The sequence below is a fragment of the Limosilactobacillus caviae genome, assembly GCF_014635905.1.
In the GTDB taxonomy this organism is placed as follows: domain Bacteria; phylum Bacillota; class Bacilli; order Lactobacillales; family Lactobacillaceae; genus Limosilactobacillus; species Limosilactobacillus caviae.
The window spans coordinates 1-57207 of record NZ_BMDS01000005.1; the positions used below are offsets into that span (position 1 = coordinate 1).

The window sequence follows — 57207 nt, forward strand, 5'->3', positions numbered from 1 at the left end:
GGGAAAATAGATATATCTAATCTAAAACTGGAGTATGGTTCCGTTGCTACACCTTACTCGCCTAATCCCGCCGATTTAGCAACTCAATCAGCTTTTTCGGAATTATCACAATCATTAGAGGGATTGCGTTCAACAGTTGGGAGCAATTATGGAGACTTGCAATCACGGATTAGTCAAAGTTCATCCACTGTTCGTACTGATTTGACTAATAAAATTAATGGCGTCCAGAACCAGGTAACTACGACTGCTGATGGTCTGAATGCTAAGATCGGTGCTATTCAGATTGGTGGACGCAATTACTTAAGAAATTCTGATAAATCCATTACTGGTTGGGCACAAGATTTAGGAGCAATTCCTAATGAAGTATTAAACGAACTAGCGGGTAAGACGATAACTGTCTCATGTGATGTTGAATGGTCAGGATATGCACATGATAATAGCAAACAAAACCGATTAGGATTTGAGGCGTCTGTTACTGGAAGCGATGGACATAGCTATTGGCTCGGAGCTTGGAAGAATCCGACAATTCTTAGTGGCAAGGAACGAATTTCAACACAATATACATTACCAGCTGGAGTTACATTTACCGTTAATAACAACGGTCAAAATGGGTATGTCAGCATTAATGGTTCTGGAAAAGTAAGTCACGCAAAAATAGAAATTGGTAACAGAATGACTGATTGGTCACCTGCGCCCGAAGATGCTGAGCAGGCTTTTGCCGAAGTCAATGCAACCATTAACGGCTTGAAGTCTACTGTTTCTGGTAACTACGGAACGCTTACTAATCAGATTACGCAAACTACTCAAACTACTCGCAATGAAATTACTAATAAAATTTCTGGGTTGCAAACACAGCTCACTCAGCAAGCTAACAGTTTTAATGTGTCACTTAATTCTCTACGCAAAGAAACAGTCTGGCAAAAAGTTACATCTGCAATTGATGCTAATAATTACAGAACAACTGGTAATTATTGGGTTCAATCTACGCCCAGTACTAACACTCCCGATAGTTCAGCATGGGCATATCTTCAAGTAGTTGCATATCCAGATGTAAAAAGGGTTAAACAAACTTGGCAAAGGGATAATGATGAAAATCAAGCTTATACACGACTGTTGGTTGGTGATAGATGGACTGCTTGGCAGCGGACAGTAACTGGTGGTAATATCATGGCCCAAATCAACATGTCCGCCGGCACAACCTTAATTCAAAACGATAAAATCTACATGGACGCTTCTTCAACGGTATTTTCGGGTAATGCATTTATTCCTAGTGCAGCGATTACTTCACTAAATGCGGATAAGATTACCACAGGAACGTTGAATGCGGCGAATGTAAATATTATTAATCTGAATGCGAATAATATTACTACTGGGACAATTAATGGTCAGAATTTGAAGATTAATTTAAATACCGGTGAAATTCTATTTCAACATGGAAAAATCACATCAACTTTAGGAACGTTAAATATTAATGTTGATACTGGAATTATGAGTGTAACTGACATGAATGGAGCTGGTGTTTATTATAGCAATGGCGAAATGTTCTTGAATGATGGGCCAATTAATGGTTGGTTTAATAATCCAGCTTTTGGAGGAATACGCCGATCTCCATTTGGATGGAAAAACGGTTCAACCGGTATTCAAATGTATTCTAAAAATGGGGTATCGTTAGAAACGTCAAATTACAATGGTGGCTTTGCTAATGGTTCAATCATCGATAGTACTTCAACTGGAGCTGCTGTGGAAGTTGATAGTAGTGGTAGTACGACTATCAATGGTGCTAATGTAACATCTGTTGTTGGTGGATCTCAATTTGAAACTGGATCAATGGGCTTTAAGAACCGTGCACATATTTGGGTAGGCTCAAATATAACCGGAGAAAGTGGTAATCGGATTGTAATGGACGGAGATTTTGTTCATATAATATCTGCATATCGTCATACTACTGGTGATGCTCCTAATCTATTTGTTGCTAACGATGGAGCCTTAGTCCGTTCAACATCAGCTTCTAAATATAAGACAAATATTAAGCGAAGCCATTCTACCGATTATGGGGAACGGCTTTTAAATTTGCCTGTAGCAACTTGGATTGATAAGGGACAAAAAGAGCGGTATGAAGCTGGCAAACGGCATATTAAACCAAATAAATATTTTGGTATGATTGCCGAAGACTTGGCTGATGCAGGATTAGACTTACTGGTTTCTCGTAATGTTGATGGTGAAATTGAAGGTATCCAATATGAACGAATTGCACCGGCATTAATTCCAGTAATTAAGAAATTAAAAGATAAAGTAGAAAAATTGGAGGAAAAATTAAATGAACAATCAAAATAATATTGATATGAACTTAGTTGCAAATAGTCTTAATCAGAAACTTATGGTAGCTAACTATACAGCTGCATCATGGGAAGCTAAGGCTACACAATTAGAAAATGAGAATAACCAGCTTCAAGCCCAATTAGATCAATTGAAACAACAAAACAACAAGAAAGGCGGTAAATAATTATGGCTTTAACCAAAGAAAAACAAATTACATTAGTAGGGCATTCAACAATCAACGGAACGGAAGTGGCACGATTCAATGCTCAAATTGCTACTGATTTAACTGCACAGACCACTATTAATACTTACATCTATAATCAGGAACTATATCGAAAGAATTTAAAGCAAGTTCGTGATGATTCTGATGAATTCCGGACATACATCCGTAAACAAGAAGATGAAGCATTTAGCGAAGTGGCAACTGAAACGGAAGAATAGATTGATATAGAAACGGGGGATAATCGTGCCATACCATTTATTTATGCTTCATCAAATGCAAACGCTGATTGATGATAAACTGATGTGGGCATTCACAATTGTTATGATTGTGGATTTAGTTACCGGTATGGTAAAACCATATTATGCGAAGAAAACAGCACGAAAGACTAATAGTTCTGTAGGAATACCAGGACTGATTAAGCACACAGTAATTTATTTAGTAGTAGTAATTGCTTATCCATATCTGTTTACGATTGGTGCAAGCACAATGGCTACTACTTTTTTAATTGCATGGATTTATCAATATTTAATTTCAATTATTGAGAATTGGACGGAGATGGGTTGGTGGTTGCCTAAACCAATCATGGATTTCTTTGAAGCCAAATTGGCTAAGGATCAAGAAGATTATGATCCGTCTAAGTACAATTTCCTTGGAAAATATAAAGGAGGTAAGAAGTAATGCTAAAAATGGTTGATGTGTTTTCTGGAAGTCCACGTTCTTTTGCAACGCTACCAGAGACAGATATTACAATGGTTAAGGCAACGCAAGGTACAGGCTATGTCAATCCAGCTTGTAACACAGACTATGCTAATGCAAAGGCTGCTGGGAAATTATTAGGTCTGTATCACTATTGTGCTGGTGGTAATCCCATTGCAGAAGCAGATTATTTCATTAATAATATTAAGAATTACGTAGGTGAGGCAGTATTAGCTGTTGATTGGGAAGAATATCAGAATTCTAGCTGGGGTAATTATGGTTATGTACGGTAATTTGTTAATCGTGTACACGAGTTAACAGGTGCTTGGTGTATGATCTATGTATCACAATCTGAAATTCGGCAAGTTGCTAACTGTGTAAATGATTGCCCGCTGTGGGTTGCTTATTACAAGTATTCTCAACCTCTTAAATGGAATTATCAGGGTGCTGGTTTTAGCATTGCTCCTTGGGATGTATTTACTGTCCACCAATTCACTGGTTCTGACATGGACCGTAACATGGTCAACACTACCAAAGAAGGCTGGTTAAAGATGGCTAACCCGAATAATAATGTATCTATTCCAGAACCATCACCAGTTCAACCGGTGGAAGAACATAAGGAACTCAAGGAAATTTCTTTTGTTGATGATTTAGGAGATACTTGGTTTAAGGAAGACGGTAAGTTTACTCTTGATGTTGCAGTTAACCTGCGTTATGGTGCTAGAATCACATCAGATATTATTGCAACTTTACCAGCTGGTTCTACTATTAAGTATGATGCCTTTAGTCGTCACGCTGGATATGTTTGGATTCGCCAACCACGAGAGAACGGCTATGGTTACATGGCTGTCCGTGATGCTCAGACTAACCAGCCATTTGGAAAATTTGAATAAATATAAAGAGGTGAAGGACCTCTCGTATTTAACACTAATCCTGATTGTTGCATTGATATGCAATGGTCGGGATTTTTTTCGTATTATATATGAGTGCTATATAATAGTAGAAAAAGGACACAAATGGGACACAAATTCTAGTTAAAAGTTGTTATATCAATAAATTTAGCCCCCACCGGAGGCATATTATTGCTTTCGTACAAAAGTGTCAGCTAAGCTAATGAAATAGGAGAAAGCTTGTTAAATCAGGCTTTCTCCTATTTTTCGTTTAAATTGTTAAGCCTTTGAAATGGTACGAATTTGTGCATCCGGTGCACGAATTCGTACGGTTTATAATAATAGATTTAGCACTTTATCAAACCTATAACCCTTATATGCAAAGTTAATCCACGTTTTTCCTAGTAATTGTTAGTTATGTCGATTCTACTTATAAAAGTATAACATGACCATAACATAAGCCACTGACAGACACCTTTGATAATAATAATTGCCGTTATCTTTTATTTCCGATATTATTACCTATAATTGGAGGGATTTTAGATGGTTGAGATTCAGAAAATATCGACTAAGTCATCAGATTTTAGGAATATTAAACAGGTTTATAATACAGTCTTTCCGCAAAATGAACGGTTACCGTTATCTTTCTTAAAAATGCGGGCAAGGGCTGGTAAAGCTGAATTTTGTAGTATTTATGACCATCAAACATGGGTTGGCTTTTTCTATACTGTATATGATCAACGAATAGCTTATATTTTCTTTTTAGCGATTGATCCTCAGTACCACGGGAAAGGATATGGAAGTGCTGCTTTAGCGGAAGCAAAGAAACGTTATGCTGATAAGATACTTTCATTAAGTACTGAACGTCCTAATACCCATGCTACTAATAATGAACAGCGAATAAGACGGCACCGGTTTTACGCAAAGAATGGTTTCGTTAAGACCGGTTTCTATACCGTTGAAAAAGATAATGAGGAATTTGATTTTATGAGTACCCAAGCTGATGTTAATCCGCAACTTTATCAGCAATTAATGAATCGTTACTTAAGGCATCACCGTCGTTACATGCCATTTAAGATCATTAGAGAATAGCACGAAAAAAGGTCTTTAATATTCGGACTAGAACAAGCCCGATACTAAAGACCTTTTGATTATCTACGTTGGTCGTGTATTTTAAATGATAATAAAATAGCGACAACAATAAGTGCAATAGCAAAATAGATTCCATAGTGGAAACCATTAGTAAAACGGAGAGCAGTTGAACCAGTTGCTGTGACACTTCCCAATGCTAAGAAACTAGTAGCCAAAGCAGTAGCGAGGGCACCAATAACCTGCTGCATGGTATTCATAATCGTGCTGCCGTCACCCGATTCCATTCCTGACAAGGCATTTAAAGCACTGGTTTGTGAAGGCGACATAGCAAGGGGACAACCGATCATTAAAATGATATGAGCTACTATCATGTAAGCAATTGAAGTACTTGGCGTGGTAAATGCTAACATCACCGTCCCAATCAAAGCAATAATAAAACCAATAATGACTGGTTTTTTAGCACCGATATTATCGTAAAGGCGGCCGGCAAATGCTGAGGTTAAAGCATTGATAACGCCACCTGGAAGCATGACGATTCCGGTTAATGCTACTGGCAGCAAGAGACCGTTTTGGTAGAACATTGGTAAGAGGTACATCGTTGAAAGGATAATTCCAAAATCGAGCATTACTAATGATGAACCAATTGCAAATTCTGGAATCTTGAAAATTCGTAAATTTAAGATCGGATTTTCTAAATGTACTTGTCGATGAGCATATAATCCTAAAACAATAATTCCAATGATTAAGGATCCTAAGACAGGAAGTGATAACCAACCATCCCGGCTTGCAAGGCTTGCTCCGATTACGATTCCTGAACATCCAACCGCAGACTCGAGGATTGATAGGACATCAACATGTGGCTTTGTTAATTTGCCAACATTTTCGAGGGAGGTAATTGCAAAGATTAAAGCAACTAATAGGAACGGGATGAATAACCAAAAGATCCACTGCCAGGACAACTTGGCGAGAATTAGTCCAGTTAGTGTTGGACCAATTGCAGGCGCAAACATAATTACGAGGGCACACATTCCCATTACAGCACCGATTTCTTTCGGGGGAAAAATCTGCATAGCAACAGCAAACATTAATGGCAGAATTAATCCTGTTCCAATCCCTTGAATCATTCGTCCAATTAATAAAATTGAGAAGTTATTGGCTAATGCCGAGATACAGGCACCAATAATAAAATCAACCAAAGCAAATATGATAACTTGGCGGGTAGTAAACCACTTAGTAATAATACTTGATAACGGTAAAATGATACCGATAATTAGCATGTAGCCAGTTACTAACCACTGAATCGTTGCGGTACTAACCTGAAAAACCGCTATTAGTTTTGGCAAAGCGATATTTAATGATGTTTCGCTAAACATTCCTACAAAAGCGCCAAGTAGCATACTAACCATCGCAAGTTTTGGATGTGATACCTGTTGGCGGGCTTGTAATGCATTTTCCATAAATGAAAACACTCCTTCTTTCGTCTAAAATTCACACAAGGATTAGTCTAACAAAATGATTAGATGGCTCGTAAGTTCTTTTTTTAATAACTAATAATCTTAATCTATTAACTTAAGATTATTAAGTGAGATTAAAAAAGAAACTTTTTGGAGAGAAATAGTTATTCTTCAATTCTATTCAGTGATAATGAAATTTTTAAAATAGATAATTTAAAACTCAAATCCTAAAACTAAAAAGAGCGTCAGAACTAATAATTTCATTTTATTCGTGCTATGTCAGAATAGAAATTTAATAAATATTATGCCAGTGATTGATCTTTTAATCAGACCACAACATATAGTATTTTTAAAGTCAACACTTTCTATAAGTTGTATTTTGAGCTATTATAGGTAACGTTAAATACGAGAGGGGAATTTAAAATGAAAGTGCAAGTAATTAATGAAAAGGATCTTAATAGTTTGACGAGTGTGCAGGTTGTCAAACGCGATGGCAATGTTACGCCATTTTATTCTTATAAGATCAACCTTATTTTAACTGCACTCGATGCGGACGCAAAAACAAAGCAAAGTGTTTATATGACATTGTTAGAAGCATTAATTAACCAAACAACGGTTAGTACTGAAAAAATTGCTGACCTCTTTGTTGAAGGACTAATTAATGCTGATCATGAAGAACTTGCAAAGATTTACCGCGATTATCGAAAGCACGATGAAGAAGCGTTTGCGGAAGCGACAAATCCCCAAAATAAATTAGAACAGCTATTTGACCGCAATTCTCGTGTGGTTCACGAAAATGCCAACAAGGATAGTCATGTTTTTAATACTCAACGTGACCTTGAAGCCGGTGTTGTAAGTCGGGCACTGGGATTGCGAATGCTTCCTGGTATTGTTGCAAAGGCTCATTTACGGGGAGATATTCACTGGCATGACCTTGATTATTCACCGGTAACTCCGGAGACTAACTGCTGTTTAATCGACTTTGATGAAATGTTTAAGCATGGTTTTAAGATTGGTAATGCCTGGGTATCTTCACCACGATCGATTCAAACTGCGACTGCGCAAATGTCGCAGATTATTGCTAATGTTGCCTCCTTACAATATGGGGGATGTTCAGCTAATCGGATTGACCAGTTGCTAGAACCCTATGCTAAGTTAAACTATGAAAAGCACATGAAAGATGCTGAAAAATGGATTGTCCCAGAAAAACGGGAGGCATTTGCACGTGAAAAAACGAAGAAAGATATTTATGATGCGATGCAGGCTTTAGAATATGAGATTAATACACTTTATTCCAGTCAGGGACAAACACCGTTTACAACGATTAATTTTGGCTTAGGTACTAGCTGGATCTCACGTGAAATTCAAAAGGCTATTTTAAGGATTCGGATTAAGGGATTAGGAAAGGAGCATCGAACGGCAATCTTTCCTAAGTTAATTTTTACAGTTAAACGGGGATTAAATCTTAATCCAGAAGATCCTAATTATGATATTAAGCAGTTAGCCTTAGAATGCTCAACTAAGCGGATGTACCCTGATCTATTGATGTATGATAAGATCAAGGAACTTACAGGCAGCTTTAAAACACCAATGGGCTGCCGGTCATTTTTGCAGGGGTGGACGGATCCTGAAACAGGGAAAGAAGTAAATTCTGGTCGGATGAACCTAGGTGTTGTCACTGTTAACCTTCCTCGAATTGCATTAGAAGCTCATGGAGATAAGCAATTATTCTGGGAAATTTTCCAGGAGAAGATGAACATTTGTAAGATTGCCCTTGATTATCGGATTAAACGGACTAAGGAGGCTAAGCCAGAAAATGCACCGCTTCTTTATATGTATGGCGCGTTTGGCAAACGGTTAAAGAAAACCGATAGCGTCGATGAGGTCTTCAAGAATAGCCGGGCCACCGTTTCTCTTGGCTATATTGGATTATATGAAGTATGCACGACTTTCTACGGGTCGAACTGGGAACATAATAAAGAGGCGCATGATTTTGCGGTTGCAATTACCAAAGCTATGCATGACCTTTGTGCTCAATGGGAAGCAGAAGAAGGATATCACTTTAGCCTCTATTCCACTCCTGCAGAGTCTCTGACTGATACTTTCTGTCAGGACGACTTAAAGAAGTTTGGTCGGATTGAAGACGTAACGGATAAGGAATACTATACGAATAGTTTTCATTATGATGTTCGTAAACATCCAACACCATTTGAGAAGTTGACGTTTGAAGAAGACTTTCCGAAGTATGCTGCTGGCGGTTTTATTCATTATTGCGAATATCCCAACTTACGGCAAAATCCTAAAGCACTAGAGGCAGTATGGGATTGGGCATATGATCATGTTGGTTATTTAGGGACTAACACATCAATCGATCAATGTTTTAAGTGTGGGTTCAAAGGTGAATTTGAAGCTACTGCACGTGGCTTTAAGTGTCCTCAATGCGGTAATCATGATCCGGCAACTTGTGATGTGGTTAAGCGGACATGTGGATATCTGGGAAATCCGCAACAACGGCCAATGGTCCATGGTCGGCATGAAGAAATTATTCACCGGGTTAAGCATATGAACGCGGGGATGATTAAGAATGCCGCTGAATTTGAACAGCACCGTCAAATGGATACTAAAGCTCATGCGCATATTACTGGAGATCAGATTTAATTTAGTAAGTAAAGACCTGTTGCAATGAAAACTCCAGGTCTTTTATTATCGGAGGGAAAATATAATGGTAGAAACACGTTTGCCTCGTAATCCACAGCCTAAAGAATGGTTAGCAAAGGACCATTCTTTGCAATATATTGCTGATTACAAGCCTTTTAATTTTGTTGATGGAGAAGGGGTCCGTTGTAGCCTTTATGTCAGTGGCTGCCTTTTTAACTGTCCTGGCTGTTACAATAAGGCCGCTCAGAATTTCCACTATGGTCAGCCTTATACGCAAGAATTAGAAGATCAAATAATTGCCGATCTGTCGCAAAGTTATGTTCAAGGCTTGACTTTATTAGGCGGAGAACCATTCTTAAATACCCAGGTTTGTCTTAAACTAGTCAAACGAGTGCGCAAAGAATTTGGCCACGAAAAAGACATTTGGTCGTGGTCTGGTTATACTTGGGAAGAATTAATGAAGGAGTCCGATGATAAACTGGAATTACTCCATTATTTAGACATTTTAGTTGATGGTCGTTTTCTTCTCGCCAAAAAAGACCTTACCCTCCAATTCAGAGGAAGTTCCAACCAGCGAATTATTGATGTTCCAAAATCTTTGCAGCAAGGAAAAGTTGTCATCTGGGACAAGCTAGTTCACTAGGAGTAATTAAATTGGAAAAAATATGGCAAATTGAGCCTGCATGGTTAACAAAGAAAAGACAATTAGCTGTTCTGCTACAGTCACGTTTTCCATCTTTCCCACATCAAGACATTTGGAACAAGCAGGCGTCCAGACAAGATCGAGAACCTTTAGACAATAACTATCTCTTCATTAATAAAAAATATCTTACGGCATTATTACAAGAGAATTTGATGGAAAAGGCTGTTTTTTGGCAAGATAATCAATTAAACGCCAACCACCTAGCTAATATTGATAGTGGGCAGTTCATGTACCTGCACTCACAAGGAGAGACAGAAAAGCCAGTGGTGTTTAGTCCACACCTTAAATCCACTGATTCTCATAATGTCATAATCATAAGTGCCGGCGTTAATGCGGTTATTGAAGAGAGAATGATCAATAGTACCTTATTACCATCATATGAAGCAACTGAAATCTTAGTCGGAGCTAATGCACATGTTACGTATCGCCAGGCAAACCAATCGACCAGCAAAAACGTTTACCGTGCAATTCATGCATATCAGGCACATGGCTCAACGCTTAATTTTGAGGTTGCGAGTCAGGCACACGGCGCAGCAACTGTTGACCTTTATAGTTTTCTTGATGGTCAAAAAAGCCAGTGGAATACGACGATTGCCTTAACAGGGGGTCAACGTTTAATTGCGCTGGTTGATGGCTTTGGTCAAGGAACTTCTGCGACTCTTACCCAGTATCGAAACGAAAAAACAATTGTGGGAGCGCCGTTTAAAGTAAAAGCAGGGGAGCCACTTGCAATTAGTGAAGATATATATCAATTGAAAGAATTAGCTAATAAGGATAGCTGGTTAAACCGCGTAATGACAGCTAAATAAAGCTAAGATTAGTTACAGCAATGTTACAAGAATTCATTATTAACAGAAAATAAGCCGCTAAAATTTCTTTTTTTAGAAAATTTCAGTGGCTTATTTTTTATAATGTTACAGTTTTTGGTAAATTTTGGTGAAAAGTTAGCCAATCCTAACTCACTATCAGGACGTGTGTGAGGATAATTTGCTTGACATGGTATTAAATTTTTTATTACAGAGTATTACGAAAATCAATTGAATTGATATTTAGGGGTAACCCGCATGTAATTTTGCGGGAGTATAGTAATAGGTGTTGAGAGATATGAGAACTCAACAAATCATAACTAAATTAAACTAACAAATAATTAATTAATAAAAGAATTTTATGAAAAGGATGGGATTTTTCTTTATGAAGTTAACTAAGAACATCGCGAAGATCACTGCTGCCGTAGCAGGTGCCGTTGCTTTGGGAACATTCGCTACTGCAACTACTGCTAATGCTGATTCTGTTTACACGGTGCAAAGTGGTGATACCTTATCAAGTATTTCCTATAAGTTAGGTCATGACTTAACTTATGTTGATTCATTAGCTTCAACTAATCAAATCGCTAACAAGAACTTAATTTATGTTGGCCAAAAGTTAGTAATTAAAGATGATGGCGAAGTAGCTCAAGCAACTCCGCAACAAGCAGCAACATTACCTGAAGCATCTCAAGCTCCAGCATCTGCTAGTGTTGAAAGTCAACAGCCTAGTCAAGCTCCTGTAGCTGCTAATCAAGTACAATCACCAGCTGCTCCTGTTCAATCACAGACGCCAGTGCAATCTCAAGCACCGGTTCAATCCGTAGCTCCACAACAATCAGCTGTTTCAACTACGGCTCAACAAAGCTACAGTGCACCAGTACAATCACAGGCTGCTAGTGCTAATTACAGCTCAAATGTTAGTGGCAACGACGCCTCAGCTAAGGCTTGGATTGCGGCCCGCGAATCTGGTGGTAATTACGGTGCCCGTAATGGTCAATATGTTGGTAAATACCAATTATCAGCATCATACTTAAATGGTGACTACTCAGAAGCAAACCAGGAACGTGTAGCTGACCAATATGTAACAAGCCGTTATGGTTCATGGAGTGCTGCTCAATCATTCTGGCAATCACATGGTTGGTACTAAAATTTAATAACTAGTTTTCACGGTGGGATATCGTCTCGAAAAGGGATGCGTATCTCACCTTTTTTGTATAAATGAAAAAAAGTTAATATTATTTTCATTCAAATCTTAAAAAGTATACTATAATAGAATTATTCGAATGATGAAAGGATGAGATCCATGTCAAAAGAGAGTCAGATTATTGATACAAAGTCATTATATGTAAATCCTGATCGCGGGGTAGCAACATTAAATTATAGTCAAAACTACTTCACTGATATCCCAACATTAATCAACAGTGATGAATTAAAAGCGATTGTTAAGCTTTACCTTGCATCTCGGAACCCTGATCATGACGACGATGCTTTTGATAATGCTAGTGCTAACAAGTTCATCGATATCTTAAAGAAAGTTCTATTTAATGATGATAGTGCTTTTGATGAATATGATCCTAAAGACATTCTTGAAAGCGTTGAAGAATTATATTCATACTACCGGTCATTTTTACGAGTATCGGTAATTAACTTTAACGATAACAAGATTTTAGGTAATGAGTTTCGGACGATCGATACCCAGTTTAACGACTTAGTTCGGAAAGCATACCGGATTCTTGAAGAAAAGCTCCAAGGTTTTGAAAACCGGACATATCGGCAGGTTAATGCGGCTACTAATGCGACCGTCCTAGTTCAACAACATAACTGGAAGATTCCAGAAGGCTATGATGAATTACAAGATATTGACTTCATTAATACTGTGATGCTTCGTCCGCCAATGATGATGCACACTAAGAGTAATAAGCGGGAAGGGGTATTTTCAGAAGTTGAAGAAAACCCAATCAAACGTTTCCATGGTCAACGTGGCAAGTGGTATTGCTATCCTGCTAAGATTGGGGAAAGCTTGGCATTTATTTACTTTAATGTTGATTATTTAGTAAATGGAATTGCTCTTTCTAACCTCTTTGAATTAGCTTCTCCAGATGAAGTTGAAGGTCAAAAGCCTGACATGATTCTCCTCTTTGGTTTGGAAAAGACTGAAGGCATGGTTTCTCACTACTACCGTGACGAAAAGAATAATATGTGGATTGGTGAAGTACCATATACGGATAAGACGACTTACTTTGGCTATATGAAGAAGATGTGCTTAACATTGCATAACCTTCACCAAATCTACAATGGCCGTCTACCAATCCATGGTTCAATGCTGAAGATTAAGTTTACTAACGGTAAGGAAAAGAACGTGGTCTTCTTCGGTGATTCTGGAGCCGGTAAGTCAGAATCAATTGAAGCATTACAAGAATTAGCTGATGATAAGATCGTTAGCATGGAAACAATCTTTGATGACATGGGAAGCTTTACCTTGACTGATGGTGAACCTGGCGTATATGCTCAAGGAACTGAAACCGGTGCTTTTGTCCGTCTTGATGATTTAAGCAGCGCGGTTGCATTTAACAACATGGACCGTGGTGTCTACCTTAACCCTGAGCAAAAGAACGCACGGGTAATTATCCCTGCAGATACTTACCAAAATGTTATTAAGCATCACCATATCGATATGTGGCTATATGCTAATAACTATAGTGATGAAGTCGGGATTCACCGCTTTGATACTAAGGAAGAAGCTGAAAAGGTATTCATTGCGGGTCAGCGGAAGGCATTGGGAACTACCGATGAAGTTGGCATGAGTAAGACATTCTTTGCTAACCCATTTGGTCCAGTCCAGGAACCAGAATTAACTAAGCCAATTATTGATAAGGTCTTTACTAAGCTCTTTGATAAGGATGTTTACGTTGGTGAAATCTTTACCCACCTTGGTAATGACAAGTCAAAGGATGCTCTTAAGGAATCCGCTCAAGAATTACTTGATGTTTTAATGAACAACTAACATTACGATTAATACAATATTGTCATCGCCCTGTAACAAACACCTTGTTACGGGGTGATTTTTTTGTCGTCAAGCTAAAATCGTAAAAAAATTATGAAATTAAAAAATACTTTTCTCCTAAGCAGGTAGCTGTCAATAGTAAAAGAAGCTTGGTATAACAATGATTTTGAGGTGTTAGTGAAACGGGCGAACATTTGTTACAAAAAATTACATAAGTAACGAAAATTGATAAGCGCTGGTAACCCGCCCGTAACGCTAATCCTGTATAGTAGATATCGTTGAAATGAGTTATTTGATTAATTAAGAGAAAAGGATGGATTGAATTTATAATGAAGTTATCTAAGAAAGTAGCCAAGATTACAGCAGCGATTACTGGTGCAGTTGCATTGGGTACAGTTGCTACTGCAACAACTGCAAATGCCGACAGTATTTACACGGTACAAGCAGGTGACACCCTTTCTGGGATTTCTTACAAATTAGGTCACGATCTAACTTTTGTAGACACTTTAGCAAGTCACAACAATATTGCTGACAAGAACTTGATTTACGTTGGTCAACAATTAGTAATTAAAGACGATGGTGAAGTAGCACCTGCAACTCAAGAAGAAGTTGCTACATTACCAGCTGCAACTGTAGCACCACAAGCTGAAAATCAAGGACAACAAAATCAACAAGTACAGTCAAATCAAGAAGCACCAGTTGCTCAACAACAAGTACAGGCTGCTCAAACACAAACTGTACAACAACCTGTTACTACTAACCAAGCATCAGCATCATCAACTAACTACAGCTCTAATGTAGCTGGAAGCGATGCAGCTGCTAAAGCATGGATTGCCGCACGTGAATCAGGTGGCAGTTACTCTGCACGAAACGGTCAATATATTGGTAAGTACCAATTATCAGCATCATACTTAAATGGTGACTACTCAGAAGCAAACCAAGAACGTGTAGCTGACCAATATGTAACAAGCCGTTATGGTTCATGGAGTGCTGCTCAATCATTCTGGCAATCACATGGTTGGTACTAAAATAAATTTAACAAATAGATAATCAACAAAATTTCAAACATACATGTAAAGATCTCCATTATTCGGTTAACCGCGTAATGGAGATTTTTTGATTAGAAAGTAGGATTATTCATTTAGTATATAACCTTTTTTAACTACTATTTCATGCCAGCTTATCTTTAAATGATATTATTTAGATTGTGCTTTTAAATACAAATGCGGTTCTTTATCGCTAATAAAAATATTCATATTTTATATATAGAAATATGAAGAATGATAATAAAAGGTCGCTTTGAAGTAGGGGATTGCCTAATTATGATGAAACCGTTTAAATTGTATTATTTATATATAGAAAGTTACGTTTATCACAAAAGTGTGAAAAAAGCTTAACTTAGAGGAGGGTGTCTAATGACTTCAAAGTATGAAACAGAGTCTAAAGGTTACACAATGACAACGGTAATGCAAGAAGCAGCCCGTTGTTTGCTATGTCACGATGCGCCATGTTCTCAAGCATGTCCAGCGCATACTAACCCAGCAAAATTTATTCGCAGCGTTCGTTTCCGCAATGTAAAAGGTGCTGCAGAAACTATTCGTGAAAACAATGCATTGGGTTCGATCTGTGCCCGCGTTTGTCCTACTGAACGATATTGTGAAAAAGCTTGTACACGGGCAAAGATTGACGGGCCAATTGATATTTCCGGGATTCAACGGTATGTTACTGACATGGAACGGAAACTTAACATGAAGATCCTTAAGGCAGGAAAGCCAAATGGGATGAGTATTGCGATTATCGGAAGCGGTCCATCTGCCCTTCAAGCAGCAACTACCCTTTTGGAAAAGGGATATGCTGTGGATATTTATGAAAAGAATGCCAAGGCCGGTGGATACCTTACTTATGGGATTCCAGAATACCGTTTGCCTGAAGAAATTGTGGACTATGAAGTTCAACGGATTGTTGATTTAGGAGCACATATTATTTATAACACGACTGTTGGTGAGGATATTTCAATTGATCAGCTAAAGAATAATCATGATGCTGTTATCGTCGCTATTGGAACTAGCAAGGCCAAAATGCTCCCAATGTTTGAGCATAACATTTGTACAGAATCTGCTATTTCATTCCTTGCCCGGGCAAAGGAAAATAAGGGAAAGCTTGATGACTTGCCAAAAAACGTTTTAGTTATTGGTGGTGGGGATGTTGCAATGGATGTTGTAACTACCCTAAAGAAGCTTGATGTACCATACGTTACTGACGTTGTTTACGAACAATTTAGCGAATTTAAGGCTTCCAAGAAAGAATTAGCAGGAGCTCAGGCCGCTGGAGTAACGATTATTGACGGTTATGTTCCAAAGGAAGTTCATCAAAATCGGGCAACCTTTACGCATCGTAAAATTGATAGTGAAATAACCATCACCGCTGATAAGATTATTCTTGCGGTTGGTCAAAAAGCTGATGCCACGGGCTTAAACATTGATTTGCAACATAACGAAATTCCATTTAGGGAAGCACGTTACCGGACAAAAGACCCTAAAGTATTTGCAACTGGTGATATTGTCGAAGGTGACAAGACCGTTGTTGTTGCTGTCCAAAAAGGTAAAGAAGTTGCCGAAGAGATTGATCGGTTGTTAGGAGGACAAGAAAATGATTAAAAAAGATTTATCAGTTGACTTTTTAGGAGTTCATTTTGAAAATCCATTCTGCTTGTCATCTTCACCGGTTGGCAACTGTTATGAGATGTGTAAAAATGCTTACGATGCTGGCTGGGGCGGAATTGTTTACAAGACACTTTCACCAACACACTTTAAGATTGATGAAGTATCTCCACGGTTTGATGAATTAACTAAGGAAGACACCCCGTTTGTTGCCTTCAAGAACATGGAACAATTGTCAGAACACCCGTTGGACCAAGATTTAGCAGATATGCGCCGGTTAAAAGAAGAATATCCTAACAAGGTCTTGATTGCTTCAATCATGGGTGAAACGCCAGAAGACTGGACTAACCTTGCTAAGCTAGTAACTGAAGCAGGTGCAGATATGATTGAGCTTAACTTCTCATGTCCGCAAATGACTTCGCACACAATGGGGTCTGATGTTGGTACTAATCCTGAATTATGTAAGTCAAATTGTGAGGCAGTAAAACGCGGGACTAGTTTACCAGTTCTTGCCAAGATGACGCCGAATATTACAACAATGGTTCCAGTTGTTAAAGCCTGCCTTGAAGGTGGCGCTGATGGATTCTCGTCAATTAACACGGTGAAGTCAATTACTGACGTTGATCTTAAAAAGAAGGTCGGCTTACCAAATATTGATGGTAAATCATCGGTATCAGGCCTTTCTGGTAAAGCAGTTAAGCCAATTGCCTTACGTTTCTTACAACAGTTACGTTCAGCATCCGGACTTGAACAATTGCCAATTTCAGGTATCGGTGGAATTGAAACTTGGGAAGATGCTGCTGAGTTTATCTTGCTTGGGGCAACGACTCTTCAAGTTACTACTGCAATTATGCAATATGGGTATCGGATTATCGATGACTTGACTAACGGTTTAATGCATTACATGGAAGAACAGCATGTTGACCACTTGCAAGATCTTGTTGGTCTAGCAAATAAGAATATCGTTCCAACTAATCAACTCGATCGTAATTACAAAGTTTATCCTAAGATCGACTGGGATAAATGTATTGGTTGTGGTAGATGTTTTGTATCTTGCCAAGATGGTGCTCACCAAGCCTTAACTTGGGATGACGACAAACGGCTACCGGTCTTCGATAAGAGTAAGTGTGTTGGCTGCCAGCTTTGTGCATTAGTATGTCCAGTTGGTGCAATTAAACTCGGTGTTGTTGAAATGAAGCCTGGTCGAGAAGGTAATCCAGATGAGATTGATGTTGGGTCACAACGTCTTCACCGATATCATCCAGTACAGGCAAACCAAGAAAATTAATTAAAAATAAATGTCCTCCAATTGTTAGGTGAGTGTCTAGCAATTGGGGGACAATTTTATATAAGCAACTTTAAGGTATTAGATTACTGCTAATGGTTCTTTTTTTGTTGGTGATGGGAACTCTTTTTGAAGTGCCAGCAACTCATCATCACTCAGCTCAATACTGCCAGCTGCCACATTTTCTTCAGCGTGTTTTGGACTGCTGCTTTTTGGAATTGCTAAGACATTTCCGATTCTTAAGGTCCATGCTAACATAATTTGGCTAATTGTTGCGTGATGCTTTGCGGCGATTTCCTTTAGTAGGGGGTTATTGGTTAGTTTTCCAGATAAGCGGTCGCCTTGCGCAAGGGGAGAATAAGCAATTAACGGAAGCTGGTGTTTTTTCATTAATGGGAGAAGGTCAAACTCGATTCCGCGACTATCAAGATTATAAAGATCTTCATTTGCAGCACAATCTTTACCGTTTTTTAGCCGCCAAAGTTCTTCTAAATCAGCAACATCAAAATTTGAGACGCCCCATGCCTTAATTTTACCTGCTTTTTTAACCCGTTCTAATTCGTTAATTGTTTCGGCTAACGGTACTCCGCCACGCCAATGCAAAAGATAAAGATCAAAATAATCGGTTCCAACAGTAGCTAAGCTTTGGTCGAGGCTATGCTCAAGCTTTGTTTTACTGGCATTTGAAGGGAGAACTTTATCGATTAAGAAAAGCCCATCACGTTTGTAGGGTTTAATTGCTTCACCAACGAGATTTTCTGACCGTCCATCACCATACATTTCTGCAGTATCAATTACTGTTGCACCTGCATTAATAGCGGCTTGAATTGCTTGAATTTCTGTTGAACGATTTATAAGAGAATCTCCCATATGCCAAGTACCAATACCGACTGCTGGTAATGTAACATCATTAATTGTAACCTTTTTCATTTTCTACGACTCCTTTCTTCAATTTTATTATATTCTTTTTGGGAATTAGACCCTAGCATATTATTTGCTTTTTACGGGAAAGTGATTAGTATAAAAGTTGAATCATAAGACAGGAAGGAAGCATTCTTTATGGCTAATGAATTACAAAACCGTAATAACTTTTTTGATAATCTGATGAACATGCGTAATTGGATGAATGATGATTTCTTTTCAAATTTGACGCCAGTTGCTGACCACATGAAGACTGATGTTACAGAGGATGACAAGGGTTATACCGTAAAGATTGATATGCCTGGGTTTGATAAGAAGGATATTCATATTAGTTATGCTAATAATATTCTGACTGTTACCGGTCACCGCGATACTTTCGATGATGATGCCGATAAGGAAGGCAATGTTTTACATAGTGAACGTCGCTATGGACAAATGAGCCGTCAATATCGGTTGCCAGATGTTAACCGCAAAGATGTTAAGGCCCAATACAATGATGGGGTATTAACTATCAGCCTTCCAAAATTAAATGAAAAAGATGACGATGAAAACCGCATTGATATCGATTAATTAAACGTTATAATGAAGAGACCGAATTTTCGATCTCTTTATTTTTTTGCTATTCTTGAACATACGTTTGATTGACGATATAATTAATAGTACTTAATGAGAATGGGGAGGAAGATTATGTCGATGACACGAACGTATATGGCGATTGATCTAAAATCATTTTATGCCTCAGTTGAGTGTGCAGAATATGGTTTAGATCCCTTAAACGCTAATCTTGTTGTGGCAGATCAGTCACGGACGCATAAGACAATCTGTTTGGCTGTATCACCTGCATTGAAAAAGTTCGGTGTTCCGGGACGGCCGCGATTATATGAAGTTGAACAGCGGGTCAGCCAGTTAAATAACCTTCGTGCTAACAAGATGCCATATCACCGTCTTTCTCCAGTCACCTCAATTTATCGTCAGGAATTATTAAAAACTCCAGAACTAAAGATCGGCTACCGAATTGCAAAACCGCGGATGAATTTTTATCTCAAGAAGAGTGCCAGTATATATGAGATATATTTACGGTATTTACCACCTGAAAAGATTCATGTTTACTCGATCGATGAAGTGATGATGGACGTAACGGATTATTTAAGGGAACACCATACGACAGCTCGAGCTTTAGCAAAAGAAATTATCCAAACAATAAAGAACGAGACAAGAATTACTGCAACAGCGGGAATTGGAACAAACTTATTTTTGGCTAAGGTTGCAATGGATATTGTTGCTAAACGGATTCCAGGGGATGCAGATGGAGTCCGAATCGCCTCCATGACAGAACATTCATTTCGCAAATATCTTTGGGCGCACCAGCCGCTTACTGATTTTTGGCGAGTTGGCCCAGGGTATGCGCGGCGACTAAAAAAATTAGGGCTAAACACAATGGGTGATATTGCCCGCTGTTCATTAGGAAAGTTATCAGATTCAATGAACGAGGAGATATTATATCGGGAATTTGGCAAAAATGCTGAAATTCTTATCGACCATGCCTGGGGCTATGAGTCCGCGACAATCGAAGACATCAAAGGGTACCATTCATCTGACCATGGTATTTATTCTGGTCAGGTATTACCACGGCCTTATAATTTTTCTGAAACACGATTGGTTATCCAAGAAATGGTTAATTCTCTAGCACTCCAGTTAACAAAGCACGAGTTAGTGACTGACCAAGTGGCATTAAGAATTGCCTATGATGTTTCAAATCTGAGTGGTGAATATCAAGGAACCGTTGTTAATGACTTCTATGGACGTCCCAGTCCGAAGCCCGCGCATGGAAGTATTAATTTACGACTGCCAACTTCATCATCAACTGAATTGATGCGTGCATTTATGATATTGTGCGATACAAAACTTGATCGGCGGCTAACCGCTCGTAAAATTACTGTGATTGCCAATCATCTCCTTTCGCCAGTAACTGCTCATCAAGCAAATTGCAATGAGCAATTAGATTTATTTGCGGATACAAATAATCAAGAGAAGCGGCGCCTTAAAATTAATGCGACTCGGCAAAGGGATGCAAAGCTCCAGAAGCTTGTCCTTAACTTACAAAATGAATTTGGCAAAAATGCTATTATCAGGGCTGCTGACTTGAAAAAGGGGGCTACCCTGTTAGAAAGAAATAATCAAATTGGGGGTCACCAGGCATGACGGAAGATAAGGAGACAATAGAAAAAAGTTTATTTAGCGATACATCTGCATATCTTGATATTATGAACCGGCCTCGTCATGTTTCTAAGGCCCATACGCCAATGACTCAAGAAGACCGTGCAGCTCAGTTCTCTCCCTTTGCCGCTTTAACAGGATATCATCGATTATTAGCAGAAATAGGGAAACGCTATCAACACAAAAAATACTTAACTGCCGATGAATTGCAACAAATAAAAGCTGAATTAACAAAAATCGAGAATGAGAAAGGAATGCCAAGGTTAAGAATTGAATACTTTAATGCTAAGGATGGTTTTTATGAAGAATACTGTGGGCAATTAAAGCGGATAAATCAGCAGAGTCACCGGCTGGTCTTTAAAGATACAACGGAAATTCCAATTCAAAATATTCGTAAAATAAAAAGAGACCAGTGAAAATTTCTGATCTCTTTATATATTCTTATTTACTAGAATGCTTGGATAATCTTCATAATTCCGAAAACAATTAAGAATGTTGAAACTAGCCAAACAACTGTAATCGCAGAAATTAATGGGCTGAATAATAGAATAACCCCTAATACTAGACTTACAATTGCCAAGATTATGATAAACCAGTAGTATCCCCGATGGAATTCCTTAAAAAATTTAGCGCTGAGCAATTCAGTGATTGAATCAAGGATAAACCAGATTGCAAAAATAATGGCAATGAAAAGAACACCGAAGTCTGGTTGAAATAAGAAAATAATACCTAAAATAATGTCTAAAATTGCAGAGAAAATCAACCAACCTGACGATTCCGCTAATAGCCGTCCAATTTGCTGGCGGAACCATAATTCATAAATACCACGGAAAATAAATGCAACACCGGCAACAATTACTAAGAAATGCAAGGTTTTATCAGGACGATTAAATGAAGCTATCCCAGCAATTAAAAATAGGATTCCAACAATTAAACTGAACCAATCAAAACCTTTTTTTGTGTCTTCAAACATTGAAAACCCTCCTTAAAAAGCACGATCACTAATTATGATAGTTCACTTAAGATGATAACACAAGAATTAAGGCAATTAAGGAATCTTAGCTTATGGCCTAAATAACAAGCATAAATGGGAGCTATAGAAAAGCGATCCTTTTCCATAACTCCCATTTTGTTAATTTCCCGGGAAATTAAAGATGTTCTTTGATTCCATTTGGGAAATCCTTATCAATCTCTTTTAAAATCGGCAATAATGAATTAACGTATTCATGATATGCCTCAATTGGCTTTAGATCTTTTGCCCGTGATTGTAGCAAAGCAAGCGCAATATCATGTGCTCTTTGTTCATTTGTAATCATCTTCTACCACCTCAGTTATTCAGTTTATCAGATTTTCCGCCTACCAGCATAAATTGTTTGATGGCATGATGGAAAATCGTCTGATCAAGCATGATCATTACCGCAAAACCAATTGTAGTTCCTAACGTATTGCTAATCAAATCATCAATATCAGCCACGCGACCAATGTGAAAAATAAGGTCACAAATAAATTGGTTTGTCTCAATGAATAGGCTGAAAAGGAAACCATAAATAATTGCACGCGCTAGGGGCATTCGGTGGTTGATTAGGTAAAGATATACACCTAGCGGAATCGTCATAATAATATTTAAGAAAAATTCCTGGCTAAGTCCCTGTAGCGGAATAACGTTAAAGGGAACCCCGTGAAAGTAAAACATTAACTTGTTGGCGGAAGCAAAATTAAACATTGACGGGGTAAGGCATAGCCAGTCAATTGCCGTTAAGTAAACAAATAATGTAGCAATCGTAATATGCTGTCCAGTATGTGAAAATCGTACCCAAAGATGGTTATGGGTAATAAGTGTTGTTCCTGCAAAAAAGTAAATAAAAAATGGAATCCAATGAACTAATGCTCGCAATACTATTTCTCCTTATTAGAAAAAGTTATACAATAAGTTTTCAATGATATCTATCATAGTTGATTTTTTAATGGATGACTAGTAGAGCACGCTAGTATTAATAAATCCTCAACTATTAGAAAAGAGAGGGTATAATGGCAGAACAACAATTTACGCGTAAATTAAAGAGTCGGCATATTCAACTGATGGCCCTTGGCGGAACTATTGGAACGGGTCTATTTCTTGGCTCAGGTAAGGCAATTCGGGCAGCGGGCCCGGCAATCCTGCTTGCTTATTTGATTACAGGAATTATTTGCTTCGGGATTATGAGGGCCCTTGGTGAGCTGCTTTTGTCTGACTTGAAGTATCATTCGTTTATGGACGCAATTCGTGATTATCTGGGGAATCGTGTCAGCTTTGTAATGGGCTGGGCTTATTGGGTATGCTGGCTCGCTTTAGCAATGGCAGAAATAACGGCAATTGGCTTATATTTTCAGCTATGGTTTCCGACAGTACCGCAATGGGTGCCAGGATTAGTGACGCTAGTAATACTACTGGGCTTGAATTTGATGACTGTTAGCACATTTGGTGAACTTGAATTTTGGTTTGCTTTAATTAAAATTTTGGCAATTATTATTTTGATTGTCATTGGGGCAATCCTTGTCGGCGTTCATTTTCATTCTGCAAGCGGTTATGTGGCAACTCCTGCTAATCTTATTAATAACGGCGGATTTTTTGCAACGGGAACCAAAGGATTTATGCTTTCGTTTCAGATGGTAGTATTCGCTTTTGTCGGTATTGAGATGGTTGGAGTTACAGCAGCTGAGGCAGAAAAGCCTAAAATTGTTATTCCTAAGGCGATTAACGGCATTCCAGTAAGAATTATGCTTTTTTACATTGGGGCACTTGCGGTGATTATGTGTATATATCCTTGGAGCAAGCTCTCGCCAAATAATAGTCCCTTTGTCCTTGTTTTTCGTGACATCGGGCTACCTGGTGCGGCAAGTATTGTCAATTTTGTTGTAATTACCGCGGCGGCATCTGCATGTAATAGTTCCTTATATACGACTGGGCGAATGCTTGCGGAATTAACGTCGACGGCTCATCGTCCAGAGATTCGGAAAATTGGAAGATTATCAAAACGATCAGTGCCAGCAACAGCAATACTTATTTCAGCTGTCGTTATTGGAATCGCTGCAATTTTGAATTTGGTAATGCCAGAGGGTGTCTTTACGTTCGTATCAAGTATTGCGACAACAAGTTTTCTATTTATTTGGGGTGCAATAATTCTTGCGCATATTAGGTATATTCGGCAGCATTCGGATAAACGCACTTTTAAGATGCCGGGCGCACCATTTACTGACTATGTTATTTTGATTTTTCTTTTGGTGGTTTTGGGTGTGCTATGTATGGAAAAGCAGACGTTAATTGCTTTGTTATTAACTTTGGGTTGGTTTGCCATCCTTACAGTTGCTTCATTTACCCAAAAGAAAGAGTAATTTAAAAGTGTGTGGCTAGGAGAAAATATAAATTTCTCTCAACCACACACTTTTGCTATCGATTTAAATGTAATTTACGCTGACAATCAGGACATAAGCCATGAACTTCAATATTATTTCCTGTAACTAAGTAACCAGTTTTTTCTCGAGTCATAACTGTTAGGTCTTTAGTAATTTCTGTAAAGTGACTATCAAAAACATCAGAAATTTTACCGCAGTTATCGCAGACGACATGATAATGAGGATGGCCGAAATAATCAAAATGGGTACTTCCATCACCATTTTTTAGTTCAATAACAAGATTGTAATCAACTAAAAGCTTAAGTGTATTATATACGGTCGCCATACTAATATTGTCAACGCTATCCTTAAGGTCGTCATAGATCATTTCGACACTGGGATGAGTATGGTGATTGATTAAGTAGTTAAGGATTATTTTTCGTTGTGGTGTAAGGCGGACCTTATTTTCCCGTAAGTGATCAAGGGCACGATCAAACTCTGCTTCTGCCATAATGTCGTCTCCTTTCTTAAAACTATTATAATCTAATGTAATTATAACATTTACATTCACTAATTCAAAACATATAATAGATAACTGTTAGATAATAATAATTCTAAAGAGGGAGAGTGTAATGATGGATCAAAATATGACCCAAAACGGGAAAACATATAGTCGTTTTTGGTTTATTTTTACTTTATTAGTTGGTACATTTACGATGTCGATTAGTCAATCGTCATTATCGACAGCTTATCCAACGTTAATGAATGCATTCGGTATTTCTGCGTCGACTGTTCAATGGCTAACGACTGGATTTATGCTGGTAATGTGTGTCAGTATGCCGATAAGTCCATGGATGTTGAATAATATGAGCTTTAAAACCATGTTCATTGGTGCCTTGGCCTTATTCGATATTGGCTCATTAATGATTGTTTTGACGCCTGCTGCATGGGGAATCAATGGCTTCTGGTTTATGATGGTTGGTCGAGCAATGGAAGCTTTTGCTGTAGGGGTATTGTTCCCATCTTACCAGACAGTTTTACTAGAGATTACTCCTAAAGAACAGCGGGGAACCACGATGGGGATTGCTGGTTTAGTAATGGGTTCTGCCTTAGCTTGTGGACCAATTGTCTCAGGAATTGTTTTAAAGTTTTTTAGCTGGAAAAGTCTTTTTATCCTGTTTATGCTTGTTATTTCCATAATTATTTTGATGGCAGCCAGCGGACTAATTCAGGATGTAATGGAACGTCATGAAACAAATCTTGACTGGCTATCAGTAATTCTGCTGGTTGGGTTAATTGGCATTATGTATGTCGTTGACCAAACTGGAAAAAAGAATCCGGCATGGGGAACAAATGCAGTAATATTTATTGTAAGTCTCATTGCTATTATTTGGTTCTGCATTCGTCAATTTCATCTTGAGCATCCATTGTTGGAATTGCGGGTGTTAAAGACATTTAATTATGATTTGGCAATTCTTTTAACATCAATTTCATATATTGCCCTCATTGTTACTACAATCATTTTTCCGCTATATTATCAAGGGGTTTTGAAAGTAAGCCCCTTTGTTTCGGGAATGTCATTAGTACCGGGAGCAGTTTTCCTTAGTATTTTGAATCCGTTATCTGGAAAATTAGCGGATAAGATTGGTTTTAAGCCGACAATGCTTGTAGGAATGTTTATGATTATTATTGGGTGGACAGCTGGGTTATTGGTTCTTAATCACCTTAGTTTAGCAGGAATGATTTTGTGTGCAATGGTTATTGAGGGTGGCAATGCATTCGTTATGATGCCAGCTGTTACGCTCGGTGCCAATGCCCTGCCGGATAAATTAGTCCCCCATGGAACGGCGGTAATTACCACTGTTCGCCAAGTGCTTGGGTCAGCTGGTGTTACGATCTCAACACTTATCTTAACTGTTACAACTACTAATGCACTCCAGCAGGGAAATTCAGCGCAAATTGCCTCTCTTTATGGTTACCACTTGGTATTTATTGGAATGGTTATTACCGAATTAGTTGGGCTAGTGTTAGCGTTCATGCTTAAAAACACTAAAAAACAAAGTGCAAATTAAAATAAAATACGTATATATTTTAAAGAAAGACTGTGAAAAATTTTTCGCAGCCTTTTTCAATAACAATAAAGAGGACGGCGAAAATAATGGCAATTAAACGACCGAATTGGGCTAATAAAACAGCCGACATGCAAGATTACTATGATCATTATTGGGGATTTCCGGTTCATGACGACCAGAAATTATTTATGATGCTTTCCTTAGAGCTATTTCAGGCTGGATTGACATGGCAAACGATTTGGCAGCGACGAAGAGCGTTTGAGCGCGTTTTTGATAATTTTGACATTAAAACAGTTGCCAATTTTAGTGGTGAAGATATCAATCGCTTATGTAAAGATGAGACAATTATTCGTAATCGTCGAAAAATATTAGCTGTAGTTAACAATGCCCGGATTATTCTAGAGATGCATAAAGCGGGCAAAACTTTTGATAGCTATGTTTGGCATTTTGTCAATGACCAGCCTGAACAATTAAGTTTGACTACTGATGACCAATTACCAGCGAAAACCCCTGCTTCAGAAGCAATGGCAAAACAAATGCGGAAAGATGGTTTTAAATTTGTTGGTCCTACGATTATCTATTCGTTTATGACGGCAGTAGGGATGGTCAATGCGCGGTTAGAATAAGAATGTTGGGATTATCATTGATTGTTGGTTGGAAACTATGCTAAGATTATTCTCGTTATGAAGCAATTCCCGATAGGATTCACGTCTGAACGTGAAGATGCCTTGTAACCGCAACTACAAACTGTTGAAAGTTTCAATAGAATATGGGGGAATTAGAAAATGGCAGAACGACATTTATTTACATCCGAATCAGTATCTGAAGGACATCCAGATAAGATTGCTGACCAAATTAGTGACGCAATTTTGGATGCGTTACTCGAAAAGGACCCAGACTCACGGGTCGCTGTCGAGACATCAGTTACTACCGGATTAGTATTGGTCTTTGGTGAAGTCTCAACAAAGGCCTACGTTAACATTCAAAAGATTGTGCGTGATACAATCAGAAAAATTGGCTACACCGATGGTAAATACGGTTTTGATGCTGACAATTGTGCAGTTATTACGGCGATTGATGAACAATCACCCGATATTGCTCAAGGGGTTGATGACTCCCTAGAGACACGTGAAGGAGATGCTGACCCGCTTGACCAGATTGGTGCTGGTGACCAGGGGCTAATGTTTGGTTATGCAACTGATGAGACACCTGAATATATGCCGCTTACATTAGTGCTGAGCCACAAATTAATGCGCAAGATTGCTCAATTACGTAAAGACGGTGTTATTCCTTATCTTCGGCCAGATGCTAAGGCTGAGGTAACAGTTGAATATGATGAAAATGATAAACCGCTTCGTGTTGATACGGTTGTTTTGAGTACACAACATGACCCAGAAGCTTCCCTTGACCAAATCAAGAAGGACGTTAAGGAACAGGTTATTAAAGCTGTAATTCCTGCTAAGTACCTTGATGATAAGACCAAGTACTTCATTAATCCGACGGGCCGGTTCGTAATCGGTGGTCCGCAAGGCGATGCTGGTTTAACCGGTCGTAAGATTATTGTTGATACCTATGGCGGAGCTGCCCATCATGGTGGTGGAGCATTTTCAGGAAAGGACGCTACAAAGGTTGACCGGTCTGCTAGTTATGCTGCTCGTTATATTGCTAAAAATATTGTGGCAGCCGGCTATGCTAAAAAAGCAGAGATTCAAGTGGCTTATGCAATTGGGGTAGCGGAACCAGTATCGATTATGATTAATACTTATGGTACAGGTACACGCTCAGAAGAAGAATTAATTGCAGCAGTTCGTAAGGTATTTGACTTACGGCCAGCTGGTATTATTGAAATGCTCGACTTAAAACGGCCAATTTACAAACAAACAGCTGCTTATGGTCATTTTGGTCGGACTGACGTTGATTTACCATGGGAGCACTTAGACAAAGTAGACGATTTAAAAGCAATTTTAGGCTAATAATTAAATCTTATACTTGCAATCACTGATGGTGGTTGTTACAATAAGCGTTAAATATTTGATTGTAATAGAAATAGTAGTTTTTGATTTGGACACCAGAGATCCTGTGGTGGTGCGAACAGGAGGCAGGTCATTAATGAACTCATCTAGTGTGATTGTTACTGAACTTTATAGTAGGTAATGACGTATACCGCGTTAAGGTACTAAGCGCCATGATTTTCATGGAAAACGGGTGGTACCGCGGATTGATTTCGTCTCGTAGATATTTTCTACGGGACTTTTTTATTACGATAATTAGAATTTAACAGTAAGGAGTAGACAAAAATGGCTTACGATCATAAGACGATTGAAAAAAAGTGGCAAAAGTTTTGGAAAAAGAACAAGACTTTTAAAGCTGACCTTAATAAAGATAAGAAAAAATACTATGCATTAGACATGTTCCCTTATCCATCTGGTCAGGGATTACACGTTGGACACCCAGAAGGTTATACTGCGACCGATGTAATGTCACGGATGAAGCGGATGCAGGGCTTTAATGTTTTACATCCAATGGGGTGGGATGCATTTGGCTTACCAGCTGAACAATATGCATTAAAGACTGGTCACAATCCTAAAGACTTTACGAATAAGAATATTGACCACTTCCGCGACCAAATTCAATCACTTGGTTTTTCTTATGACTGGGATCGGGAAGTAAATACGACTGATCCTAAGTTCTATAAGTGGACCCAATGGATTTTTGAACAGCTCTACAAGAAAGGTCTTGCCTACGAAAGTGAAATTATGGTTAACTGGGCCCCTGACTTTATGGGCGGAACAGTTGTTGCCAATGAAGAAGTAGAAGATGGTAAGACTAAACGGGGCGGCTACCCGGTATACCGAAAGCCAATGCGGCAATGGGTTTTAAAGATTACTGCTTATGCTGACCGCTTAATTGATGACCTAGACCTTGTTGACTGGCCAGAGAGTGTTAAGGAAATGCAACGTAACTGGATTGGCCGTTCTGAAGGTGCTTCCGTTTACTTCCCAGTTGTTGGGGATGAAGATACGAAGATTGAAGTCTTTACTACTCGTGCAGATACGTTGTTTGGTGCTTCCTATGTTGTTCTTGCGCCAGAACAAGAATTAGTTGACCAATTAACAACGCCAGAGCACAAAGCGGAAGTTGAAAAGTACAAGGAAGAGGCTTCACGGCGGTCAGATCTTGAACGGACTGACTTAAATAAGGATAAGACTGGGGTATTTACTGGTTCGTATGTTACTAATCCGGTAAATGGCGAAAAATTACCAATCTGGATTAGTGACTATGTTCTTGCATCATATGGAACCGGGGCTGTCATGGCTGTCCCATCAGGTGATCAACGAGATTATGACTTTGCTACCAAGTTTGACTTACCAATCAAGCCAATCATTGAAGGCGCAGATATTTCAGCGGGTGCCTTTGATGGTGATGGTAAACATATTAACTCTGGCTTCCTCGATGGATTAAATAATGCTGAGGCTAAGCAAAAGATGATTGACTGGCTAGAAAAACATGATGCTGGTCATAAGAAAGTTAATTACCGTCTTCGGGACTGGATTTTCAGTCGGCAACGTTACTGGGGTGAACCAATTCCGGTTATTCATTGGGATGACGGCACAACTTCACTAGTTCCTGAAGATGAACTTCCGCTTGAATTACCAAAGACTGATAACATTGAACCATCAGGAACCGGTGAGAGTCCGCTTGCAAATGTAGAAGATTGGGTTAACGTTTACGATGAAAATGGTCGTCATGGTTTGCGTGAAACTAATACAATGCCACAATGGGCTGGTTCATCATGGTACTGGCTCCGGTACACTGATCCACATAACGACAAGGAATTTGCCTCAAAAGAAGCACTTGATTACTGGTCACCAGTAGATCTTTATGTTGGTGGTGCTGAACATGCTGTTCTTCACTTGCTCTATGCACGATTCTGGCACAAAGTTCTCTATGACCTTGGCCTTGTCCCAACTAAGGAACCATTCATGAAGCTCGTTAACCAGGGAATGATCCTAGGTTCTAACCATGAAAAGATGTCCAAGTCAAAGGGAAATGTTGTTAACCCTGATGATATTGTTGACCAATATGGTGCTGATACTCTGCGGCTTTATGAAATGTTCATGGGACCGCTTGAAGAATCTGTACCTTGGGATGAAAAAGGATTACACGGTGCTAACAAATGGGCTCAACGTGTATGGCGGTTATTGATGGATGATAATAACCATCTTCGTGACCGAGTATCAACATTCAATGATGGTAAGCTAACCAAGGTTTATAACCAAACAGTTAAAAAGGTTACCGAAGATTATGAACGGATGCACTTTAATACCGCTATTTCCCAATTAATGGTCTTCGTTAATGAAGCTTACAAGGCTGATGACTTACCAGTAGAATACATGAAGGGCTTTGTTAAAATGATTGCCCCAATAATGCCTCACATGGCTGAAGAACTTTGGAGCCAATTTGGTGAGAGTGATACAATTACTTACCAGCCATGGCCAACTTACGATCCAAAAGCATTAGTTGAAGATGAAGTTGAAATGATTGTTCAAGTTAACGGCAAGGTTCGCGCAAAGATTAAAATGGCCAAGGATACTGACCGGGATGAAGCCCAACAACTTGCATTGGCAAACGAACATGTTAAGAAGTTTACTGACGGCAAGGATATTAAAAAGGTTATTGTTGTGCCAAATAAGATTGTTAACATTGTTGCTAAATAATTATGTTAAAGAGGCTGTGACATTTTGTCAGGCCTTTTTTATTAAAGGAGAAGTCAATGGAAATAGTAAAATATCCTGCTTTTTTTACTCCGGTAGAAAATGAAGTTCAAGTTAATTTTCCCGATTTACCAGAAGCATTTACACAGGGAAAATCAATGGATGAGGCAATGGAATTTGCTAAACTGGGGCTTGCAATTACGATTAATGATAAACTTGGTCATTTTGAAAAAGCACCGCAGCCGAGCAATATGGCGATCCTTCAAGCAAAGAATCCACAGAAAATTATCAAGATGGTTACAGTTGATTTAGACCAGTACTAAATTAAAGAAGTATTAAAAACCGTAAATCGAATTGCGTCAGTCTTATATTCACGATAAAATAATTAAGATTGTTTTTATTCGATTAAAATAAAAAGGTAGGATTGCAACAAATCATGGAGGAAAATAAAGTAAATGATTTGAGCGGCACCCCAGTTAAAAAAGATGCGCGCGAAAAAATGTTGAGCGGATCTGCGTGGATGACTGCGGGGAGCATTACTTCACGAATACTAGGAGCGATCTATATTATTCCATGGGTAACATGGTTTGGAACCTATAGTAATGAAGCTAATGCGTTATTTGCTCAAGGTTATAATATCTATTCATATTTCTTAGTAATTGCTACAGCGGGAATTCCGTCAGCAATTTCAAAATTAGTTGCACACTATAATGGAATTAATGAATATGGTGTTAGTAGACGCCTATATCACTCAGGAATGTATGTTTCGATGGCGATGGGGATGATTTGTGCCATCATTATGCTCTTTGGTGCTTCGCTAATGGATAACGGTGACCCCAATGTTATTCCCGTTATCCAATCCTTGGCGTGGGCCGTTCTGATTATTCCAGCAATGTCGATTACGCGGGGGTTCTTACAAGGTTATAATTGGATGGCCCCGTCAGCAATGTCGCAGTTTGTTGAACAGTTTTTTCGGGTTGTTTATATGCTGCTGGCGACATACTATATTATGAAAATTAAGCATGGAAGCTGGGTTAGCGCTGTTACTCAGTCAACGTTCGCTGCGTTTGTTGGTGCAATTGGCGCAATCATTGTGCTAGCAATTGCGTGGATGCGTCACCTAAATGAAATGAATGACCTTGTCCAGCACAGCGTCTCTAATACTGAAGTTTCGACTACTAGCTTAATTTTTAAGATTGTTTATCAATCGATCCCCTTCATTATTATTGAAGGTGGGATTAACCTTTACCAATTAATCGACCAGTATACATTTCCCCGAATGATGTCAATGGTCGGTCATTTCTCACATTATCAGGTTACGGTGCTATATGCTCTTTTCTCATTTAATGCTAATAAGCTATATATGATCGTAATCTCATTAGCATCAGCAATGGCGGCAACAGTTATCCCGCTTTTAGCAACTGCACGAGCGCAAAATGATCATGAGGGGATGCGGAAACAAATACAAAATGTTCTCTTGTTATTTTATTTTGTAATGATTCCGGCTGCCCTGGGATTGTCTGCAGTTTCACAACAAATATATACTGTCTTTTACCGTTATGATGCTGCGGGGGTAGTTGTTCTTCAAGTGTCAGCTTATATCTCGATTTTGCTTGGCCTCTATACTGTGGGGGCAGCAATGATGCAGGGGATTTCAGAAAATAAACGAATGATGACCTTCCTGGGTATTGGCGTAATCGTCAAATTTATTGTTCAGTTCCCATGTATCTGGATTTTTGAAGGGGTCGGACCATTAGTAGCGACTGGTATTTCAATGTTCGTTGTGAACTACTTGATTCTTCATTCGTTCAATATGGAATTTACTCTTCGTTTCGATAAGATGGCGGTACCGACTAATCAAATTTTATCTTATTCACTGGTGATGTTTGCTGGTACAAAGATTGTAATGTTAATCATTGGCCATTTTGTTAGTCCATATGGGCGCTACACTGCTTTCTTCTCCTTAATTCCAGGAGTAATAGTAGGAGCAGGCATTTATCTTTATCTCTGCTTGAAGTCCCGGTTAGCAGATCAGTTACTAGGACCACGGGTAGAAAGATTACGAACAATTTTGCATATTAAATAACAATGCATAAAAAGAGGTTCAGGACGAAAGATTATCGTTCTGAACCTCTTTTAATAAGAATTTTAATTTAAGGCTTTTAACCTAAAAAACCAATATGATGATCATCTTCAAGTTTTTCCATTTTCTTCATAAAAGTTGGTAAAGCACGACTGATTTGGTGGGGAAGGACAATATACTGACTTTCCGCAATCTTTTCGGCAATCGCACTGTGCGCATAAACGGCAGCAAGGACAGCTTTTTCAGGCTTGTCATTAAATTCGGCAGTAAAGCCCCCAACCATTCCAGCGAGAGTATCACCCATTCCGCCGACAGCTTGGGCAGGCGTACCGATCGGCAATTGATAAACGTGGTCATTTGTGTAGATTTCAGTATGGTGTTTCTTTAAGACAACGGTGGCACCGAGCTTTTCTTGTGCGGCCTTGTTCTTATCTTCAGTTTGGTCGCCAATTTTGATTCCGGAAAGTCGTTGCCATTCCATTTCGTGAGGGGTATAAATGATGTTTCCCTGTGGTTGCTCAAGCTTTTCCATCGCCATGAGGGTAATTGCGGACCCATCAATAATCACATTTTGCTTTTCATTTGTGTTTGCAAAGACGTTTTTTAAAATTTGTAAACTGGTATCGTCATTTCCGAGCCCAGGACCGACTACGACACTGGTAGCTGCTTCGGTAAGATTAGCGACAAGGCGGTCATCAGTAAAATCGGCAAACATTGCTTCTGGCAGCTGCGCGTGGAGGGCACCAGAATTACTCTCATCAGTGGCAGTTGTTACTAATCCCGCACCAGCACATACCGCAGCAGTTGAAGCCATAATAATCGCTCCGCCAAAATTACGGTTTCCGCCAATTAAGGTTACTTTACCAAAAGTACCTTTAAAACTGTTCTCAAGACGCGGGGTAATAACGTCCTTTAATATTTGGTCAGTAAGTTTTTTCACAGCTAAGACTCCTTATTATTTTATTTAATAGACAATTTAATGGTATCATTAAAATTAGTCAAAGTAGAATATTTTGGAGGGATTAATCTTGACCGATTGGATGAAAGCCGCAGAGGCACAAAAAGAAAATTATTTAAATGACCTAGTATCATTAATGAAGATTCCAAGTGTACGGGACGATTCAGCCGCAACTGATGAGTATCCGCTTGGTCCCCGTCCAGCCCAAGCTTTGAAAGCATTTTTAGAGATGGCGGAACAAGATGGATTTAAAGTGAAAAATATTGATAACCTTGTTGGATATGCTGAATGGGGTGAAGGTGACGAAACTCTTGCAATTTTAGCTCACCTCGACGTGATGCCGGCAGGTAAAGGATGGGACACGGATCCATTTGACCCAGTTATTAAGGACGGTAATTTATACGGACGAGGAGCTTCAGATGATAAAGGGCCTGGAATGGCTGCTTACTATGCCTTGAAATATTTGAAAGATCAAGGTGTAAAGTTTAATAAGAAAGTGCGCTTTATTGTTGGTACTGATGAGGAAAGCAACTGGACAGGAATGCACCGTTACTTTGAAGTCGAACCAGCACCTACGCTCGGCTTTTCGCCAGATGCTGAATTTCCGGTGATTAATGGTGAAAAGGGTCAAGTATCACTTCTGCTTGATGTGCCAGCCGGAAATAGCGATGCTTCCACACAGTTGGTCAGCTTTGAGTCTGGCTTGCGATTTAACATGGTGCCGCGAGAAGCAGTAGCCCTTATTCGGACAGATAGCCCACAAGAAGTTACTAATGATTTTGGTCACTTTATTGAAGAAAACCCGGTTGACGGTAATATTGAATCAACGGACAAAGGACTTAAAATCACTGTTATTGGTAAGGCTGCTCATGGGATGGAACCGGAAAAGGGAATCAATGCTGGTACTTACCTTGCTAAGTTCTTGAATCGGTATGACTTTGCGGGTGGTGCGAAGAGTTTTATCGAATTTCTTGCCGATTATCTTCATTTAGATACGCGAATGGACGGGTTTAATGGTGCTTTCGCCGATCCGGTAATGGGTGAATTAACAATGAATGCCGGTATTTTAAACTTTGATGCGGATAAAGGCGGACATATTGATATGAACTTCCGCTTCCCTAAAGGTATGACTCCAGATAAGCTTGAAAAAACAGTTAAAGCAATTGCTGATAAGCTCCAGATAACAGTTACCCAAGGGCCATCACAAGAACCCCACTATGTTGATCCAGACGATCCGATTGTTAAAACATTAATGCAAGCTTACATTAATCAAACTGGTGATGCCAATGCTAAGCCAGAAGTTGTCGGGGGCGGTACTTATGGCCGTCTTATGAAGCGTGGCGTTGCATTTGGAGCGTTGATGCCACATACACCAAATACGATGCATCAAGCAAATGAATATCAGCCGGTTAATGACCTAATCACGTCAATGGCTATTTACATGGAAGCGATTAATAACCTCGTTACAGACTAAGAATGTGCTAAAATAAAGGTAAAAGATGGAGGTGTCAAGAATGAGTTATCAAAAAATTCTTGTTGGTGTCGACGGCTCTAAGCAAGCTGACATGGCCTTTGAAAAAGCTGTTGATATTGCTAAAACAAATGATGCTAAACTATATTTATTGAGTATTATCAATGGTGAACGCTATCCAGCAACTGGTCCTAGTGGTTATAGTTTTGTTAGTCACAGTATTTATGATTCTGCAATTGAAACGATGCAAAAAAAGCTGGCTGACTACAAGAAGCGTGCTGTAGCAGAAGGCATAAAGGAAGTTGAAACTAACGTCGAAGTTGGTAATGCAAAGGTTGAGCTTGCTGAACGGTATCCAAAAGAAAATGATATTGATTTAATCATTATTGGCGCAACCGGATTAAACGTTGTTGGTCGTCTGCTTGTCGGTTCAACAGCGGCATATACTATTCGTGAAGCACCATGTGACGTTACTGTTGTTAAAACAGACTTGAAAAACAAAAAATTGGCCATAAAGGAATCAACATATCCAGAAATGTAATTAAAAATAAGAATGAGGATTCTAGGGCTGCTGCAAGACAGTTTATCGAACTTTTCATTTGTCGAACATAAAGGTTGAGGAAAAATTTTCTCAATCTTTTTTTATTTTAAAAATGCAAATTCAAAATTTCCTCGTATATATATTATAGGACGTTATGAAGGAGTGTTTTATTGTGTTAAAGCGACGTGTTATCACTAGCACATTAATAATATTAACGGGTCTTAGCGGGACTGCTCATGCTGATAGTATTCAGCAGGCTCACTATGATGCATGTGAAGATGTTAAAAATTTAAAACCGATTGATGAAGGGCAACTAGCCAGCCATGATGAGGAATATATCAATGCATATTTAGCCGAATATGAAAGTGCGATTGACAATCTTAATAGGGAGCCTAATTCATCAGAAAACAAAGAAGAAGCACAATCAATTTCTGAACCAGATTTGCACACTTATTTACCCCAGCTTCCTTCCGCAATTCAAGCAAAATTTATTAATCGGATTGCGCCAGTTACCCAGCAAATCGGTAAAGAGTATGATTTATACCCTTCAGTTATTATTGCCCAGGCGGCTTTAGAAAGTGATTGGGGCTGTAGTATGCTAGGAAAATCGCCATATAATAACTTATTTGGTGTTAAGGGTTATTTTGATCAGCAGACTGTGTCACAGTTAACAACCGAATATGATCCGCAAGGGCAGAAGCTGCAGGTTTTTAGTAATTTTCGTCGATATCCTAATGAGTATGAAGCATTAAAGGATTATGCCAAAACATTAGATGATCCGCTTTACCATGATGTTCATCGGCAGAATACCAGTAGCTATCGTGACGCCACTCGTGCATTACGAGGACGTTATGCTACAGATCCGCAATATGACCAGAAACTAAATCGTTTAATCGACACCTACCAACTTACTAAGTATGATGATCAGGTTCGTAGTGGAAACGAAAATATGAAGCCGCTTCCACTTGCTAAGAAGGAAATGGCAAGTAATTCTACACCTGCAGTAATTGATAAGCATCCTGTTCAAGCAAGTAAAACTGACCTCGATATTCCTCAATATATCCCGTTACTTGGTGGGATTGGGACGGTGGGATTAATTAAAGTCATACGGCAACGTTGGAAGAAAAAGAAAAAAGCATAAATGTGTTGAAAATAGGTTTCAACACATTTATGCTCCTTCATTACTTATCTTAATGATTTTAGACGTTCGTCGATCATTGCTAAAACTGCATCAACATTCTTAGGATCTTCAAGGTCGTAACGCTCTAAATCAATTTTCATTTTTGGACTAGCATCGTAATCTTTATACCATTGCTTATAGGCGCTCCACATTTTGTAATAGTAATCCTTTAATTCTGGATTAGTATCAATTTGTTCATAATCGCGCCCACGTTTCTTGATTCGATATAGAATTGTTTCAAAGTCAGTCTCAGAATAAACCATTAAATCTGGTGCGCGCTTTGGTAGTTGCTGGAGATCATTCATCATATTATCGAGAAGTTTTAGATATACTTCAAGTTCAGTATCTGTAATGTTGCCTTCAGCGTTATTTTCTCGCGTAAACAATGCATCTTCATAGATTGAGCGGTCAAGCACGTTATTGTCGTCAGCGAGTGCTTGCTTAATCATTGAAAATCGTTTGTTTAAAAAATAAATTTGGAGTAAAAAGCCGTATTGTTTTGGATTTTTATAATACAGTGGTAAAACTGGATTTTCTCCGACTGGTTCAAAAAATGCTTTTGTATGTAAGTGTTCGGCAATCTTTCCAGTTAAAGTTGTTTTACCGACACCAATCATCCCTGCTGTAATAATCACCATAATGGCCCCTCTTTACTTTTTTGTCACAGAAAACATCTTACTACAAAATATTGTGGAATGACACACCTAATTTTACAATATTTGGTGGCTATTGAATTTAGCTTATCGTAGTAAAAGTTATTACATCTACATTGTTAGCGATTATAATAGAAATTGGAATGTGATCAAATTTTTTTAATTTAATTATTTGAAAAATCAATTTTAAGGAAGTAAAGATGAGAAAAGAAAATGAAAACGAAAACCGGGTTCAATTAACGCTTGCTAAGCAGCAGGGGACGCTGATTGAGGTTCATAACCTGCCCAATGATGAATATTTTAATGTGGGGTTTGTCATTGCCTTAGACCCAGTATTTTGTTTAATGATTAGTATTGACTGGGACGGCAAAATTAACGGATTGATTGCTATTCGGATTAAAAGTATTTTTTATACAGAACGCCATAGCGATTACTTAGTGAATATTTCTGAAAAAACAAAAGTAGCACATACACATAATTATTTTGATATTTGGCAAGTACAAAAATTTATTGATGAGCATCCAGCAATCACGCGAGGAGATTTATTATCAAATCTCTTAAATGATTCGTATGTAAATCGCCTTCCTGTTGTTATTGGGACAGAAAAGTATAAGGGGAGCGATGACTTTACGGGAATAATTACTGCGTTAAATCCGATTAATCTTACGCTTCGTTATTTTAACGATCATGATTTATCTTCATTATGGGAATATGATATTTTACGAGCCCAAATTGATTATATTCGTGTTCGCGGGACCCAAATGGCAACAGGGAAACAAATCCTTAAAGATATTTTTAATGAAATGTGATTGCAAAATAGGTCATTTTAGTTTAAATTAGTTAAATGCAATTTAGTTGATAAAACTGTTTACTAAAGAGGTTGGACAGCGATGAAAAAGAAAATAACAATTCGGGATTTAGCAAGAGAAGCAGGAGTTTCTGTTACAACAGTTTCTCAAATTTTAAATAATAAGGGTGATCGTTTTAGCGCAGCAACACAGGAAAAAGTACTTGCGTTACGTGATAAATATAAATATGTGCCTGATTTTAATGCACGGAACTTAATTTTGAAAAGTGCAAAAACTATTGGAGTACTTGTTCCTAATATTGCTAACCCGTTTTTTGGTACGTTTATTGAAGGTGTTCAAAGTATCGCTCGGGAGGCGGAGTTTATTCCGCTGGTATTTAGTGCTAATCGTGATCCTAAACTTGAAAAGCACTATCTTTCGCAGATGATTGAACGATCAATTAGCGGATTAGTAATTGCTAGTGCTACCATGACAACTGAAACAATTAAAGAAGTCATCTCATTCAATGATATTCCATACATTCTGTTTGACCAGAATCATACGCAAGAAGGCGACCGTGTTCAAACAAATGATTATCTTGGCGGTCAAATTGCAGCTAAACATTTAATTGAATTAGGTCATAACCATATTGCGGTTCTTACATCTGATAATCCGACGGAAAATTTAAATCATCGGATGAATGGCTTTGAGAATGTGATTAATGAAAATGGGTTAACAATTGATGCTCACCATGATGTTATTCGGGCGCCCTTAACCAAAGATGGTGGCTATAGGGCGGCTAAAAAGGTCTATGAGACAGGAGCGTCTGCGGTTTTTGCAGCAAACGACGAGATGGCAATTGGACTATTACGGGGCCTGCATGAATTGGGAGTACAAGTTCCTGATGATATTTCTGTAATTGGCTATGATAATATTTACTGGGATGATTATGTTTACCCACGACTTACAACTGTTCAGCAGCCAATATTTGATTTAGGCGCAGGTGCCACTAAAATGCTAATTGAACAGATAGACCATAATAGTAATGGGGCACGTGTGCAAAACTTTCCAGTAAAATTAATTAAACGTAATAGTACAAGTTCCTATCGGCAAAAGTAATATGGTATGATGGTATTATCAATTAGATGCCGATTGTTTAAGGAGGAAATAATTAATGACAAACCATGTAACAATTGTAGGTAGTTTAAATGTTGATACGACAATGAAAGTTAAGCGGATGCCATTACCTGGTGAAACAATTGCTGCTTTAGATAAGACTAATGCTGCTGGGGGTAAAGGGGCAAACCAAGCAGTTTCTGCTGCACGTTCTGGTGCCGACACAGCTTTCGTTGGTCAAGTTGGTGAAGATGCCGGTGGTAAGATGATGATCCAAGCTTTAAAGGATAATAATATCAATACAACCGGAATTCATGTTGATGAAAATGCTGGAACAGGTTCAGCAGCTATCTTGTTAGATGAGAGTGGTCAAAACAGTATTTTGGTATATGGTGGTGCCAACCAACAATTAAGTGTTAAAGAAGTTGAAGATGCACGTGATCAAATTGCTGGTGCAGATTTTGTTATTGCCCAATTTGAAACACCACAAGATGCAACATTACGGGCATTTGAAATTGCTAAGGAAAATGGTGTTAAAACAATTTTAAACCCGGCACCTGCTCATAAGATTAATCCCGACTTACTGAAACTTACTGACTTAATTATTCCAAATGAAACTGAAAGTGCTACTTTAACCGGTATTATTGTTACTGATGAAACCTCAATGTTAATGTCTGCTGCTAAGTTTGCACAAATGGGTGTTCGCAACTTAATTATTACTGTTGGGGCAAAGGGTGCTTTCTATTGTACTCAAGACGGTTATAACTTTATTCCGGCCTTTAAGGTAAATGCTGTTGATACAACGGCAGCTGGTGACACATTTATCGGTGCACTTTCTTCCCAATTAAAGCCTGATATGAGTAATATTGAAAAGGCATTGGTATATGCTCAGCGTGCTAGTTCATTAGCTGTTCAAAAACTAGGAGCATTGCCATCAATTCCTACACATGAGGAAGTTATGGCTGCTTCAAAGAATAACTAAATAAATTAATATAATTTAGTGATAAAAGGAGGGTAAGGAAACCGGATTTCCTTACCTTTTATTATTTCAGACAATAACTTGCGATTTATTTTCTGATTTAGTAAACTGTGGATCAAATAATAATGGAGGTTTTACTTGTGAAAGCAGAATTTATCCTTAAGGTAGTTATTCCGCCATTTATCATTTTCGCGATTTTAGTGTGGCTAACAATTGAGCACTATATCTCGGGGTGGGTTATGTACCTGTTGTGGGTAATCGGTTTTGTAGTGGCAAATATTATTGTGACTAAAATCTCAACCCGCTGGAGTATTCAACGTATGCGTGAAAAACGAGCAAAGGAAGAAAAACAAAAAAATGAAAAAAATTAAGCAATCTTGGATTTTTAAAGTGATTTTAATTGCCGTAATGTTAATTGCAATTGAAATTCCTCCTATTGCCGTAAGATTTGCATTGCATTATGCAAAAACAAATCAACTAGCTGTCTACGGTTTTATGGCCTTGTTTATTTGCCTCATGCTCGTAATTATTTGGTGGGCGCGACGAACTTATGAGTCGTATAACCAATTAGGAAAACCAGCGGGTATTAAGGTTGGTCAGATTATTGGTAGTTATTTAGCTATTATCATCGGAATGGATATATTGAGCTATTTCAATCGCTTGCTTTATCATCAAACTGAAACTGCTAATAATGCAGCGCTTGGTAATATGCTCGGTCATAATGAAGTTATTACGGTTGTATTTGTATTTTCTGCCGTTATTCTAAGTCCTATTGCGGAAGAACTTATTTTTAGAGGGACGCTTACAAATATGTTCTTTAAGCGTGGAAATATTTGGCCGAAAATGATTCTTTCAGGAATTGTTTTTTCAGCAGGGCATATGAGTAGCAATCCTATTAGTTTTTTGATGTATGCCTATATGGGAATGGTCCTTGCTTTTATTTATTTACGAACAGCGGATATTCGTAATTCGATTGCGGTTCATATAATTAACAATGCAATCGCAATGTATATTCTCTTAATGCAAGTTAGTTAAATTTATCTATTGTAATCGCTTTCAAAAGATGGTATATTATGGGTGTGGAAAGAACAGAAACAGAGATTAATATAAATTCTCGTTAATCAATTTAGCGCCGAAAGAAAATTGAGGAGTAGGCTAGAAGCAACATAAGAGTGACACGAAACCTCGAATTAAATATTTATGTAATGAATTGTCACCAGGGTGCACTAGATTGATAATATAATGCGACTTTGCGGAAGTTAGAATCAAAAGTGGATAAATAAAATTAGTTCCTTAGCAAAGTGGCAGATTCTTTCCGTAAAATAACAAAGAGACTGGAATATTTCCAGTCTCTTTGTTATTTTAAAGTGGTAATGATTTTAGGAGGATGGCAGATGTTTTTATCAACTGAGGGGTTTCCACAGGCACATCGAATTTTAGGGATTGTTAATGCTACTAGTCATCTAGCAATGCCATCTGAAGCTATTGATTCCTTCGAGTCAATGGATCAGTTATTTAGTGATGTTCAAGAGAAATTAAGACAACGTGCAAGTGAAAAAGGTGCAGATGGTGTTGTCGAAGTTCGCTTTACTACAAATGTGGCTAACATGCAAGTGGCACCTAAATTCTTAGTATTAACAGCATATGGCACTATGATTCAATTTATTAAATGATTGATGGAGAAATGTTTGATAAATTGGAGCGTAGTATTACTTAAGGTATTGTTCTGTGTATTAATACCAAAATTAATTATAAGTTTAACGAAAATTCCGATTATTGCAGAAATGTACTGATCGGGATTTTTTGCGTGTGCTAAACATGTACCAAAGTGACCGATTCATGCTATTTTAGGCTGCTTCTGTACATAAATAAAAAGCTTATAAATGTTGATTTAACAGCATTCATAAGCTTTTTACCTTTAAATAATGCCTCAGGCAGAAATACTAAACCTTGATATAACAGGCTTTGAGCTTTGTTTTGTCGTGAGTTTGTCGTGAACTCTATAATTGAGCCAGTTTATCAATGATTAGCGTGTCATTCTTAGCCTTGTACTCATCCACCAAATAAGAATAAGTATTTAAGGTTACAGTGATATTTGAATGTCCTAGACGTTTACTGATGGCGTATATATCGACACCTTGACTTAACAAATAGGCAACATGAACATGGCGCAAGGAATGAAAGTGAAACCCTTGCTTTTCAATACCACAGTCATTCATAATAGACCGTAAACACTTATTCAATGCGTTACTTGTTGGAATAGTTTCTAACACGTTTTGAAACACCATAACACTGCTATTAGCTTTCAATTCAGCTAAATGATTGAGCAGTTGACGATTAACCTTAATCGTTCGCTTGCTAGATTCGGTTTTAGTTGGTTTGAAAGCTTTTTTCTTTTCATTCCACGACTTAGTGACAGAAATTGTAGCGTGTAAAAAATCTATATCTTTCCACGTGAGCGCCTGTATTTCGCTCTTTCTCATCCCCGTATAGATAGCCGTTAATATCATGTAACGGCTGGTATTGTAGTGATTGAGCTTCTTATTGACTTCATTTTTCAGTGTTACTAACTCATCATGACTAAGGTATTCAACTTTGCGTTCTCGCTCTTTATTAGCTACTACTTTGACGTTATGCGTGAAGTCCTTGCTGATAATATCATCATCAATTGCATAACCAACACATGAACGGATAGCATTGTTGAGCTTGTTTACACTGTCTCTAGCATGATTAGCACCATACCAGTTAATAAAAGCTTGATAATCAGAGCGCTTGATGTCCCGTAGTCGTGTATCTTTCCAGTAGTTTTCAATGGCTTTCCGTATGACCTTATAACGGTTTTTCGTAACATCAGTAATACCATTTTCCTCATAGAGTTCATACCACCGCCAATAATACTTAGCTAGTGTCATATCTTTTAAATCAAGGTTCACTTGGTCTAACTCTGCTTCTAGTTTATTGGCTGCTTGTAGTGCTTCACGCTTTAAATTAAAACAGCCGGCTGATTTCTGGTGCCACTTTCCCTCGTTATCTTGGTAGCTTGCATAACCGTAGTATCCTTTTTTCGCTTTTCTTACATAACTCATAAAATTACCTCTTTCAATCGCACAGCTTGCCAACGTGGAATATTGGAGGTATGTATTTGAGTTTCGTAGCCGTATTTTCGGCCACCAAAAAGGGGATGTACTGAGCCAAGTTTTCGGCTGAGTGATATTCACTCCGTAATTTTGCTGAGCTCAATTTTGAGCCGAGTAAAGATGCGCGCAATTATGCGCAGATGTACTTACCCCAAAATTGAGGTGAGTAAGATGTCCTCAATTTTGAGGAGATATAATCAGCCGAATTTTCGACCAGTTAAACATAGGCTCAGAATTTAGCAAATGTCCCCAAAACTGGGGAGATGTTAGCAAGGCAATTGCGTTAAAAATCAAACGCAATTTAACGCTTTTATACGCTTTGAGTGCAATTAATCATCCCCACCATTAAGGGGATGAGATACTACATAAAACGATTAATAGTTAATGACCACTACCTCAGAAAACCTCAGATTAAACAGCTATACATTAGCTATATTCAGCTATCTATCAGCAGAAAGAAGCCAAGCACAGCAAAGGTTACAACGTAAAATGTGCAGAAAAACAGCAGATTAATTGCTACAAAATACTACATAGAACAATGACACTACCTCAGAAAACCTCAGATAAATTAGCTCTCTAGTAACCCTATTTAAGTGTCTAATAACTTATGGAAGTACGTTACACATGAAGACCCTGCTATAAATCCCCAGAAGGATCATAATAGTTTGGGTCAATATTATCAATTTGATTTTCTAAATCTGCCAACTTGTCTTCTGTACTATCTAAAACGATAGCAAAAGCTTCAAATAATTGTTCTCTTATTTTATCGTTTTTGGCTTTGTCATCATTAAAGTTAATCTTATTAAGAATTCTACCTATACTTTCGTAAGGATCAGTTCTTTCATAGCTCAATCCTTGAATATAGCTTGTACTTACATCGAAAAACTCTGCGAGTTTCTCCCAAATTTCATCATTAGGATTTCTCTTTTCATTTTCGTATTGGCTTAACGTATTATCCCGCATACCGACTTTTTCGCCTAGCTCTTTCAGAGTTAGGCCTTTTTCTTTTCTCAATTTTTTAATTCTGTTGTGATGTTTATAACGATAATAGGAATACTCACTCATATATTATCACCTTCTTTGCTCAATTAAATAATATCATTATTTCACAAAACTGTGAACATTTTCATTGACATTCACATAATTGTGAATTAATATTTACTCACAGTTATGTGAATAGAGGTGGTATTAAATGCCTATGTATTTATCAGATAAACAAGTAACAGCTATCAAACGCAAACGTGGTGAACTTAATTTATCTACTGTAGCACTTGGGCGTGAACTCGGTTTAAGTCGATGGACGCTAGACAACATCTTTAAGCGTAACCATCGCAAGGTAACGCCAGCAACTTATAAGAAGTTAAGTGATTGGCTTATTGACGAGTATGCAACGGCGGATATTGCAGACAGTACAGCAGTAGCAACACAAGACAAGTAGAGGTGACAAGGAATGACAGAAGTTAAGCAAGATATGAAGACAGCCCCATTTGAGGAGCGAGAGACAATTATTTCTTACGACCGCCAAACGGAGACGTGGCACATTTACACGGACGAACCCAAGCACGCTAGAAAGTATGAGAAATACATAACTCATCCCCAGCGCAAAGGTTATAGCCCATCAGGTCAATTAATCATGTTAGAGGGTGATATTGATAAAGGAACGGTTTCCATTAGCAAGAAAGTACGCCTTACGGAAAAACAAAAAGAAAAACAGAGGAAAGTGTTACAAAAAGCCCGCATTTCTCACAGAGTTAATTTGCAAACAGAGAAAACAGGCATCAACTAGTTAATTCGATAAATTATCCACATCGATAAAAGAACTCTCAAAAATACAAGACAAGTAAGGGGATGGATTGAATGAACGATTTAGTTTTCATGCACGGTCTAAATGAAGAACCATATACCACAGATAAAATCATTGCTGAATGTAGTAATAATCAATTGAAAGTAGTTAAAAACCTAATTCGCAATCACAAACAAGATTTAGAAGAGTTCGGATTTTTGCACTTTGAAAATGCTAAATTACCTGGACGAGGACGACCGCAAAAGACCTACCACCTTAACGAGCAACAAGCTACTTTACTAATTACCTACTTGGATAACACACCAGAGGTCAATCAGTTTAAGAAAAATCTAGTCCGTGAGTTCTACCGTATGAGAAAAGAGCTTAATCAACGACAGATTAACCGAGCTATTGAAAAGCCACAGCGAAAATCATTAATGGACGCCGTAAAGGATTGGCCACACGTTACTCAATGGAGTTATCGCAATATGACACAGCTTTTATTGAAGCGTGCAACTGGTGGAATGACAGCACAGCAAATTAAGAAACAAAGACACGTCAAAGTTGCGTTAGATGGTCTAACACTCAAAGAACAAGAACGATATAAGCAATTAGAAAATATCGCAATCGGTCTTGTGGGTCTCAACAAGACGTGGGACGAAGTAAAAGGCGTTTTGCTATTGGCTTAATGATTGGAGTTGAGAAGATGGAAAGTTTACAAGTGCAGTTGCCAGATGATTTACAGGAAGCGACTAAAGCAATGATTGGGGATGCACTCAATAAAGCGATTAAGGATGTTCAAACTAAAAACAGCTTCCCACCTTATCTAAACAAGGGAGAAGCTAGCGCCTATTGTGGTGTATCACGGGGTATCTTCAATGCTTGGCTTAAAAAGTATGACATCCCCACAATCCAGATTGAGGGTGTTAGTCGTTTCAGACGAGAAGCCTTAGATGGTTTTATGCAACAACACGAAAAATAAATAATATCAGCTTGCCAGCGTGGATATTGGAGGATTTATTATCATGAAGCTTTTAACAACTATTGATAAACACATATTAAGCTACTGGGACACAGCACCAAGTGAACGGCTATGGGCTTACCTTGCTACCTTGCCTGTTGTACTCGTAGCAATGAATTTAATCGCTCAGTTAATCAAGTAAAGGAATGAAGCCGATGAAGCAACTAGACAAAGAAGAGCAACAACTATTGGACTTGTTGCCTAAAGGGATTGAACGCCCTCGACCACTCAAAGAATTAGTGAAACTCACTGGATGGAGCAATCGCAGAGTTAGAGGAATTATCTATCGCTTAATCGTGCTTCACCATGTACCAATTGGAGCGCAGTATAACCGCCCAAACGGCTATTACATCATTACCAATAACGAGGAGCGACAACAAGCCTTAGCACCGCTCACCTCGCAAATAGCAATGATGAGTAAAAGAGCAGAAGCACTTAGTAACGTAGAATTAGAAAGTGAAGAATAATGTTTAGACCAAATAAAAAAGCCGTCAAATGCTACTCACCGACCAAAGTAGTTAGCATTTAACAGCAACAAAAGAATAAGAACAACGGATAAAGCCCGTTGCTTTGCTTATTCTAACATATTTCAGTATTTAAGACGGGAAACATCCCCAACAAATGGAGGAATAAGATAAATGGATAGAACTACTATTAATCAAATAGAAGGCGTTAATGTCACTCTTGAAACTGTTTTAGGACTAGCACAGACAATCAGTGACTTAATAGAGAATGATATTTCGCTTTTTAATATCTACCCTAGCAATGATGAAGGCGAAAAATGGCGGATGAAGCGATTAGGCAGCAAATTAAATGCGTTATCTAGCGCTACTATTACCGCAACAGAAAAAGCCCAACAGCAAATTGATCTAGTTGTTAATGAGTTACTAAAAGGCGGTGTCAACAATGACTAAAAGCATAGATAAGCTGATAGCAGACCATAAAACCATGAACGGATTAATTTCATCCCTAATCGATTATCACGAAAGGCTCAATGATTATTTAGCTCCATGCTTAAAGGATGATTACACTCACAATGATTTAATTAGCCTAGTCTTAACGGTCAAGTATCAGCAAGATATTATCAGCGCTTTACATGAGTGTTTAGAGTGTCTAAATGATAATGATTTAGAAGTACTGCAACGATTAGCGACCCTTGAACTCAAATGCGGTGACACAGAATGCAACTAGTTACTCTTACGGCCCCAGACGGACACCGTGAACGTTGGGACATGAAAACTACTTACCTCGCCCTGCTCTCGTGGTATTCATATCTTAAAGACACCGAGAACAGCAAAAAACCAACGGAACTCGCCACCCGTATTAGTAAGTTCGTTGGGGATGATATTAAGCAAGTTCACACCTTTTTAGTTTACTTAGACGGCTTCAATGGTGACTTATATTCTAAGTTGTCCTTGCTAACGAACAACGATGATAAAAACACCACTCGCCTTTATTTCATTATGAAGTCGCTTAACAATCCAAATTACTTAGCGCACAACAAGCGAGAAGAGCGAGAACGCCAAAAGATTGTTGAACGCATTGAACAAGTCACAAATAACGATGTTGAAATGCTTAAACGACTTATCGCTTTAACAAAGCTATTTATTGACGGGCAATTAAGTTATAAGAACATGGAGGCGTATAAGTAATGAAATTGCTTCAAGCAACTAATCAAGATGGAAATTTGATATTAAATGACTTTGCGACAGGAAACGAAATTAGTAAACGAATATATTGGCGTGATAGCACCCCTTATTATCTAAGTAAAGGCGATGACTTGCTAATTCCTTTTAAGGCTATCCGTGTAACTAATGTTTACCAAGAGGAGGATTAAAGTAATGGCACAAAGAAGAATGATTAGTAAGTCAATACACCAAGACGGACGCTTTTTGACTTTATCGCCTGTAAGTAAAATTCTTTACGATGATTTAGTGCTATATGCTGATGATGATGGCTTTTGTTCTGATGTTTCTTTAATTAATTTGATGGATAAAGCAACCGCTGAAAACTATAGCGAATTGGAACAGGCGGGGCTTATTGTTAATGTTGAGGGAGTTTACTTGATTGTTGACTGGCTAAATACTCAATTATTAAATCACTATTCTAGAACTTCTTTTCTCGATTTATCCAGTAAGGTATTTATCAGAATTGATTTTAAATACACAATAAACGCAGAAGATAGAAATATTGCCTTGCCATTAGATGATTGGGTAGAGAGAAAAAATCGCAACAGACAGATAAATCTTAAAGCCTTGCAACAACAGCGTTTGAAAGGTGTGGTAACCCAAAAGGTAACGAACGGTAAACCTAACGTAAACAAAAAGATTACTAAAGGGTCACCTAGTATAGATAAGAATAGTATAGATAAGAGTAGACTAGAACAGTACAGTACAGCTCAGAATAGCAAAGAAAAGATCAATAAAGAAAATAACTACAAGTATATAAATAGTTCTTCTAATGGGGGTATGGGGGAAATTCTTCTTAACGACGGCAGTTCTACTTCCTCTATAGAGAATAATGCTACTACAGAGAATGGAGGAAACAGTGGAGAAAGAGGTGAAGTAGATAATAGAGTTAATAATCAATTAGATACTAACAACAACCAAGATAACATTAACAGTCTATTCAACTACTTAAACGGTATATCACCTACTGACATCCCCAAAGATAATAAAAGGCTTGCTGATGTTTTTGATATGTTAATCCATCCATAACGGCTATGAAATTGAGGACATCCAATTAGGAATTGATAACATTATGAACGTTGCTAATCAAATGCCACAATATCAAAATGAACAATCATTAGCCAAGCTATTAATACAGCACCTACCCGAGTACACCAAGCAAACATTGGAACAATCCTCTAGTAATGACTAAGACACAGAGGTGATGCATTCATGAACCTAAAAGAATTTGAGAGAAGTCTTTCTAACTTTAGCGCTGGATATGAGACCTATACTAAATTGATGAGTGATATTAAACGATTAGACAACCTAATCCAAGCCAACGAAAAGCAATTAAACGATAGCTTAATCAAGATACCATTTACCCACTTGTATTTTGTTGATGGTCTAGGTATTTTCAAACATCAAACGCCTACTCTGCTCAAACAAAACAGGCAATTAATAATTAAATACAATCGAAAGCTAATAAAAGCCAAGAAGCTTTCTAACTCCCTTCTTGAACAACTGGGCAGGATAAGAAACGATTATCTAACTAGCAATGGTGAGGAAAGCGAAGCAAAAGATAAATTAGCTAATAAATATTTGAAGCAGTGTGGGCAGATTAGACACCCTTAAAAAGAAAGGACAAATAAACAATGAATTTTAACATCAAATACCCACCGTTAGTTGAGCAAGCCTACAGTCATTTTCTTTCTATTGGCTTGCATCCTAACAAGGACAAACTCTATAAAATGCTAGTTGATGAGGGAATGATTGACGAGCTAGGCAATCCTACTCAACAAGCAATTGACGAGGGTTTAGTAGAAGTAGCTGGGAACAATCCAATTGAACGCTTTAAGGCTGAAAATCCTCTTGTGGCTCATATTCCAGATGAACATTTCAAAGTACAAGGTAATCAAGTACTCATGGACTGTTACGCTGTAAGTGTGGCAGCCACTACAATACTAAATGATCCTACAGCACCACAGGAGCAGAAAGAAAACGCTCAAAGTCTATTGGATAAAGTGAACAGCCTAGACCATAACGAATGGCATTAATTAACAAATATTTCCGGCACTTTCGGCGGTCTTAAAAAAGTATGACCTACGAAAAATAACATCCCCTCTTTGCCGTTAATACAGCGATATAGAGGGGATGTTGTCATTTACTCGGAGGAAAAGGAAGCAAAAAGCGTGCAATGCTTTACTAGCCCAAATGCTGATATACCAATAACTTAACTGTAATTTTTCGTTATCAATTGCACGGAAAAGGAACTTGTATAAAGTTTGACTGCTGAAAATTCAGCCACGAAAACTCGACAGTGAAAAATATATAACGTATTAAATTAGAACCTTGCTTATTTAAAAATAATCAGCAGTTTTAAAGCCGATAGCGTCTGTTTAATATAATTATTCATTTATGAGTTAAAACTGCTCAGACGGCTTTAAAATGGAAATTAGCATATATAGAAAAATGGAGTTGATTTAAATGTTCGCTGTATCGTGTTTATTGATTGTTGTTATTGCTTATGAGTGATTAGCTGTAATCATTGATATAATCACATTTAACACCAAAACTAAAAGCAAGAAAGAGCAATATTCGCCCCTCTTTTGCTATCAAAATAGACCATACTAAAAAGCCCCCGTTATCTTTCAACGGGGGTTAGTTTATTGATACTTTGGGAACGCACATCGACTTTTTTGTACGACAAATTCCAACAAAAAAAGACGCTCTACTGTGAGTGCGCCCCTTAGATACAAACTTAAAGCAATTCATTATATCACATGATTTTATTTACCCTAAAAAGGGTATGAATTTATTCTATCAGTTAGCATTCAATATTAGAAGCTCACCTGTTATTGAATATGCTTATGATAGTTATATATAATATAAGCATGGCAAACGAGAGGGAGTAGCTACCCTTGAATTTACCTAGATGGAATACAGGCAACGGCCAAGCGTTACCAATTACATGGTAGACCACAGGAGGCGTTGGCCTATGTTTTGTTATCTACCAAGCAGGAGAATATAACGGCGTTTGCTATTTCAGCGTTAATACTCTCGCAAGCTTTTTATTGGGTTTGTCGTGGAATTGCGCTAATAATAAAAGCACTCAAGCAATAGCCTAAGTGCTTTTATTAACGTTCTTCTGTTTGTAGACCATCGGGCGTTAGGTTCTAGCACAACCTAGCGCCTTTTTACATAAACAATTATAACATGTGCATATAACTATACAAGATATAACTTTACGCTATAAGACACTATATTACACTATATGCAATTTAAGGGGATGTTTTTCATGGTTACACAAGCACAAATGCGAGCTACAAGACGATACAAGAAACGACACCCAGAAAAGAATAGACTTTATCAATATCGCTCAAATGCTAAAACGTTTATTAAACACTATGCAGATAAGGACGACCTAGACAAATTAATATCACTAGCACAAGAGCAAAAAGCTAAGCTAAGCGATTAAGTGACGAGGGCGCAAAATTGCGCTTACCCGTAAAAAAACAAGTTAACTAACTAAAGGACGACCTAGACAACTAGACCGCCCCTTTATTTTGCACCACTCAATTATTTAATATCGTACCTTATCGAATGCACGTAAAGCAAGAAAGGTATGCATATAAAATGCCATACTAAAAAGGCGCTTTTTTTAATGCTCAGATTAAAAATGATGGCAAATGATGGCACGATGGTAGGAAATGGTAGGATAAAACATCAATATCAAAATAGCTAAATCATTTGAGATTGCATTTAATGGATGGTTGCAAATGGTAGCATAAAAAAAGAGTAGCCATCATAAGCTACCCTTGATATTGTCGAAAAATTAACAACTTTACTTTTCACGCCCCATAGGTATTTTAGCATATTATCTTGAGTATAATTTAGTGCGCACCCTCATTAAAAAGTGTGCACACAAAAGAAAAAAGTATGCATACAAAAACGAGAAAGGTTGCACCCTATTTTGATAGCCCTTGAAAGCCTCTAGCTTTACGGTTAAAACCTAGTAAATCCTAGGATTTTATTAGTGTTAAAATGCTCAGAAATGCTCGGATTTTATAGGTATCTAATGCTTGCAAATGCTAACATTTTCTACTAGCGGATGTTGGGAAATGTTGGAGTTAAATCGTTGAGAAATGTTAAGGTTTTAATGCTTGCAAATGCTAGCATATTTTTCAAATATTTTAGTATTCCTTATTGCCACCGTTGATACATATGTATATAATATAGTTAGCCCCTAAGGAAAGGGGGTGATTAAATTGCGCTTAAAAGTAAATAAAAAGCCCCGCAAATTAAAGATAAGACTTACACTCAATATCTTTATAATGCTGGACTTCAAATTAACTATTAAGTGGTGATTAATCACCGCCCTAAGAGTTGCAAGTTGGTAGCTCAACTCTTAGGGGCTTTTCATATGTATATTATAGCATGACTTAGATGTTCTTTAAATCAAGAATAATTAGTAAAAGCGAGGGATGAAATATGAAGCGCCTTAAATACCAATCAAAGAATAAACACGTTACTATTTCCCTAGACGTATACTCTCCTCGAGAAACGGTGGCAATGTGGAAACAAGATATTAAGAAGTTCAAGAAGTGGCTTCATACACCAAAGGATAAACGTAAAAAGCTATTTGAATTTAAGATTGAAAGGGAAAAATAACATGGCACTTACTGAATCACAGCACAAGGCAATTAACAAATACCGTAGTAAAAATAAAGCACAAGTACAGTACATTAACCGCCGTTCAGTTGCTAAGAATTTCATCTTAAAGAGTGCAACGCAAGAAGACATTGATATGCTACTAGGCTGTATCAAACAACGGCAAGAAGAATTGAGCGACTAAGGACAGCTAACGAAATATGTTAGTTGTCTTTTTATTTACGCTGTAAAAACTGCTTAAATTGCACTAAAAAGACGCTCTACTGTGAGAGCGCCCTTGAGATATAAAAAAATAGCAAATCTATTATAACATCCCCCGCCCTGCATTGTTGAGAAGAGAGAGGCACACATTACCGTATTTTTATTTGCGAGGGCTGTTTTGAAACTTTTTAGGTAGGGGGGCTGTCCTTCCCTAGCCTTTGATATATCAACAATCATAAAAATTAAATTATCTAAAACATCCCCTTTTTAGCAATTAATCGGGGATACTTTATCAATAATTCCGACAATTCAGACACCCTAAAAGGAAAATGGCTGAATTTTCCGCAGATATTTCCACAAGCAAAATAAAAAACCACCTAAAAACAGGTGGCCCACGTTGGCAAGAAGATATATTATTTTGTCGTGAAATTGTCGTGGATTTGATTAAAAATAGTGTTCTATAGTGTAAACCTAAAATTAAAAATACTGATATATCAACGATTTAGACACTATCGAAAAGTATTTAAAATATAAAAATTGCCTCAGGCAGGATTCGAACCTGTACATGGATAACCATACAACGACCTGAACGTTGCGCGTCTGCCAGTTCCGCCACTGAGGCACTAAACTATTTTGTAACACTACTAAGTATACCGAACTCAATAAAAATTACAAGTGTTTTTTGCCGCGGCATGATAACTAAGCTACAATAAATAGTATTTATAACCTTAAAAGGAGAATTTCATGAAAGCTTTATCAATTCATCCCGAATACGCAATGGAAATACTTAATGGCAATAAAACAGAAGAATACCGAACTTGGACAACCGCTTACCGTGGAGATCTATTAATTTGTAATACGGCTAAGAAAACACGTGGAGCAGTTGCTGGATATGCCTTATGTGTTGCAAAAATAGTCGATATAGAAAAACGTTACGATGGAGATCAGATTTGCTATGCTTGGAAAATCGCACCATTTGAAACCGGTGGATCGTATTGGATTGAACCCTTAAAAGTAAAAGGGCAACGTAGATTATTCAATGTTGATGATGTTTTAATAAAGCCGGCACCTTTTTCCAATCCATTCTCAGCAGTGGGGGAAGCCTGGTATCAAGAAAAGATTATTCCTTTAATCCATTAGTATATTTTCACAAAGAAACTTATGCGTTATGATAGAAAATAAAACGTGAAGGGGCAGTAGCTTATCGGAAAAATTAGAATTAATAACATGTCATTTAATACATATAATGGCGTGTTTGCGGAAGAAAAAAAGCTCGGTCAAAAAATAGAAGTTGATTGTGAAATGACTTATCCAATTGAAGCCAAAGTAAGGACTGATAACTTAGAAGAAACGGTTAGCTATGCAGATGTCTATGACACAATTGCACAATTTGTGGCCCATCACAACTATAACTTAATTGAAAGTCTTGCGAATAATTTGCTTCATGAAATTTTACGGACTTATCCTATGCTAGATGAGGTGCGGTTACGGATTCGTAAATATAGTGTGCCAATTGCCGGAATCTTTGACAACATTGAAATTGAGGTGCAGGGAGCAAACGACCATGAATAAAGCATATTTAAGTATTGGTAGTAATATTGGTGATCGGTTAGCAAATTTGCAAAAAGCGGTTCAGCTATTGGCTGATTCATCTCAAATTGAACTTTTAGCGGTTTCATCCGTTTATGAAACAGAACCGGTTGGCGGTGTAAAGCAGGACTCTTTTTATAATATTGCTGTAAAAATAAGAACAGATTTAACTGCCCCAAAGCTCCTTGATTTCTTGCATTGGATTGAACAAAGTCTTCACCGTAAGCGGCTTATCCACTGGGGTCCGCGGACAATTGATTTAGATATCATTGACTTTAACCACCAGCAAATTAAAACCCCGACTTTAATAATCCCGCATTCAGAAATGGCGAACAGGCGCTTTGTATTAGTTCCAATGCTTGAGATTTCAACTTTGGATGAACCTTATCACCAACGATTGACTGCTTTATTGAAAGCAACTTCAGACCACAGCTGGCTAAAAAAGATATATGGACAAGAGGTGTTTTTATGGACCAACAAAAAATAGAAAAAGCTGTTAGGGATTTATTAATTGCTATCGGTGAGAACCCGCATCGTGAGGGACTACTAGAAACGCCGCAACGGGTTGCTAAAATGTATCAAGAAGTTTTTTCATCTTTGAAACGTCAACCTGAAGATGTGGCTAATTATAAAGTGTTTCATGTTAGTGATGTTCCAGAGATGGTCTTAGTTCAGCACATTCCGTTTTATTCAATGTGTGAACATCACTTGTTGCCGTTTTTTGGTTACGCTAACGTCGCGTACGTTCCTAAAGATGGCCGGGTAATTGGTTTAAGCAAAATCCCACGTTTAATTGATTTCGTGACTAAAAAGCCAGGAATGCAGGAGCGAGTAACAACAGATTTAGCGGCAGAATTACAGCGTATTCTTGATCCTGCCGGAATTGCGGTAACAATTAGCGCGCGTCACCTTTGTATGGAAATGCGTGGTGTTAATAAAGCAGGGCAGTACACCTATACTGATAAATTTACTGGTCGGTTTAAGGAGGATAAAGACTTAAAACGAGAATTTTTAATGCAAACGAGGAATAACCGTGCTGACTTATGAACAAATTATTGCGGGCTTTAATCGGCGAATGCTCGGTGGTGTAAAAGATCGTATTAAATTTTTAAGACCAATTCTTACTAATTTGGGAAATCCAGATCGTCAATTTAAGATTATTCACATCGCGGGTACTAATGGAAAAGGCTCAACCGGAATGATGTTGGAACAAACCTTACAATATGCAGGATATAAGGTAGGGTATTTTAGCAGTCCAGCACTTGTTGATGATCGTGAACAGGTTAAAATTAATGATAAGTTAATAAGCAGGCAATCATTTGTAGACACCTACCAAAAAATTGCTAGTCGATTACCGGCTGATATTACACCAGCTGATATCACGGTATTCGAATGGTGGACGTTAATAATGATTCAATATTTTGCCGATCAAAAAGTAGATTGGGCAGTGATTGAGTGTGGACTAGGCGGACGTGATGATGCGACTAATATAATTAATGCCCCATTAATTGCAGTGATCACTCATATTGCCCTCGACCATACCCGCATTTTAGGACCTAAAATCACCAACATTGCGTATGCAAAAGCTGGCATTATCAAGACGGGTACTCACCAGGTCTTTCTTGGACCGTGCCAGCAAGAAGAAGCAATTGATGTTATTCATGACTATGCTCAGAGTCAAAATGTGGAGCTGACTCTTGCTAAAGAGCAGGAAATTATTGATGGAAAAGCAGCCATTTTCTTTAATGATACATTACATTGGGTCCCCTTTAACTTGCTTGGAGCGTTTCAAAGCCAGAATCTCGGGACTGTTATCAGTGTATTTCAATATTTAATCCAAGAAGGCTTTATAAATTCATGGCAACCGTTATTAACGATGATGAAGACAATTTCTATTCCCGGACGAATGCAGGTGATTGCTCATCATCCAACGGTGGTTCTTGATGGGGCTCATAATCCTGATGCTGCTCATCAGCTTTATCATACTTTGCAATCTTACCCTGGCACTAAAATTATTATGGTCTTAGGGTTCCTTGCTGATAAAAACATTATAGAGATGTGCAAAACCTATCAACGATTAACGGATAAATTAATTATTACTACTCCAAATCACCCATCTCGGGCCTTTCCAGTTGCTGAATTGGCAGCAATTCTTCCACAGGCAGTAGTTGCTAAAACATCGAACGAGGGACTAGCAAAAGCACGAGAACTTGCAAAGCGTGATGATCTAATCATTGTTACCGGCTCTTTTTACACCATTAAAGATATCGAGGCCAAGCTA

63 protein-coding genes, 1 tRNA gene, 1 pseudogene, 1 riboswitch and 1 other annotated feature (1 of these 67 only partly in view) are annotated in these 57207 nt (G+C 38.1%); of the genes and pseudogenes, 54 read left to right on the plus strand and 11 right to left on the minus strand.

Features of this window, described 5'->3' with window-relative positions:
* The 7 genes and pseudogenes from IEU90_RS11325 to IEU90_RS07310 all read left to right on the plus strand — a co-directional run.
* Positions 1-2334: pseudogene (locus tag IEU90_RS11325) on the plus strand (pyocin knob domain-containing protein); the annotation flags it as partial.
* Positions 2318-2503 (plus strand): hypothetical protein, encoded by a 186-nt coding sequence (locus IEU90_RS07290; protein ID WP_153710423.1) that lies wholly within the window; start codon positions 2318-2320, stop codon positions 2501-2503. The pseudogene IEU90_RS11325 and the gene IEU90_RS07290, both read left to right, overlap by 17 nt.
* 2 nt (positions 2504-2505) lie before the next feature.
* Positions 2506-2760, plus strand: coding sequence for a hypothetical protein (locus tag IEU90_RS07295; RefSeq protein ID WP_153710422.1), 255 nt, complete (start codon positions 2506-2508; stop codon positions 2758-2760).
* A gap of 25 nt (positions 2761-2785) precedes the next feature.
* Positions 2786-3220, plus strand: coding sequence for a phage holin family protein (locus IEU90_RS07300; RefSeq protein ID WP_188357933.1), 435 nt, complete (start codon positions 2786-2788; stop codon positions 3218-3220).
* Positions 3220-3531, plus strand: a complete 312-nt coding sequence (locus IEU90_RS11330; protein ID WP_229723639.1) for a GH25 family lysozyme — start codon at positions 3220-3222, stop codon at positions 3529-3531. Before IEU90_RS07300 ends, IEU90_RS11330 begins: the two co-directional genes overlap by 1 nt.
* Before the next feature lie 39 nt (positions 3532-3570).
* A complete protein-coding gene (locus IEU90_RS11335; protein ID WP_229723641.1) occupies positions 3571-4131 on the plus strand; it encodes an SH3 domain-containing protein in 561 nt (186 codons plus the stop codon).
* Positions 4132-4671: 540 nt separating this feature from the next.
* The gene (locus tag IEU90_RS07310) at positions 4672-5220 is read left to right on the plus strand and encodes a GNAT family N-acetyltransferase (RefSeq protein ID WP_153710420.1); all 549 of its coding nucleotides are present in this window, start codon (positions 4672-4674) and stop codon (positions 5218-5220) included.
* Between the two features lie 59 nt (positions 5221-5279).
* On the opposite strand, the gene IEU90_RS07315 is transcribed toward IEU90_RS07310, so the two are convergent.
* On the minus strand, positions 5280-6677 hold the full coding sequence (locus tag IEU90_RS07315; RefSeq protein ID WP_153710419.1) for a DHA2 family efflux MFS transporter permease subunit: 1398 nt from the start codon (positions 6675-6677) through the stop codon (positions 5280-5282).
* A gap of 420 nt (positions 6678-7097) precedes the next feature.
* Here IEU90_RS07315 and nrdD point away from each other — a divergent pair, with 420 nt between their 5' ends.
* The 8 genes from nrdD (at position 7098) to preA (ending at position 17793) form a co-directional block, all read left to right on the plus strand.
* Entirely contained in the window at positions 7098-9332 is a 2235-nt protein-coding gene (gene nrdD, locus IEU90_RS07320; protein WP_153710418.1) for an anaerobic ribonucleoside-triphosphate reductase, read from the plus strand.
* Between the two features lie 64 nt (positions 9333-9396).
* Positions 9397-9975 (plus strand): anaerobic ribonucleoside-triphosphate reductase activating protein, encoded by a 579-nt coding sequence (nrdG, locus tag IEU90_RS07325; protein WP_153710417.1) that lies wholly within the window; start codon positions 9397-9399, stop codon positions 9973-9975.
* Between the two features lie 11 nt (positions 9976-9986).
* Positions 9987-10844: a SufD family Fe-S cluster assembly protein gene (locus IEU90_RS07330; protein WP_153710416.1), complete on the plus strand. Its 858-nt coding sequence runs from the start codon at positions 9987-9989 to the stop codon at positions 10842-10844.
* A gap of 382 nt (positions 10845-11226) precedes the next feature.
* Positions 11227-11988 carry an aggregation-promoting factor gene (gene apf, locus IEU90_RS07335; RefSeq protein WP_153710415.1) on the plus strand — a complete coding sequence of 254 codons (762 nt, stop codon included), beginning with the start codon at positions 11227-11229 and terminating at the stop codon, positions 11986-11988.
* A gap of 156 nt (positions 11989-12144) precedes the next feature.
* Complete coding sequence (locus IEU90_RS07340) at positions 12145-13845, plus strand: phosphoenolpyruvate carboxykinase (protein ID WP_188357934.1); 1701 nt, start codon at positions 12145-12147, stop codon at positions 13843-13845.
* A gap of 329 nt (positions 13846-14174) precedes the next feature.
* Positions 14175-14873, plus strand: coding sequence for an aggregation-promoting factor (apf, locus tag IEU90_RS07345; RefSeq protein ID WP_153710413.1), 699 nt, complete (start codon positions 14175-14177; stop codon positions 14871-14873).
* Between the two features lie 387 nt (positions 14874-15260).
* A complete protein-coding gene (locus IEU90_RS07350; RefSeq protein WP_153710412.1) occupies positions 15261-16502 on the plus strand; it encodes an FAD-dependent oxidoreductase in 1242 nt (413 codons plus the stop codon).
* On the plus strand, positions 16495-17793 hold the full coding sequence (gene preA, locus IEU90_RS07355; RefSeq protein WP_153710411.1) for an NAD-dependent dihydropyrimidine dehydrogenase subunit PreA: 1299 nt from the start codon (positions 16495-16497) through the stop codon (positions 17791-17793). The genes IEU90_RS07350 and preA overlap by 8 nt, the downstream gene beginning before the upstream one ends.
* Before the next feature lie 78 nt (positions 17794-17871).
* Here the strand turns inward: preA and IEU90_RS07360 are convergent, their stop codons facing one another.
* Positions 17872-18720: an aldo/keto reductase gene (locus tag IEU90_RS07360; protein ID WP_153710410.1), complete on the minus strand. Its 849-nt coding sequence runs from the start codon at positions 18718-18720 to the stop codon at positions 17872-17874.
* Positions 18721-18849: 129 nt separating this feature from the next.
* Here IEU90_RS07360 and IEU90_RS07365 point away from each other — a divergent pair, with 129 nt between their 5' ends.
* From IEU90_RS07365 to IEU90_RS07375, 3 genes are all read left to right on the plus strand, one after another.
* A complete protein-coding gene (locus IEU90_RS07365) occupies positions 18850-19281 on the plus strand; it encodes an Hsp20/alpha crystallin family protein (RefSeq protein WP_163705461.1) in 432 nt (143 codons plus the stop codon).
* A 117-nt stretch (positions 19282-19398) separates the two neighbouring features.
* A complete protein-coding gene (locus IEU90_RS07370; RefSeq protein WP_225431319.1) occupies positions 19399-20913 on the plus strand; it encodes a Y-family DNA polymerase in 1515 nt (504 codons plus the stop codon).
* A complete protein-coding gene (locus IEU90_RS07375; RefSeq protein ID WP_153710408.1) occupies positions 20910-21344 on the plus strand; it encodes a hypothetical protein in 435 nt (144 codons plus the stop codon). The genes IEU90_RS07370 and IEU90_RS07375 overlap by 4 nt, the downstream gene beginning before the upstream one ends.
* Before the next feature lie 32 nt (positions 21345-21376).
* Here the strand turns inward: IEU90_RS07375 and IEU90_RS07380 are convergent, their stop codons facing one another.
* From IEU90_RS07380 to IEU90_RS07390, 3 genes are all read right to left on the minus strand, one after another.
* The gene (locus IEU90_RS07380) at positions 21377-21901 is read right to left on the minus strand and encodes an HdeD family acid-resistance protein (protein ID WP_153710407.1); all 525 of its coding nucleotides are present in this window, start codon (positions 21899-21901) and stop codon (positions 21377-21379) included.
* A 175-nt stretch (positions 21902-22076) separates the two neighbouring features.
* Entirely contained in the window at positions 22077-22244 is a 168-nt protein-coding gene (locus IEU90_RS07385) for a hypothetical protein (protein ID WP_163705464.1), read from the minus strand.
* Between the two features lie 11 nt (positions 22245-22255).
* Positions 22256-22822 (minus strand): VanZ family protein, encoded by a 567-nt coding sequence (locus tag IEU90_RS07390; protein ID WP_153710406.1) that lies wholly within the window; start codon positions 22820-22822, stop codon positions 22256-22258.
* A 134-nt stretch (positions 22823-22956) separates the two neighbouring features.
* On the opposite strand from IEU90_RS07390, the gene IEU90_RS07395 reads away from it, so the two are divergent.
* Positions 22957-24300, plus strand: coding sequence for an amino acid permease (locus IEU90_RS07395; protein WP_153710405.1), 1344 nt, complete (start codon positions 22957-22959; stop codon positions 24298-24300).
* 55 nt (positions 24301-24355) lie between these two features.
* On the opposite strand, the gene IEU90_RS07400 is transcribed toward IEU90_RS07395, so the two are convergent.
* A complete protein-coding gene (locus IEU90_RS07400) occupies positions 24356-24811 on the minus strand; it encodes a Fur family transcriptional regulator (protein WP_153710404.1) in 456 nt (151 codons plus the stop codon).
* Positions 24812-24935: 124 nt separating this feature from the next.
* Between IEU90_RS07400 and IEU90_RS07405 the strand changes: the two genes are divergently transcribed.
* The 6 genes from IEU90_RS07405 to IEU90_RS07430 all read left to right on the plus strand — a co-directional run bounded on the left by IEU90_RS07405 (position 24936) and on the right by IEU90_RS07430 (position 33173).
* Complete coding sequence (locus tag IEU90_RS07405) at positions 24936-26372, plus strand: MFS transporter (RefSeq protein WP_153710428.1); 1437 nt, start codon at positions 24936-24938, stop codon at positions 26370-26372.
* Positions 26373-26458: 86 nt separating this feature from the next.
* Positions 26459-26998, plus strand: a complete 540-nt coding sequence (locus tag IEU90_RS07410) for a DNA-3-methyladenine glycosylase I (protein ID WP_153710403.1) — start codon at positions 26459-26461, stop codon at positions 26996-26998.
* A gap of 50 nt (positions 26999-27048) precedes the next feature.
* A riboswitch (SMK box riboswitch) is annotated at positions 27049-27160 on the plus strand.
* Positions 27158-28345, plus strand: coding sequence for a methionine adenosyltransferase (gene metK / locus IEU90_RS07415; protein ID WP_153710402.1), 1188 nt, complete (start codon positions 27158-27160; stop codon positions 28343-28345). It overlaps the preceding riboswitch by 3 nt.
* A 54-nt stretch (positions 28346-28399) precedes the next feature.
* Positions 28400-28607 (plus strand) — a binding site (T-box leader).
* Between the two features lie 62 nt (positions 28608-28669).
* Positions 28670-31090 (plus strand): leucine--tRNA ligase, encoded by a 2421-nt coding sequence (gene leuS / locus IEU90_RS07420; RefSeq protein WP_153710401.1) that lies wholly within the window; start codon positions 28670-28672, stop codon positions 31088-31090.
* 56 nt (positions 31091-31146) lie between these two features.
* Positions 31147-31410, plus strand: coding sequence for a type II toxin-antitoxin system HicB family antitoxin (locus IEU90_RS07425; protein WP_188357935.1), 264 nt, complete (start codon positions 31147-31149; stop codon positions 31408-31410).
* A 113-nt stretch (positions 31411-31523) separates the two neighbouring features.
* Entirely contained in the window at positions 31524-33173 is a 1650-nt protein-coding gene (locus tag IEU90_RS07430; protein ID WP_188357936.1) for a putative polysaccharide biosynthesis protein, read from the plus strand.
* A 76-nt stretch (positions 33174-33249) separates the two neighbouring features.
* Here IEU90_RS07430 and IEU90_RS07435 read toward each other — a convergent pair whose 3' ends face one another.
* Positions 33250-34110, minus strand: coding sequence for an NAD(P)H-hydrate dehydratase (locus IEU90_RS07435; RefSeq protein WP_188357937.1), 861 nt, complete (start codon positions 34108-34110; stop codon positions 33250-33252).
* An 88-nt stretch (positions 34111-34198) separates the two neighbouring features.
* Here IEU90_RS07435 and pepV point away from each other — a divergent pair, with 88 nt between their 5' ends.
* The 3 genes from pepV (at position 34199) to IEU90_RS07450 (ending at position 37281) form a co-directional block, all read left to right on the plus strand.
* Positions 34199-35602: a dipeptidase PepV gene (pepV, locus tag IEU90_RS07440; RefSeq protein WP_153710398.1), complete on the plus strand. Its 1404-nt coding sequence runs from the start codon at positions 34199-34201 to the stop codon at positions 35600-35602.
* 25 nt (positions 35603-35627) lie between these two features.
* Entirely contained in the window at positions 35628-36140 is a 513-nt protein-coding gene (locus tag IEU90_RS07445) for a universal stress protein (protein WP_153710397.1), read from the plus strand.
* 154 nt (positions 36141-36294) lie between these two features.
* A complete protein-coding gene (locus tag IEU90_RS07450) occupies positions 36295-37281 on the plus strand; it encodes a glycoside hydrolase family 73 protein (protein WP_153710396.1) in 987 nt (328 codons plus the stop codon).
* Between the two features lie 44 nt (positions 37282-37325).
* Here IEU90_RS07450 and IEU90_RS07455 read toward each other — a convergent pair whose 3' ends face one another.
* Entirely contained in the window at positions 37326-37958 is a 633-nt protein-coding gene (locus IEU90_RS07455) for a deoxynucleoside kinase (RefSeq protein WP_153710395.1), read from the minus strand.
* A 215-nt stretch (positions 37959-38173) separates the two neighbouring features.
* Here IEU90_RS07455 and IEU90_RS07460 point away from each other — a divergent pair, with 215 nt between their 5' ends.
* The 6 genes from IEU90_RS07460 (at position 38174) to IEU90_RS07485 (ending at position 42529) form a co-directional block, all read left to right on the plus strand.
* Positions 38174-38782: a hypothetical protein gene (locus IEU90_RS07460; protein ID WP_153710394.1), complete on the plus strand. Its 609-nt coding sequence runs from the start codon at positions 38174-38176 to the stop codon at positions 38780-38782.
* A gap of 81 nt (positions 38783-38863) precedes the next feature.
* On the plus strand, positions 38864-39880 hold the full coding sequence (gene rbsR / locus IEU90_RS07465) for a ribose utilization transcriptional repressor RbsR (RefSeq protein ID WP_153710393.1): 1017 nt from the start codon (positions 38864-38866) through the stop codon (positions 39878-39880).
* A 55-nt stretch (positions 39881-39935) separates the two neighbouring features.
* Positions 39936-40859, plus strand: coding sequence for a ribokinase (rbsK, locus tag IEU90_RS07470; RefSeq protein WP_153710392.1), 924 nt, complete (start codon positions 39936-39938; stop codon positions 40857-40859).
* Positions 40860-40981: 122 nt separating this feature from the next.
* Positions 40982-41227 (plus strand): hypothetical protein, encoded by a 246-nt coding sequence (locus IEU90_RS07475; RefSeq protein ID WP_153710391.1) that lies wholly within the window; start codon positions 40982-40984, stop codon positions 41225-41227.
* Positions 41214-41891 carry a CPBP family intramembrane glutamic endopeptidase gene (locus IEU90_RS07480; protein WP_153710390.1) on the plus strand — a complete coding sequence of 226 codons (678 nt, stop codon included), beginning with the start codon at positions 41214-41216 and terminating at the stop codon, positions 41889-41891. Before IEU90_RS07475 ends, IEU90_RS07480 begins: the two co-directional genes overlap by 14 nt.
* Positions 41892-42250: 359 nt before the next feature.
* Positions 42251-42529, plus strand: a complete 279-nt coding sequence (locus IEU90_RS07485; protein WP_153710389.1) for a heavy metal-binding domain-containing protein — start codon at positions 42251-42253, stop codon at positions 42527-42529.
* Positions 42530-42856: 327 nt separating this feature from the next.
* On the opposite strand, the gene IEU90_RS07490 is transcribed toward IEU90_RS07485, so the two are convergent.
* The gene (locus IEU90_RS07490; protein WP_188357938.1) at positions 42857-43942 is read right to left on the minus strand and encodes a tyrosine-type recombinase/integrase; all 1086 of its coding nucleotides are present in this window, start codon (positions 43940-43942) and stop codon (positions 42857-42859) included.
* Positions 43943-44629: 687 nt separating this feature from the next.
* Positions 44630-45058: a helix-turn-helix domain-containing protein gene (locus tag IEU90_RS07495; RefSeq protein WP_188357939.1), complete on the minus strand. Its 429-nt coding sequence runs from the start codon at positions 45056-45058 to the stop codon at positions 44630-44632.
* A 127-nt stretch (positions 45059-45185) separates the two neighbouring features.
* Here IEU90_RS07495 and IEU90_RS07500 point away from each other — a divergent pair, with 127 nt between their 5' ends.
* From IEU90_RS07500 to IEU90_RS07570, 15 genes are all read left to right on the plus strand, one after another.
* A complete protein-coding gene (locus IEU90_RS07500) occupies positions 45186-45431 on the plus strand; it encodes a helix-turn-helix domain-containing protein (RefSeq protein ID WP_229723645.1) in 246 nt (81 codons plus the stop codon).
* 12 nt (positions 45432-45443) lie between these two features.
* Positions 45444-45779, plus strand: a complete 336-nt coding sequence (locus IEU90_RS07505) for a hypothetical protein (protein WP_153710385.1) — start codon at positions 45444-45446, stop codon at positions 45777-45779.
* Positions 45780-45850: 71 nt separating this feature from the next.
* Positions 45851-46465 (plus strand): Rha family transcriptional regulator, encoded by a 615-nt coding sequence (locus IEU90_RS07510; protein ID WP_188357940.1) that lies wholly within the window; start codon positions 45851-45853, stop codon positions 46463-46465.
* A gap of 17 nt (positions 46466-46482) precedes the next feature.
* A complete protein-coding gene (locus IEU90_RS07515; RefSeq protein WP_188357941.1) occupies positions 46483-46758 on the plus strand; it encodes a MerR family transcriptional regulator in 276 nt (91 codons plus the stop codon).
* Positions 46759-46952: 194 nt separating this feature from the next.
* Positions 46953-47264, plus strand: a complete 312-nt coding sequence (locus IEU90_RS07520) for a hypothetical protein (RefSeq protein ID WP_188357942.1) — start codon at positions 46953-46955, stop codon at positions 47262-47264.
* A gap of 171 nt (positions 47265-47435) precedes the next feature.
* Positions 47436-47711, plus strand: coding sequence for a hypothetical protein (locus IEU90_RS07525; protein WP_065532701.1), 276 nt, complete (start codon positions 47436-47438; stop codon positions 47709-47711).
* Positions 47704-47988, plus strand: coding sequence for a hypothetical protein (locus IEU90_RS07530; protein WP_188357943.1), 285 nt, complete (start codon positions 47704-47706; stop codon positions 47986-47988). The genes IEU90_RS07525 and IEU90_RS07530 overlap by 8 nt, the downstream gene beginning before the upstream one ends.
* Positions 47979-48449 (plus strand): hypothetical protein, encoded by a 471-nt coding sequence (locus IEU90_RS07535; RefSeq protein WP_188357944.1) that lies wholly within the window; start codon positions 47979-47981, stop codon positions 48447-48449. The genes IEU90_RS07530 and IEU90_RS07535 overlap by 10 nt, the downstream gene beginning before the upstream one ends.
* The gene (locus IEU90_RS07540; RefSeq protein WP_107720636.1) at positions 48449-48634 is read left to right on the plus strand and encodes a hypothetical protein; all 186 of its coding nucleotides are present in this window, start codon (positions 48449-48451) and stop codon (positions 48632-48634) included. The genes IEU90_RS07535 and IEU90_RS07540 overlap by 1 nt, the downstream gene beginning before the upstream one ends.
* 4 nt (positions 48635-48638) lie before the next feature.
* Positions 48639-49514, plus strand: coding sequence for a hypothetical protein (locus IEU90_RS07545; RefSeq protein WP_188357945.1), 876 nt, complete (start codon positions 48639-48641; stop codon positions 49512-49514).
* 183 nt (positions 49515-49697) lie between these two features.
* Positions 49698-50099 (plus strand): hypothetical protein, encoded by a 402-nt coding sequence (locus IEU90_RS07550; protein ID WP_153710377.1) that lies wholly within the window; start codon positions 49698-49700, stop codon positions 50097-50099.
* 20 nt (positions 50100-50119) lie between these two features.
* Positions 50120-50521: a hypothetical protein gene (locus IEU90_RS07555; protein ID WP_153710376.1), complete on the plus strand. Its 402-nt coding sequence runs from the start codon at positions 50120-50122 to the stop codon at positions 50519-50521.
* A 1241-nt stretch (positions 50522-51762) separates the two neighbouring features.
* Entirely contained in the window at positions 51763-51942 is a 180-nt protein-coding gene (locus tag IEU90_RS07560; protein WP_107720646.1) for a hypothetical protein, read from the plus strand.
* A gap of 1013 nt (positions 51943-52955) precedes the next feature.
* On the plus strand, positions 52956-53135 hold the full coding sequence (locus IEU90_RS07565) for a hypothetical protein (protein ID WP_065532694.1): 180 nt from the start codon (positions 52956-52958) through the stop codon (positions 53133-53135).
* A gap of 1 nt (position 53136) precedes the next feature.
* Positions 53137-53319, plus strand: coding sequence for a hypothetical protein (locus IEU90_RS07570; RefSeq protein WP_153710375.1), 183 nt, complete (start codon positions 53137-53139; stop codon positions 53317-53319).
* 555 nt (positions 53320-53874) lie between these two features.
* Here IEU90_RS07570 and IEU90_RS07575 read toward each other — a convergent pair.
* Positions 53875-53958: transfer RNA gene (locus IEU90_RS07575), tRNA-Leu, on the minus strand.
* Between the two features lie 122 nt (positions 53959-54080).
* On the opposite strand from IEU90_RS07575, the gene IEU90_RS07580 reads away from it, so the two are divergent.
* From IEU90_RS07580 to IEU90_RS07600, 5 genes are all read left to right on the plus strand, one after another.
* On the plus strand, positions 54081-54476 hold the full coding sequence (locus tag IEU90_RS07580; protein WP_153710374.1) for an ASCH domain-containing protein: 396 nt from the start codon (positions 54081-54083) through the stop codon (positions 54474-54476).
* Positions 54477-54539: 63 nt separating this feature from the next.
* Positions 54540-54908: a dihydroneopterin aldolase gene (gene folB, locus IEU90_RS07585; RefSeq protein WP_163705510.1), complete on the plus strand. Its 369-nt coding sequence runs from the start codon at positions 54540-54542 to the stop codon at positions 54906-54908.
* Entirely contained in the window at positions 54901-55413 is a 513-nt protein-coding gene (gene folK / locus IEU90_RS07590; RefSeq protein ID WP_153710372.1) for a 2-amino-4-hydroxy-6-hydroxymethyldihydropteridine diphosphokinase, read from the plus strand. Before folB ends, folK begins: the two co-directional genes overlap by 8 nt.
* Positions 55395-55973, plus strand: coding sequence for a GTP cyclohydrolase I FolE (gene folE / locus IEU90_RS07595; RefSeq protein ID WP_153710371.1), 579 nt, complete (start codon positions 55395-55397; stop codon positions 55971-55973). Before folK ends, folE begins: the two co-directional genes overlap by 19 nt.
* Positions 55960-57207 carry the 5' portion of a bifunctional folylpolyglutamate synthase/dihydrofolate synthase gene (locus IEU90_RS07600; protein WP_188357946.1) on the plus strand. Its footprint extends 12 nt past the window's final position, so 1248 of the gene's 1260 nt are visible here — the first part of the coding sequence; the start codon lies at positions 55960-55962; its stop codon lies off the right edge, out of view. The genes folE and IEU90_RS07600 overlap by 14 nt, the downstream gene beginning before the upstream one ends.

What these genes read in the sequence shown, in the direction of transcription:
- IEU90_RS07290 (WP_153710423.1), top strand. Translation starts at nt 2,318, where the DNA reads ATGAACAATCAAAATAATATTGATATGAACTTAGTTGCAAATAGTCTT.
- IEU90_RS07295 (WP_153710422.1), top strand. Translation starts at nt 2,506, where the DNA reads ATGGCTTTAACCAAAGAAAAACAAATTACATTAGTAGGGCATTCAACA.
- IEU90_RS11330 (WP_229723639.1), top strand. Translation starts at nt 3,220, where the DNA reads ATGCTAAAAATGGTTGATGTGTTTTCTGGAAGTCCACGTTCTTTTGCA.
- IEU90_RS11335 (WP_229723641.1), top strand. Translation starts at nt 3,571, where the DNA reads ATGATCTATGTATCACAATCTGAAATTCGGCAAGTTGCTAACTGTGTA.
- IEU90_RS07310 (WP_153710420.1), top strand. Translation starts at nt 4,672, where the DNA reads ATGGTTGAGATTCAGAAAATATCGACTAAGTCATCAGATTTTAGGAAT.
- IEU90_RS07315 (WP_153710419.1), bottom strand. Translation starts at nt 6,677, where the DNA reads ATGGAAAATGCATTACAAGCCCGCCAACAGGTATCACATCCAAAACTT.
- nrdD (WP_153710418.1), top strand. Translation starts at nt 7,098, where the DNA reads ATGAAAGTGCAAGTAATTAATGAAAAGGATCTTAATAGTTTGACGAGT.
- nrdG (WP_153710417.1), top strand. Translation starts at nt 9,397, where the DNA reads ATGGTAGAAACACGTTTGCCTCGTAATCCACAGCCTAAAGAATGGTTA.
- apf (WP_153710415.1), top strand. Translation starts at nt 11,227, where the DNA reads ATGAAGTTAACTAAGAACATCGCGAAGATCACTGCTGCCGTAGCAGGT.
- IEU90_RS07340 (WP_188357934.1), top strand. Translation starts at nt 12,145, where the DNA reads ATGTCAAAAGAGAGTCAGATTATTGATACAAAGTCATTATATGTAAAT.
- apf (WP_153710413.1), top strand. Translation starts at nt 14,175, where the DNA reads ATGAAGTTATCTAAGAAAGTAGCCAAGATTACAGCAGCGATTACTGGT.
- IEU90_RS07350 (WP_153710412.1), top strand. Translation starts at nt 15,261, where the DNA reads ATGACTTCAAAGTATGAAACAGAGTCTAAAGGTTACACAATGACAACG.
- preA (WP_153710411.1), top strand. Translation starts at nt 16,495, where the DNA reads ATGATTAAAAAAGATTTATCAGTTGACTTTTTAGGAGTTCATTTTGAA.
- IEU90_RS07360 (WP_153710410.1), bottom strand. Translation starts at nt 18,720, where the DNA reads ATGAAAAAGGTTACAATTAATGATGTTACATTACCAGCAGTCGGTATT.
- IEU90_RS07365 (WP_163705461.1), top strand. Translation starts at nt 18,850, where the DNA reads ATGGCTAATGAATTACAAAACCGTAATAACTTTTTTGATAATCTGATG.
- IEU90_RS07370 (WP_225431319.1), top strand. Translation starts at nt 19,399, where the DNA reads ATGTCGATGACACGAACGTATATGGCGATTGATCTAAAATCATTTTAT.
- IEU90_RS07375 (WP_153710408.1), top strand. Translation starts at nt 20,910, where the DNA reads ATGACGGAAGATAAGGAGACAATAGAAAAAAGTTTATTTAGCGATACA.
- IEU90_RS07380 (WP_153710407.1), bottom strand. Translation starts at nt 21,901, where the DNA reads ATGTTTGAAGACACAAAAAAAGGTTTTGATTGGTTCAGTTTAATTGTT.
- IEU90_RS07385 (WP_163705464.1), bottom strand. Translation starts at nt 22,244, where the DNA reads ATGATTACAAATGAACAAAGAGCACATGATATTGCGCTTGCTTTGCTA.
- IEU90_RS07395 (WP_153710405.1), top strand. Translation starts at nt 22,957, where the DNA reads ATGGCAGAACAACAATTTACGCGTAAATTAAAGAGTCGGCATATTCAA.
- IEU90_RS07400 (WP_153710404.1), bottom strand. Translation starts at nt 24,811, where the DNA reads ATGGCAGAAGCAGAGTTTGATCGTGCCCTTGATCACTTACGGGAAAAT.
- IEU90_RS07405 (WP_153710428.1), top strand. Translation starts at nt 24,936, where the DNA reads ATGGATCAAAATATGACCCAAAACGGGAAAACATATAGTCGTTTTTGG.
- IEU90_RS07410 (WP_153710403.1), top strand. Translation starts at nt 26,459, where the DNA reads ATGGCAATTAAACGACCGAATTGGGCTAATAAAACAGCCGACATGCAA.
- metK (WP_153710402.1), top strand. Translation starts at nt 27,158, where the DNA reads ATGGCAGAACGACATTTATTTACATCCGAATCAGTATCTGAAGGACAT.
- leuS (WP_153710401.1), top strand. Translation starts at nt 28,670, where the DNA reads ATGGCTTACGATCATAAGACGATTGAAAAAAAGTGGCAAAAGTTTTGG.
- IEU90_RS07425 (WP_188357935.1), top strand. Translation starts at nt 31,147, where the DNA reads ATGGAAATAGTAAAATATCCTGCTTTTTTTACTCCGGTAGAAAATGAA.
- IEU90_RS07430 (WP_188357936.1), top strand. Translation starts at nt 31,524, where the DNA reads ATGGAGGAAAATAAAGTAAATGATTTGAGCGGCACCCCAGTTAAAAAA.
- IEU90_RS07445 (WP_153710397.1), top strand. Translation starts at nt 35,628, where the DNA reads ATGGAGGTGTCAAGAATGAGTTATCAAAAAATTCTTGTTGGTGTCGAC.
- IEU90_RS07450 (WP_153710396.1), top strand. Translation starts at nt 36,295, where the DNA reads ATGAAGGAGTGTTTTATTGTGTTAAAGCGACGTGTTATCACTAGCACA.
- IEU90_RS07455 (WP_153710395.1), bottom strand. Translation starts at nt 37,958, where the DNA reads ATGGTGATTATTACAGCAGGGATGATTGGTGTCGGTAAAACAACTTTA.
- IEU90_RS07460 (WP_153710394.1), top strand. Translation starts at nt 38,174, where the DNA reads ATGAGAAAAGAAAATGAAAACGAAAACCGGGTTCAATTAACGCTTGCT.
- rbsR (WP_153710393.1), top strand. Translation starts at nt 38,864, where the DNA reads ATGAAAAAGAAAATAACAATTCGGGATTTAGCAAGAGAAGCAGGAGTT.
- rbsK (WP_153710392.1), top strand. Translation starts at nt 39,936, where the DNA reads ATGACAAACCATGTAACAATTGTAGGTAGTTTAAATGTTGATACGACA.
- IEU90_RS07475 (WP_153710391.1), top strand. Translation starts at nt 40,982, where the DNA reads ATGGAGGTTTTACTTGTGAAAGCAGAATTTATCCTTAAGGTAGTTATT.
- IEU90_RS07480 (WP_153710390.1), top strand. Translation starts at nt 41,214, where the DNA reads ATGAAAAAAATTAAGCAATCTTGGATTTTTAAAGTGATTTTAATTGCC.
- IEU90_RS07485 (WP_153710389.1), top strand. Translation starts at nt 42,251, where the DNA reads ATGTTTTTATCAACTGAGGGGTTTCCACAGGCACATCGAATTTTAGGG.
- IEU90_RS07490 (WP_188357938.1), bottom strand. Translation starts at nt 43,942, where the DNA reads ATGAGTTATGTAAGAAAAGCGAAAAAAGGATACTACGGTTATGCAAGC.
- IEU90_RS07495 (WP_188357939.1), bottom strand. Translation starts at nt 45,058, where the DNA reads ATGAGTGAGTATTCCTATTATCGTTATAAACATCACAACAGAATTAAA.
- IEU90_RS07500 (WP_229723645.1), top strand. Translation starts at nt 45,186, where the DNA reads ATGCCTATGTATTTATCAGATAAACAAGTAACAGCTATCAAACGCAAA.
- IEU90_RS07505 (WP_153710385.1), top strand. Translation starts at nt 45,444, where the DNA reads ATGACAGAAGTTAAGCAAGATATGAAGACAGCCCCATTTGAGGAGCGA.
- IEU90_RS07510 (WP_188357940.1), top strand. Translation starts at nt 45,851, where the DNA reads ATGAACGATTTAGTTTTCATGCACGGTCTAAATGAAGAACCATATACC.
- IEU90_RS07515 (WP_188357941.1), top strand. Translation starts at nt 46,483, where the DNA reads ATGGAAAGTTTACAAGTGCAGTTGCCAGATGATTTACAGGAAGCGACT.
- IEU90_RS07520 (WP_188357942.1), top strand. Translation starts at nt 46,953, where the DNA reads ATGAAGCAACTAGACAAAGAAGAGCAACAACTATTGGACTTGTTGCCT.
- IEU90_RS07525 (WP_065532701.1), top strand. Translation starts at nt 47,436, where the DNA reads ATGGATAGAACTACTATTAATCAAATAGAAGGCGTTAATGTCACTCTT.
- IEU90_RS07530 (WP_188357943.1), top strand. Translation starts at nt 47,704, where the DNA reads ATGACTAAAAGCATAGATAAGCTGATAGCAGACCATAAAACCATGAAC.
- IEU90_RS07535 (WP_188357944.1), top strand. Translation starts at nt 47,979, where the DNA reads ATGCAACTAGTTACTCTTACGGCCCCAGACGGACACCGTGAACGTTGG.
- IEU90_RS07540 (WP_107720636.1), top strand. Translation starts at nt 48,449, where the DNA reads ATGAAATTGCTTCAAGCAACTAATCAAGATGGAAATTTGATATTAAAT.
- IEU90_RS07545 (WP_188357945.1), top strand. Translation starts at nt 48,639, where the DNA reads ATGGCACAAAGAAGAATGATTAGTAAGTCAATACACCAAGACGGACGC.
- IEU90_RS07550 (WP_153710377.1), top strand. Translation starts at nt 49,698, where the DNA reads ATGAACCTAAAAGAATTTGAGAGAAGTCTTTCTAACTTTAGCGCTGGA.
- IEU90_RS07555 (WP_153710376.1), top strand. Translation starts at nt 50,120, where the DNA reads ATGAATTTTAACATCAAATACCCACCGTTAGTTGAGCAAGCCTACAGT.
- IEU90_RS07560 (WP_107720646.1), top strand. Translation starts at nt 51,763, where the DNA reads ATGGTTACACAAGCACAAATGCGAGCTACAAGACGATACAAGAAACGA.
- IEU90_RS07565 (WP_065532694.1), top strand. Translation starts at nt 52,956, where the DNA reads ATGAAGCGCCTTAAATACCAATCAAAGAATAAACACGTTACTATTTCC.
- IEU90_RS07570 (WP_153710375.1), top strand. Translation starts at nt 53,137, where the DNA reads ATGGCACTTACTGAATCACAGCACAAGGCAATTAACAAATACCGTAGT.
- IEU90_RS07580 (WP_153710374.1), top strand. Translation starts at nt 54,081, where the DNA reads ATGAAAGCTTTATCAATTCATCCCGAATACGCAATGGAAATACTTAAT.
- folK (WP_153710372.1), top strand. Translation starts at nt 54,901, where the DNA reads ATGAATAAAGCATATTTAAGTATTGGTAGTAATATTGGTGATCGGTTA.
- folE (WP_153710371.1), top strand. Translation starts at nt 55,395, where the DNA reads ATGGACCAACAAAAAATAGAAAAAGCTGTTAGGGATTTATTAATTGCT.